This is a genomic window from Labrenzia sp. 011 (assembly GCF_003075075.1).
GTDB lineage: Bacteria > Pseudomonadota > Alphaproteobacteria > Rhizobiales > Stappiaceae > Roseibium.
The window spans coordinates 55,925-108,716 of the sequence record NZ_QCYM01000063.1 but is presented as its reverse complement, the minus strand read 5'-3'; the positions used below and the strand labels follow the sequence as shown (position 1 = coordinate 108,716).

The window sequence follows — 52,792 nt, the reverse complement described above, 5'->3', positions numbered from 1 at the left end:
ACACTCGAACACCATACGGGCCCGCGGCAGGTCAAAAGCCGCATCAAAGGCCGGACACATGTCAGCACCCGACCGCGCGATCAAATAGCCAAAAAAATCCTCTTGCAATCAGGGCGTCTACACATGTTGCAACTTTCTCTGATGGACAGGTGTCCCCGTTTCGGGAGCAATATTCAGGCTTCGTTGCCTTGCTTGTCAAAGACCCTGCTTCTCACGAGTTGGGTCTCCGGAAAACCCGGTGCGGTTCAGACGGCGGATTGCAGCCCTTTAGGGAACGATCCAAGCACGGCTCACCTCCCCGGCGTGTCAGCGACCCAACGCATTTTCTACGCGGCAGACGTGCTCCTTCTGCCCGCGACGTCAAACGAAGCGGGAGGTCCCGGATCAGGTCCGGGACGGCGGGGGCAGAGGGGACCGGGAGCGCCGGGCTATTCGGCTGCGACCGCGACGTCGCGCAGGGAGCGGCGGGCCCAGGGGCGGGTGCCTTCGGGGATTTCCTCCACGGTGCCGACCGGCTGCATGTATTTGGTGACTTCCGGCCACTCGCCCGCCTTCAGGGATTTCAGCACTTCCGGTCTGGACATCTCGAAGGAGGTCACGCCGCAGCGGATGGCGAGGGGCACCTGGTCGAGGATGTATTTGCCGGTGGCGCGGATCTCGCCCTTGTAGCCGATCTGCTCGCGCAGGATGCGGGCAGCGGAAAAGGCGCGGCCGTCGGAAAAGCTCGGGAAGTCCACGGCGACCAGCGCCAGACGGTCCAGGAAGGGTTGCAGGGTCTCCACGTCGTCCCCGGCCTCGACCAGGGCGGCCGTGCGCCCGCTGCGCGCCAGCCAGGCCTCCGGCGCGTCCAGAAACAGGGAGAGCGGCACCAGGGCATCGCCCTCCACGGCAGCGCCTGTCTCGGCGTCGGCCCGGACCCAGCTCTCCTCGACGAAGTCGCCGTTCTTGTAAATCGTTGCCATTGCTTGCGTCCTCAATTCCGCTCTTGTCCGTTCGGGCGGTCCGTCAACCGGCCCGGGCCCGTTTGATCGTGGTGGCGCGTCTCAGATGCCGCTGCCGTCGACTTCCTTGCCGTGCGAGGGCCAGTGAATGCCGCATTCGGTCTTGTCCTGACCGCGCCAGCGCCCGGCGCGCGGGTCCTCTCCCGGCGCGACCTTGCTGGTGCAGGGCAGGCAGCCGATGGAGGGATAGCCCTGGGCGACCAGCGGATGCGGCGGCAGATCGTGGGTCCTGGCGTAGTCGAGAATATCGGCGGCCGTCCAGTCGGCGAGCGGGTTGACCTTCACCCGGCCGTCGTCGACCTCGAAATAGTCGAGTTGGGACCGCGTCGAACTCTGGAACCGCTTGCGCCCGGAAATCCAGGCCTCGAAGCCCTTCAGCGCCCTGGCCAGCGGCACCACCTTGCGGATGTGGCAGCAGGCGTCGGTGTCGCTCATCCACAGCATGCCGGCCGGATCCCTGGCGGCCAGCTCCTCCTCCTCCGGCTTGTGGGTGCGCACGCTGGTCAGGCCGAGCGTTTCGATGAGCTGGTCGCGGTAAAGGATCGTGGCCGGAAACAGTTTCACCGTGTCGACAAAGACGACCGGGGTGGAGGGATCGATCCGGGCGACCATATGCAGCAGCACCGCGGAATCCGCGCCGAAGCTGGAGACCATGGCGATGCCGCCGGCAAACTGGTGCCGGATGGCGGTCAGAAGGATTTCATGGGCGGTCGCCCCCTCGAACTGGGCGTTGAGGGTCGCGACTTCCGCCCGGAGCCCGAGCTCCGGATCGTGACTCAGGCCGAATGTCTCATGCAGCGCCATAAAGAGCCTCCTTGAAGGGATCCTCCCCCACCCGGCGATAGGCTTCCAGGAAGGTTTCCTCCTTGCCCGACCGCAGGCCGAGATAGGTATCGATCAGCGTCTCGACGGCATCGACCACCTCATCGGAGGAAAAGCCGCGGCCGACGATTTCGCCGATGGAGGCGTTCTCGTTCGCCGAACCGCCGAGGGTGAGCTGGTAGAATTCCTCGCCCTTCTTCTCCAGGCCGAGGATGCCGATGTGGCCCACATGGTGATGACCGCAGGCGTTGATGCAGCCGGAGATCTTGATCTTCATCTCGCCGATTTCCGCCTGGCGCTCCGCCGCGCCGAAGCGTTCGGAAATGCGCTGCGCCACCGGAATGGAGCGGGCGGTCGCCAGGGCGCAATAGTCCATGCCCGGGCAGGCAATGATGTCGGTGACGAGACCGGCGTTGCCTTCCGCGATATCCGCCGCCACGAGGGCGTCGAAGAGCGCGGGCAGATCGTCCAGCTTCACATGCGGCAGGATGACGTTCTGCTCGTGGGAGATGCGGATTTCGTCATGCCCGTATTTTTCGGCCAGATCGGCGATGGCCTCCATCTGCTCCGCGGAAGCATCGCCCGGCACGCCGCCGATGGGCTTCAGGGACAGGGTGACCGAAGTATAGCCCGGCACCCGGTGCGCATTGAGATTATGCGCCACGAACTGGGCAAAGGCCGCGTCGCTCTCCCGGCGCCGGTCGACGGCGGCAGAGGTGGCGGCGCCGACTTCCAGCGGCGGGGGCGCGAAATAGGCCTCGATGCGGTGGACTTCCTCTTCCGGCAGGCGCAGCACGCCGAAGCGGATCTTTTCGAATTCCTGCTCGATATCCGCCTTGAGTTCTTCCAGGCCGGTCTCATGCACCAGGATCTTGATGCGCGCCTTGAACTTGTTGTCCCGGCGTCCGTAGCGGTTGTAGACGCGCAGGATCGCTTCCGAATAGGCCAGAAGGTCCTCTTCCGGCAGGAAGTCGCGCACCTTGCGGGCCAGCATCGGCGTGCGGCCCAGACCGCCGCCGACAAAGACGACAAAGCCGGTCTCTCCGGCATCATTGCGGGTCAGCTGCAGGCCGATGTCGTGGGTCTGGACGGCCGCGCGGTCGTGGGGCGCGCCGGTAATGGCGATCTTGAACTTGCGCGGCAGGAAGGAGAACTCCGGGTGCAGCGACGACCACTGGCGCAGGATTTCCGCATAGGGGCGCGGATCGGCGATCTCGTCGGCGGCAGCGCCCGCGAAATGGTCGGCGGTGACATTGCGGATGCAGTTTCCGGACGTCTGGATGGCGTGCATTTCCACTTCCGCCAGCTCTTCCAGGATCTTCGGCGTGTCCTCCAGCCGCGGCCAGTGGTACTGGATGTTCTGGCGGGTGGTGAAATGGCCGTAACCCTTGTCGTAGGTGCGGGCGATATAGGCCAGCTTGCGCATCTGCCGGGCGTTCAGGGTGCCATAGGGAATGGCGACCCGCAGCATATAGGCATGCAGCTGCAGATAGAGGCCGTTCATCAGGCGCAGGGGCTTGAACTCGTCCTCGGCAAGCTCCCCGGCCAGACGGCGGCGGACCTGGTCCTTGAACTGCTCCGTGCGCTGGCTGACAAAACTGGCGTCGAATTCGTCGTAACGGTACATGTGTGAACTCTCCTGAAGGGGCGCTGCCGTTCGTGTCTTATGCGGACCGGGCGCTGCCCTGCTCCTGTCTTTCGGTTAAGCGGTTACCGCCTGGGCCTGTTTGCCCAGATCCGGATGGATGGTCGGACCCGCCGCGCGGATCTTTTCACGCAGGCGCACCGGGACGATGACGCCCCCCTCCACCGTCACGTCCAATTCGTAGACATCGACGACTTCCTGCCGGTCCTTCGAGGCCATGCCCTGGGCCAGCCCTTCGGCCACGGCCTCCTTGCCCTCGAAAATCCTGGCAAGCGTGACCCGTTCGACCCAGCGGCCGCCGTCGCCGAGCCAGACGACCTCGCCACTCAGGAGCCGGTTGGCGGTTATGACTTTCATGGCAATCACTCTCTTCACTTTCAGGCGGCCGCGACCCGGACCGCGCGCTGCGGCACCAGGGGTTCGGCCTTGTCCAGGGCGGCATGGCCGACGGCCTCGCCGATCACGATCAGAACCGGCCCGTCGACTTCGCCACGGTCCGAAAGGACGGCGAGGTCCGACAGGGTTCCGGCGAACAGGCGTTCGTCCGGATGGGCGGCATTTTCAATGACGGCCACCGGCGTTTCGGGCTTCAGGCCGGCGGACATCAACCGGCCGGCAACGGCCGCGGCGACGGTGCGGCCCATGTAGACGGCGACGGTCGCGCCTTTCAGCGACAGATCCGCCCAGTCGGGGAGGGTTTCGGACCGGGCGTTGTGACCGGTCGCGAACACGAGACTGGAGGCAACACCGCGCAGGGTGAGCGGGATCCTGGCCGATGCGGCCGCGGCGAAGGCTGCCGTCACGCCGGGCACGATCTCGAAGCCGATCCCACCGGCGCGGAGCGCCTCCATTTCTTCCGCCGCCCGGCCGAAGATCATCGGATCTCCGGATTTCAGGCGGACAACCTTGCGGCCCTCCCGGGCCAGACGGACGAGCAGATCGCAGATGTCCGATTGCGGCACCGAGTGGGCGCCCTTGCGCTTGCCAACGGAAATGCGCGCCGCGTCCCGGCGGCCCATGGCAACCACATCGGCGGGCACCAGCGCATCGTGAACGATCACATCCGCCTCCTGCAGCAGACGCTGGGCGCGCAGGGTCAGAAGGTCTTCGGCTCCCGGACCGGCCCCGACCAGCCAGACGAAGCCCGGCTCGTCGGCCATGCCGTTGAGCAGCCGCTGCGCTTCGGAGCGCGCGGTGCCAGTCCTGCCCGCATAAAGATTGGCGGCCACGGCGCCGGAAAAGAACCGCGCCCAGAAATTCCGGCGCAGGGCCCCGTCACGGATCACCTTCGTGGCCGCGTCGCGGAAGCTTTCGGCCAGCCGGGCCAGATCGCCGGTGGCGCGCGGCAGCATGGCCTCGATGCGGGCACGGATGTGGCGGGAGAGCACCGGGCCGACGCCGGTGGACGTGATGGCGACGGCGATGGGCGCGCGGTTGACCAGCGCGCCGGTGTAGAAATCGCACAGATCCGGCTTGTCGACCGCGTTGACCGGCACGCCCATGCTCCGGGCGGCATCGACAACGGCGGTGTCGAGGGCCCGGTCCTCCCGGGCGGAAAAGACCAGAGCGGCACCGGCAAGATGCGCCGGACGGAAATCCTCGGCGATGTGTTCGGCCTCGAAGAGATCGATGGCTTCGCGCAGCTCCGGCTCGATCGTGCGGGAGACCACGGTGATCCGTGCGTTGGTTTCACCCAGCAGGCGCACCTTGGCGGCTGCCTCGCCGCCATGACCGGCAACCAGCACTTTGCGGCCGGCAACCTTCATGAATGCCGGAAACACGTCCAGCCGGGCATCCGGCTTTTTCAGTGCTTTCGCTTTCTCTTCACGGCTGGCCGCCATCGTAAGGGTCTCCAATCCCAGGGTGATGGCCTTAATGTAGTCGGGTGCCCTCCCCGGCGCCGGGCACCGGATTTCAAAGCTGCGCGCATTCGCGGAAAAGTTTTTTGCCAATGAACGGTTTGACCAACTCCAATTCCCGTTCTTCTTGCATCCTGCCACTTGCTGCGCATAAAACGCGAGCAGGCGTTCGGACCTGGCAATGAGACAGGTGGGAGTTTTTCATGACCGATTGCGGTTTCCCCGAGCGCGCAGCACGAACAGAGCGAAGTCGAATGCAATTCTTCAAAACCGGTATTTTTCTCGCCGTGGCCCTGGGACTGTCGGGAACGGCACAGACGGTTTCCGCGCAGCAGACCAATCAGGAGAGTTTCTGGCAGACCCGTTGCGCCGGACCTTCAAGATCCGCGGAGACGCTCATATGTGAAGCGAGCCAGAGCATCCTCCAGAAGGAAAGCGGGCAGCTGGTCTTCAAGATCGACCTCATCTTCCCCGCCCAGAAGGGAACCCCGGTGTTCCAGATGCAGGCTCCGCTCGGCTTCTATCTGCCCGGCAAGATCAGGCTCGCCGTCGACGGAAATGCGATGAGCGAACTGGATATCGGCACCTGTGACAAGCGCGGCTGCTTCCTCTCCGCCGACGCAACGCCGGAGATGATTGCCGCCATGAAAGCGGGCGGAAAGCTTCAGATCGACTTTGCGCCGGCAGCCGATCGCAGGCAGACCCTTGAAGTGCCGCTCGCAGGCTTCAGCCGGGCGGTGGATGCGATCCAGTAGTCCTGCCCGCATCCGCGTGAGGATCCGAAGCGGTCCATTTACAACCTCCGGCTTTCTTGCTGCCGCTGCGTAATTCGCATAGCTTTCGAATTGGGCGGCAGCGACGGTCAGGTGCCGCAACAGGGTGTCCGGGGGGATATGATGCGCCTATTTCGATTGCTGGCTGTGGCCGGTCTGCTGATGGTATCGGGCCTTGCGGATACCGGTTCCGGAACGGCCCATGCGGCCTCGATGGAGACTTTCCGTCAGGGCGGCTGGAACGGGCATGCCTATACGGACGACAACAGCGGCCTGTTCAACACCTGCGTCGCTTCCGCCAACTATCGCAGCGGCATCAGTCTCTATGTACAGGTGGATACCGGCTACAACTGGGCGATCGGCTTCTCCGCCCCGCACTGGAACATGAAGGTGGGGGCGGATATTCCCCTTCAGTACAGGATCGACAGGGGCGCCTGGCAGCAGGGCGTCGCCAAGGCTACCTCCACCAATCTCGCCCGCATGCAGATGCCGCAGGACGGCTATATCATCACCCGTTTCCGCCGGGGCAGGACCCTTTATGTGCATGACGGCTCCTACAACTACGAATTCCGCCTGACCGGCACATCGCGGCTGATGGCGCGCATGGCCAAATGCGTCGAGCGCAATTCGGCGCGGTTCGGCGCGGCCCCGGCCATGAATGCCGGTGCGGCGACATCCGGCGGGTTGGGCAGCGCCCCGCCCGCGCAGGCGGCCTCTCCCGCAAGCCCGGCCGCCGATGCGCAACTGGCCGTGGAGGCGACACAGGCCCTGTTCAACCTGATGGGTGGCGCGGGTCTGTCCGGCCTTAAACTCCTCCCGGACGGTCAGCGCGAGGAGGATCTCAACGGTCTGCACGCAGTCGCCGCCGATGAAGCCCGCACGGTCGTGGCGCATATCTTCGCACCGGGCAGCTACAGCAGCGAACAGGAACTGATGTCTCTCGTCGTCGCCGACAGCCAGCAATCGTGCACAGACGGCAGCTTTTCCTCCGGCTCGGAAAAGATCACCGAGGGCGGCAAGGAGATCTATACCAGCTACGCCGATTGCGAGACCGGCGACCATGAGCTGATCGAGCGGGTCGCCATCATCAAGCGCAAGGCCGGGGGCGTGTTCATCTACGGAGTGGCCGACACCTATGTCGGCGAAGGCGGCGGCGCCCCGATCTCCCCCCCGGAACTGACCGATCCGGATTTTTATGCGTCGGCAGCCGAAGCGGCGGAATAAAAAAACCGGCGGAGAGCCGCCGGCTTTTCGACTGTCGTGACCCGTTGAACCGGGCAGGAGGATCAGGCCGCGAATGCCTTGATGAAATCCTCGATACGATGGGTCAGCATCTGGGTGCGTTCGGCAACCACATTCACCGCCTGGGTCACTTCACCGGCAGCATTCCTGGAGCGGACCGAGTTTTGCTCCAGACCCGAAACGCTCTCGTTGGCGTTTTGGGTGCTGGTCGAGGCTTCGTTCACCCCGCGGGCGATTTCGCCGGTCGCCGCGCTCTGCTCCGTCACGGCGGATGCAATGGCCGTGGTTTCGGTCGTCACATTCTCCATGATTTCGGTGATCTGCTGGATGGACCGGGCCGCATCGCTGGTGGCTTCCTGAATGGCCGCGATCTGCTGGGTGATGCTCTCCGTCGCATTGGCCGTCTGGGTCGCCAGTTCCTTGACTTCCGAGGCAACAACCGCGAAGCCCTTGCCGGCCTCGCCGGCACGCGCCGCTTCGATCGTTGCGTTCAGTGCCAGCAGGTTGGTCTGCTCCGCAATCGTGGAGATCAACTGGACCACTTCACCGATTTCCTGAGCTGCCGTCGAAAGGGTGGCGACCTTGTCGTTGGTCGACTGGGTCGTTTGCGCAGCTTCCGCGACAACGGCCGTGGTCGAGGCCACCCGCTGGTTGATTTCGCCGATCGACGCAGACAATTCTTCCGCAGCGGACGCGACGGTCTCCACATTGCTCTGGGCCGATCTGGACGCATAGGATGCGCTTTCCGCATGGGACGTGGTGTCATCGGCGGCAGAGCTGAGAACGCCGGCAGTATCCTCAAGCCTGGACATGGTGCCGGTCACATCGACGATCAATTCGGAAACGCCACTGCGGAAGGTGGACACCAGCTGCTCGCGTTCGCGCAAACGCTGGTTCCGGCTCTCCTGTTCGGCCTGTTGTGCAGCCACCAGTTCCTCGCGCTGAGCCGCGCCGTCGCGAAGAACCATGATGGCGGACGCCAGCTTGCCGATTTCATCGGAGCGGCAGCTTTCGGCCAGGTCGATGCCGTAGTCCCCTTCGGCAAGCCTGTCGACAGCGGACGCGAAGGACCCAAGCGGCAGAATTACCGCCCGCATGACGAAGAGTCCCGCAACGCCAAGGGCGACCAGAACCAGGATCAGGTTCGCAAAGGTCATGTAGTCGGCGTTCGCGGCAGCCGCCTTGTAGCTGTCGACTTCCCGGGCCAGAATCGTGCGTTCCTCTCCGAGATGCTCCTTATGGAGGTCGAGTGCGCCTTCAACCGCTTCGGTGAGGTTTTCGGCCGCCCCGTCGAAACTCGCCATGAGCTTGTTGCCCTGCTCGGGGCCACCTGCCACATAGGCATCCGCCATGGTCCTGCCGGCCGTATAATAGGCCGGGAAGCGCGACTGCACCTCCGCGATCTTCGCGGAGAGGTCCGAATAGCCGAGCTTTTCCGCAAGAGCGGAGGCTTCCGCACTGTCCACCGCAAACCGTTCGGCGAATTCGGCAGCGACATCGAAACCGTCGTTCAGCCCGTCCAGCCCGCGCGTTGCGGAAATATCCGTCAGCCACTGCTGAACCTGAACAACGTCGAACTGCATGTTCTGCAGAGTGACCGCCAGGTTGATCCCGTCCGTGGCGAATGTTTCCGCCCCGCCGCGCAGACGGTTCGCGTTCTCTTCCAGTGTGGACAGGTTCAGAACGGTTCCCAGGCTCAATGCCGTTACCATGACGAACACGACCGCAATAATGGCGACCATTCTTGCTTTCAAACTTTTAAGGAGTGTCATATTTCCCGCTCTTCCAAAGGAGCCCGCGGCACCGAACCGCCTCTTGATTACGGAAAGTAAAATATACGCGCCTGAGTAATTAAAAGATTAATTCAGTGATTAATTGGCGTTTCTTTTCTGGCATTGCAAAAAATGACTATGTAATTTCATGTATTCATCAAGACGTAAAAAAAGGCCGGATTGACCGGCCTTTCCAAATCGCTGAACTCACGTGACTTCGAAGACTATTTCATCGCCTGCAGAACCGAGACATAGTTGGCGACCGCCGCGCCGCCCATATTGAAGATGCCGCCGATTTCCGGGTTCTTTACCTGAATGTCTCCTGCGGTGCCGGTGAGCTGCATCGCCGTGAGGACATGCATGGAAACGCCGGTCGCGCCGATCGGGTGGCCCTTGGCCTTGAGGCCGCCAGACGGATTCACCGGCAGTTTGCCGTCCATTTCGGTCCATCCTTCCAGCACCGCACGGGCGCCCTCGCCTTCCCCGGTCAGGCCCATGGCCTCGTATTCGATCAGCTCGGCAATGGTGAAACAGTCATGGGTTTCGACGAAGGACAGGTCCTCCAGAGCCAGATTGGCATCGCCCAGGGCTTCGCCCCAGGCTTTCGAGCAGCCCTCGAACTTCAGGATGTCACGCTTGGACATGGGCAGAAAATCCTGCACATGCGCCATGCCCCGGAAAGCCACGGCCTTTTTCATGCCGAGCGCTGTTGACGGATCGGTCAGCACCAGCGCCGCCGCGCCGTCGGACACAAGCGAACAATCCGTGCGTTTCAGCGGACCGGCCACGAAGGGATTCTTCTCGCTTTCCGCACGGCAGAATTCGAAGCCCAGATCCTTGCGCATCTGTGCGTAAGGGTTGCTGACGCCGTTCTTGTGGTTCTTGGCGGCAATGCGTGCCAGGGCGTCGGACTGATCGCCGTATTTCTGGAAATAGGCATCGGCGATCTTGCCGAAGACCCCGGCGAAACCGGCGGGAATATCGCCTTCTTCCTTGAGATAGGACGCTTTCAGGAGGTTCTTGCCGATCTCCGGCCCCGGCGTGGTGGTCATCTGCTCGACACCGACCACGAGCACGAAGCGCGCGTCTCCCGATGAAATCGCGCGGACGCCCTGGTGAACCGCGGACGAACCGGTGGCGCAGGCATTTTCGACGCGCGTGGCCCGCTTGAAGCGCAAGGCCGGATCCGCCTGAAGGACAAGAGAGGCCGTGAAGTCCTGCAGCGAGAAGCCCGCGTTGAAATGGCCGAGCAGGATTTCATCCACGTCTTCCGGCGCAATGCCGGCATCGCGGATGGCATCACTCGCCACCTTGACGATCATGCTTTCAACGGTTTCTTCCGCGTGCTTGCCGAAGGGCAGATGCGCCCAACCCACCATGGCTGCCGTCATGACATTTCCTCCAAGTTTTCATTCCGCAAGATAGAAGCATCGAACCAGGGAACAAGCTCTTTCCCGCCCCTTCCGGAACCCGGCGACGGCAAACAGCCGGTCTCGCCTGCCCGGAGATTCACTACCAATCGGCCCAAGGTGTCCATCTCACCCGAGATCTGTGCGTGACAAGGACATTTCCAGCTTCCATTGCGCATTGCAAGACCAAAGTGACCTAAACGTCATAACTTTTTATTTTTATTAATTATATCAATTATTTAATTCATAGCACCTCTTCGTGACGCCGCAGCTGTGCGACAGCTGCAAGGCCCAAAAGGGTCTTCAGTGAACCACCTGCGGATGCGGTTCATGTCCCTGTCATGCAAAGGACCTAGAAGGGAGCCGTTCCGAACAAATTCGTTTTCAGAGATTTTCATTTTTTCCGCCGGTCCTGCCCTGCAGGGCCGGTTTTTTTTCGGCTTCCCGCATGCGGTCAAGCCCCTGCCGCCGCCCCTTGAAACCGCAGGTTTGCGCGACCCATCGGCCTTCCGGTCTCAGGGTGCGCGGTCCGTCACCGGCATTCGGGAAGACCGGCCGGGCTGCGCCAATGCGGATTTGCCCCGGGGATTCTTTCCGCAGGCGCTTGACCTGAGGAACGCCTGCATATAGCCATTCAAAGCGCTTTGAATTACAGTTTCCGCGAAGGAATGTCTGATGCAGACGTCCTTGCGGCGGAACGCAGGAAAACGGCCGGAAAGCGGCATGGAGACGGGTGATGTTCGAAGAAGCCGAAAAGGGCCACGCGGCTGATATGCCAGGAAACACGATCCGGGACCCGGACTGGTGGCGCGGTGCGGTGATCTACCAGATCTATCCGCGGTCCTTCAAGGACAGCAACGGCGACGGGACCGGCGACCTCAACGGTGTCAGCGAACGCATGGACTATATCGCCTCGCTCGGCGTGGACGCGATCTGGCTGTCACCGTTTTTCACCTCCCCCATGGACGACTTCGGCTACGATGTTTCCGATTACGAAGATGTCGATCCCATGTTCGGCACGCTGGCCGATTTCGACCGGATGCTCGCGGCCGCCCACAAGCGCGGCCTGAAGGTGATCATCGACCTTGTCATTTCGCATACATCCGACCAGCACCCCTGGTTCCGGGAAAGCCGGTCCTCGAAGGACAACCCGAAGGCCGACTGGTACGTGTGGGCCGATGCCAAAGCGGACGGGACCCCGCCCAACAACTGGCTGTCCATCTTCGGCGGCCCGGCCTGGGAGTGGGACAGTCGGCGCCGGCAGTATTACATGCACAATTTCCTGACGAGCCAGCCGGATCTGAATTTCCATAACCGGGAGGTACAGGATGCGGTGCTTTCCGCCGCCCGGTTCTGGCTGGAGCGCGGAGTCGACGGCTTCCGGCTCGACACAGTCAACTTCTATTTCCACGACGAGCAGTTGCGGGACAATCCGCCGCTTGGCACCGGCGAAATGCCCTCCACGGTGGAAGCCAGCAATCCCTACGGCTACCAGAGCCATCTCTACGACAAGACCCGGCCGGAAAACCTGCTCTTTCTGGAGCGGTTGCGGGCGCTTCTGGACTGCTATCCGGGGACCACGTCGGTCGGAGAGATCGGCGCCGACGGCCAGGCCGTCGAGCTGACCGCCTCCTATACGGAGGCCGGCAGGCGCATTCACATGGCCTACAGTTTCGACCTGCTGACGCCGCAGCATTCCGCTGCCCATATCCGCAGGACCGTGGAGGAGATGAACAGGGGCATCGGGTCCGGCTGGGCCAGCTGGGCACTGTCCAACCACGACGTCAAACGGGTGGCCAGCCGCTGGGGCGACGGTCTCGACCTGAGCAAATTCGCGCCGCTGGCAACCGCCCTGTGCGCCTCCCTGCGCGGCACGCCCTGCCTGTACCAGGGCGAGGAACTCGGGCTTCCGCAGGCGGAAGTGCCCTTCGAGCAGCTGCAGGATCCTTACGGCATCCGCTTCTGGCCGGATTACAAGGGCCGGGACGGCTGCCGCACGCCGATGCCCTGGGTCAGGGACAACGCCAACGCCGGGTTTTCCGAGGCGGCCCCCTGGCTGCCCGTGGCGCCGGAACATCGGGAGCTGGCGGCCTTCGAACAGGACAGGGACGAGCAGTCCATCCTGAACCGCAACCGTGCCTTTTACGCCTGGCGACGGGGCCTGGCGGCCCTCAGGACGGGCGACATGACCTTCCTGGACGCCCCTGGCGAGACGCTGGTCTTCACCCGCTCCTGCGAGGAGGAGACCGTGCTGTGCGCCTTCAATCTGGGAACCGGGCCGGAAACCTTCCGCCTGCCGGGCCTCGAGCTGGAAAACCTGAATGCTCCGGGTTTTGCAGGAACCGCGGCAGGGTCCGAAATTTCCCTGAACGGTCTCGACGCGGTCTTTGCACGGGTGAAGGGCTGATTTCCGCTCTACAAAAGCCGCCTCCGGCACGGATGTTTCACCACGAGCGCGCTCCAGAAGCGTCAACCGTATGGACCCCGGCCCACCGGGCGGTGGAAAGCAGCCCGGCGGCAGCGCCGGGCCGCATCTGCGATGTTTCGCTTTGCGCCATCAAACGGTTCCAAATCGACGCCTGAGGCTCTAAACAGACGTGCCGGGCGTTTTCCGGCTCAGACAGAACCGCGCCGGATGCAAGATGACCGATTGCCTGCCACTTTCCGTTTTCATCATCGCCAGGGACGAAGCCGACCGGATTTCCCGGGCGATTGAAAGCGTGACGGGATGGGCCGACGAGGTCATCGTCATCGACAGCGGCTCCACGGACAACACGGTTGCGGTGGCCGAGAGCCTCGGAGCCCGGGTCATTCACAACGACTGGCCGGGATACGGACCGCAGAAACGCTTCGGTGAGGACCAGTGCCGCAACGACTGGCTGCTCAATCTGGACGCGGATGAAGAGGTGACGCCGGAACTGAGAGCCGAAATCCAGGCGAAATTCGCCGATGGCAGCTACAGGGATGCTGACGGCTGGCGCGTCATGATCCGGGATCTCTACGCCCACGAAAGCGCCCCTGCCCCCTGGGCCTACGGCTATCACCAGATCCGCCTCTACGACCGGCGCAAGGGACGCTTCTCCACCTCGAGCGTGCACGATACGGTGCGTCCGGAGGAAGGCGCGACGATCGCCAGCCTCAAGGGCATCATGGCGCACCGCTCGATCCGCTCGCTTGACTTCCAGGTTGCCAAATACAACCGCTATTCCGGCATGCAGGTGGAGGACATGCGCGCCCGGGGCCGCAAACTGCCCCGCTGGCGCCTGCTGAGCGAATTTCCGGTGAGTTTCCTCAAGGCCTATTTCGTACGCAGATACCTGAAATACGGCTGGTGGGGCTTCATTCTTTCCGTGAACTATGCCCATGCCCGGTTTCTGAGAGTGGCCAAGGCCTACGAGGCCGAGCTTCTGGAAAAACGCGCCGGACGGTAAGGCCGGCGCGTGGTGCGGCCGGCGTTACGCCGTATCCGCCAAGACGTCCTCGGACGCCCTGTGGCGCTCCACGCGGATCGGTTCGCGCACACCGGTCGTCTGGTGAAAATGTTCCAGACGCCGGATGGTGGTCGGGGTCAGCAGATGCCCGCGTGACAGGACGAGTTCCCGGTTGCCTTCCGTCAGGGCGTCGTCGATGAGAATGTCGCCCGGCCGGAGCGAACGGATGTGGCACTGGGTGACGAATTTCTTCTTCTCGTCCGGCACATCGTCCATGAGCACCCTGGCCGCCAGTTCCAGAAGCTTGGGGTCGTATTTGCGTCTGTTGATCGCCATGGCGTCGAAGGCGGCGGCATCTGGACCGCTTTCCGGACTCGCATACCACAGATCGGTCAGCAGCTTGAGGATGCGGGCGACAAGCGGGATGTCCTTGCCCTTCGGTCCGTCCTTGGGGAAACCGGAGCCGTCATAGCCGCGGGCGGACAGAAACAGATAGTCGGAGACTTTCTCCAGCTGCGGGATATTCGCCAGGAGTTCCCGGGTCTGGACGGGTGCCTTGTCCAGAATGTCCCGTTCCTGTTCCGTGAGGCTGCGGGCGGCGCGGTAGCGGGTCAGAATCTGTTTCGGCAGCAGCGCCTCGCCGAGTGGTGACAGCATTACCGCCATTTCCAGTTCCCAGGTCTTCTTCATGCCCAGGCCCCTGGCCAGTTTCAGCGCCTGTTTGCGCACGGTGGCAGTGCGCCGGAAAGCCTCCGGATGGAACAGGGCCATCATGTCGATCAGCAGTTTGATCGATCCGGCAAGCGTGCGCTCCAGAAGCGCCCGGTCCTTGGCCATATGCTGGTGATGGCCAAGCGCCGTTTCCACGGCGGTTATGAGCTCCGCCTGCTTGCAGGGTTTTTGCAGGAACAGGAAGACATGGCCTTCGTTCAGCGCCTTCTTGATCGCCTCGGCCGAGGTCTCGCGTGTGAGCATCACCCTTGCCGCCTGGGGAACCAGGGTCTCGCACGCCCTCAGGAACTCGGTCCCGCCGCGGCCGGGCAGATTATAGCAGGAGAAGATGACAGCAACGCCGGTGTTCTGCTTGAGGAACAGCAACGCCTCCTCGGTTTCCGCGAAACACACGACCTTCAGGTGTTCGCCAAACAGGCGTTTGAACCCTGCCTGAACACCCGGATCCGGATCCGCGACGACGATCAGGTCCGTGGTCTTTTCCATACCCGGCCTCCTCCTTCTGGCGAAGCAAAACAGGTGGCGCACATCACCCGACTTCAGCCTTTCCAAATATACTCTCACATATCCACTATTAAATCCTTTCAAAAATACTAATATCCTAAGTTTTTCGCATTAAGTATTGGAACCAAAAGCGCTTTGACTTACTGAAAATTACCAATGATTTTTTTGAACTCGACTCCCTCAGCCAACCTGCAATCCCCCTGGACAGATCCCTGTTCACCCCGCCATGTATGATTTATAAGGCGCCATGCTTGATGTCCTGATTATCGGTGCCGGCCCGAGCGGGTTGTTCGCGGCGGACCGTCTGGCCGCCGAAGGCCTTGCCGTCACGATTGTTGACCGCATGCCTTCTCCGGCCCGCAAATTCCTGATGGCCGGTCGCGGCGGTCTCAACCTCACCCACAGCGAGGGTCTTGCGGCCTTTGTCGGCCGTTACCGGCAGGCGGAGGCCTTTCTGTCGCCGCTGATCGGCGATTTTCCGCCCGAGGCGCTGGCGGACTGGTGCCACGGCCTGGGCGAGGAAACCTTTACCGGCAGCAGCGGCCGGGTGTTCCCGGCCTCGATGAAGGCCTCACCGCTTCTGCGGGCCTGGCTGCGCCGGCTGGAAAAGAACGGCGTGAAGCTGCTGACGCGGCACAGGTTCACCGGCTTTGCCGATGACGGCACCGCCCTCATCCAGCATGAAAACGGGACGCCGGAGAGCTTCCCTGCCCGGGCAACCCTGCTGGCGCTCGGCGGAGCGAGCTGGCCGAGGCTCGGCTCGGATGCCGCCTGGGTTTCCGCCCTTGAAGAGCGGGGGATCGGCATATCCCGGTTCCGGCCCGCCAATTGCGGCTTCCGGGTTGCCTGGAGCGCGGTGATGAAGGACCGTTTTGCGGGAACACCGCTGAAACGCATCGGACTGCGGCACGGTGAAAAATCCGTCATCGGCGAAGCGCTGATATCCGAAAGCGGGCTGGAAGGCGGCGCGGTCTATGCCCTTTCGGCGGAACTCCGCGACACGATCGAGGCCGACGGCTCGGCACTGCTGCATGTCGACCTGCGCCCGGCAAAGACCGCAGCGGCCCTTGCCCGCAGACTTGCGCGCCCAAGGGGCAAGCAATCGGTGTCCACCTACCTGAAAAAGACGGTGAAACTCAATCCGGCGGAACAGGCGCTCTTGCGGGAAGCCGGACCGATACCGCAGGATCCCGACGCGCTTGCCGCCAGGATAAAGGCGGTTCCGGTCACATGCGCAGCGCCCTACGGGATCGAGCGGGCGATTTCGTCAGCCGGCGGTATCCGTCTCGACGAAGTCGACGAGGGATTGATGCTCGTCAAGCTTCCCGGCGTCTTTGCCGCCGGCGAAATGCTCGACTGGGAAGCGCCGACCGGCGGCTATCTGCTGCAGGCCTGTTTTGCCACCGGGCATCGGGCCGCACAGGGCCTTTCGGCTTACCTGAAAAACGGCAATGGAGACCACACGCAATGACGGTCCTGTATGTGGATGCGGATGCCTGCCCGGTGAAGGACGAAGCGGTCCGGGTCGGAGAGCGGCACGGGACACCGATCAAATTCGTGTCCAACAGCTGGATGCGCCTGCCCGAGGGAGACCTGATCGAGCGGGTGGTGGTTCCGGAAGGACCGGACGAGGCCGACAACTGGATCGCGGAGCACGCCGGAAAGGGCGATGTGGTGATCACCGCCGACGTTCCGCTTGCCGCGCGTTGCGTCAAGGCCGGTGCCCTGGTGATTTCGCACACGGGCAAACCCTTCCGCGAGGACGCCATCGGCATGCGGCTCGCCATGCGCGACCTGAACACCCATCTGCGCGAAACCGGCGAAATCCGCGAGAGCGGCCCGGCTTTCGGCAAGGCGGACAGATCGCGTTTTCTCAATCAGCTCGAAACGATCATGCGGGCCGCCAAGCGGATTGCCGAAGAGACCTGATCCGGCGTCCATCCGGATGACGTGAAAGACCGGCTCCCTGCGTGCCGCACACCCAAAAAACTCCCTGCAAGGCGGGGAGGAATGCGCCTTGCAGGGAGTGGCCGGGGCCCCTTTCGGGGGCCGATTGTACCCGGCGCGCGGCCGAACCGGCTTGACCTGCCCTTAGCGGCAGAACTTGTGCTGACCGGAATAGGCCAGAAAGTAGCCGGTATTGGGATTGAATGAGCGATACTTGCTGCTGCAATAGTCGTACCAGGCCGGGGACCAGGGCGCCGGACGATAGACGACGACGGGCGCCGGTGCCGGACGGTAGACCGGGCGCGGATAGCGGGCCGGCGGCGGTGCGTGGTAACGCGGCTGTGCCAGCGCGGATCCGATGATGGCGCCCGCGGCGAGGCCGCCGGCGATGCCGACCCCGACCTGCCAGCCCTTGGCGGCTTCCGCTGGCGTGCTCTGGGTGGTCAGGGTGGCTCCGGCAACAAGCGCCAGGGCGGTGGTGGTGATTGCGATTTTCCTGAACATGACGGTGTCCCTTCCTGTTGTGAGGCCTTGATCTCCGCCTCAGTTCATGAAGGCACACTAGCCCCTCCCCGCGGGGCGCTCTGTGACTGGGGTCACAAGCTGTCACTTTGCGTCTTTTCGCGGTTTTCCTCCCGCAAAACCAGGGAAACCGGCGATGCAGACCGAAAGCCTCCGAACCTTAACAGCTTGTATTCAAAGCGCTTTGCCCGCCGGCCGTTCCCCGGCTCGACTGCGCTTGCATCTTTCTCTTGCCGGACGACGCAAGCGGACATAGAGTATCGGGCATCGGCGCGAGTTGCGCTGTACGGGACATGACGTAGACCCGGTGAGACTGAACTTCGGCGGCTGCTCCATTAAGCGCCGCTCTGAATTAACAAGCTTTCCGTTTCTTATTGACTGCTCGTTTTATCCGCGCCTTGCCGGACACGAGCGGGGCGCTTTCAACTGACGGAAAGGTTTCTCCATGCGCGAGAACGGCACCATTAAATTCTTCAACCACGACCGCGGCTTCGGCTTCATCACACCGGAAGACGGTGGCAAGGACGTTTTCGTCCACGTGACCGCTTTTGAGCAGGCCGGGATCGGAACACCCGTTGAAGGCGCCAAGGTTTCTTTCGTCGCGGAAGACGACCGTCGCGGCCGCGGCAAGCAGGCAGCACAGCTCGAACTGATCTGAGTTTCGAAGGTCTTCACCGCGGCGGACGATCAGACCCGCCGCGCGTGCACCTGACGACAACGGGACCGATCGGTCCCGTTTTTTTTGCCTGGAGTGTGAACTCATAAATGAAGGGGTGTGTTCCGGCGGATTCGGGCAACCGCCGTGGCAGCATTCATGTTGCAAATGCCTTCCGGTGTTGTTCCGAATTCCATTCAGCGCGGCAGGCTAAAGCATGCAGTCCAGCAGCTCGTTCTCGCCGATGACCCCGACAATCGCCCCGTTCTTGCGAACGACCACCGGCTCCGGGCTGGATTTCTTCAGTCGGGCGACATCGCGGATCGGGGTGCCCGCGTCACAGGTCAGACCGCTTGCCAGCGAGCCCGGCAGGCTCCCCGGCGGCACCATGATGTCACGGGCCCTGAGGACATTCAGCGGGTTCATGTGCCCCACGAAATCGGCCACATAGTCGTTGGCCGGTTTCTTGACGATTTCCTGCGGCGTTCCGAGCTGGATCACCCGGCCGCCTTCCATGATGGCGATGCGCGAGCCGATCTTGGCCGCTTCATCCAGATCGTGGCTGACGAAGATGATCGTCCGGTTGAGTTCCTTCTGAAGATCGAGAAGCTCGTCCTGCAGCTTGTCCCGGATCAGCGGATCGAGCGCGGAAAACGGCTCGTCCATAAGCAGGATCGGTGCGTCCGTGGCAAAGGCGCGCGCAAGGCCGACCCGCTGCTGCATGCCGCCGGACAGCTCATGCACATATTTGTCGCCCCAGTCCGTCAGGCCGACCAGCTTCAGCTGCTCGCTGACCTTGGCAGCGCGCTGCTTCACCGGCATGCCGGCGAGTTCGAGACCGAAGCCGACATTCTCGCTGACCGTGCGCCAGGGCAGCAGACCGAATTGCTGGAACACCATGGCGATGTGGCGCCGGCGCAGGTCTCGCAAGGCATTGGGTGAACAGCTTGCCGGGTTCACATAGTCCGTGCCGTCGAAGACATGGACTTCACCGCGGATAACCGGATTGAGGCCGTTGACCGCGCGCAGCAGCGTCGACTTGCCGGAGCCGGACAGGCCCATCAGCACGATGACCTCCCCTTCGCGGATATCGAATGTCGCACCGGCCACCCCGAGAATCTGACCGGTCTCGGCCTGGATCTCCTGGCGGGTCCTGCCGGCATCGATCATCGGCAGCGCCGAGGCGGGATTATCCCCGAAGACGATATCGACATCATTGAAGGTGACAACGGAAGTTCCCTCGGATGTGCTCATCACTTGCCCCCCTCTTTCGCGCGGAAAAACCGGTCGAGCACAATGGCGATCAGGACGATGCAGACACCGACCTCGAACCCTTGCGCGATGTTCACCGTGTTGAGCGCGCGCAGTGTCGGCACGCCCAGTCCGTCCGCACCGACAAGTGCCGCAATCACCACCATGGAGAGCGACAGCATGATGGTCTGGGTCAGACCCGCCATGATCTGCGGCAGGGCATAGGGGAGTTCGATTTTCCACAGGAGCTGCGAGCGGGTCGCGCCGAAGGCCTCGCCCGCCTCGAGCAGCGCCGTCGGTGTCGAGGCGACGCCGAGCTGGGTCAGGCGGATGGGCGCGGGAATGGCGAAGATAACCGTGGCGATCAGTCCCGGCACCATGCCGAGGCCGAAGAGGATCAGCGCCGGGATGAGATAGACGAACGTCGGGATGGTCTGCATCAGGTCCAGAACCGGGCGCAGGGCGGCATAAAAGCGCGGGTTATGGGCGCCGAGCACCCCGACGGGCACGCCGACCGCCATGCAGACGACGGAGGCGGCAACGACCAGCGCCAGGGTTTCCGTGGTTTCTTCCCAGTAGCCCTGGTTGATGATCAGCAGGAGCGAGATCGCCACGAAGACGGCAAAGGCAAGTGTCCGATGCACCGCATAGCCAAGCACAACGGCGATGGCGACGATGACCAGCGGGTGCGGCGTCTGAAGCAGCCACAGGATGCCGTCGATCAGTGTCTCCAGAAACAGTGAAATGCCGTCGAACACCCAATAGGCGTTGTCCGTAAGCCAATCGACCAGAGACCGCGCCCAGGGTCCGATCGGCAACTTGTAATCCGTCAGCCAGTTCAACCCGCCGCCCCCCTTGTCTTTTTCGTTGAGGATTGCGGGACGCGGCCAGAGATATCATGCATGGAATCCACGTTCGCCTGAACGCGGGATGCAGGCGGCCGACGCCCCGTCAAAATTCCCGTTTCGAAGCATCCGTATTCAGCGGAACCCGGTCAAGATGCTTTCCCGGAGAAATTCGATCCGTTCTTCGGCCTCCAGCCGGATCCGGCTGGAGGCCGTCTGCCGTTCTAGAGGCCGAGCGCGCCCTTCACGGCTGCGAAACTGTCGCCGCCATCGAAGGTCTTGACGCCGACGAGCCAGTTTTCGAAGGTCGCCGGGTGTTCTTTCAGCCATGCGGCCGCAGCCTTGTTCGGGTCTTCGCTGTCGTTCAGGATCGCGCTCATGATCTCGTTTTCCATGGGCAGCGAGAACTCCAGGTTCTCCAGCAGTTTGCCGACGTTCGGGCATTCCTTGACGTAGCCGGCACGCACGTTGGTGTAGACCGTCGCTCCGCCGTAATTCGGGCCGAAGATGTCATCTCCCCCTTCAAGATAGGCCATCTCGAAGGAGGCGTTCATCGGATGCGGTTCCCAGCCGAGGAAGACAATGTCCTTGTTGCGTTTTTCGGCACGCGCGACCTGGGAGAGCATGCCCTGCTCGGAGGATTCGACCACCTCGAAGCCCTCAAGGCCGAAAAGGTTCTGGTCGATCATGCCGATGATCAGGCGGTTGCCGTCATTGCCCGGCTCGATGCCGTAGATCTTGCCGTCCAGGTCGTCCTTGAACTTGGCAATGTCCTCAAAGCTCTTCAGGCCCTTGTCGTAGGTGTATTTCGGAACGGCGAGCGTGTATTTCGCGCCTTCCAGATTGGCTCGGACCGTTTCGACGGAGCCGTCTTCGCGATAGGCCTTGATGTCACCTTCCATGGTCGGCATCCAGTTGCCGAGGAAGATATCGATGTCCTTGTTCTTCATGGAAGCATAGGTCACCGGAACGGAGAGGATCTTGACCTCCGGCTCATAGCCGAGCGCTTCAAGAACGACGGATGTCGCTGCCGTGGTGGCGGTGATATCGGTCCAGCCGACATCCGAGAAACGGACGGTCTTGCAGCTGTCAGGGTCGTTGGCGAAGGCTGTTCCGGAAAGCACCAGCCCGAGAGCAAGTCCTCCAGCGAGTTTCGCTGCCATTTTCATTGAAATACCTCCTTTGGAAAATCGATCTTGTCTATATGTCGCAGTTCCGGGGCCGGCGCACGTGGAATCCGCGCTACCCGTCCTCGACCGGTAGCCTGTGTGAGGGCAATCCAAACATCCACCGGAAAAATTTGCAAGTTTTCATTGATTGACTGATCAATTAAAAATAAGACACCGATACATCCGGAGATCGCTATGCCCAAGGTCGGAATTGAAGCAAAACGGCGGCGCAGCCTTATTGACGCGACAGTCGATGCCATTCACGAGCGTGGTTACAGCGATGTGACCATGGCCCAGATCGCCAAACGCGCCGGGGTGTCCGGCGGTCTCGTGCATCATTATTTCGGCTCCAAGGACCAGTTGCTGGCCGCAACCATGCGCCATCTCCTGACCGAACTCGGCCGGGCCATCCGCGACAGCCTCGCCAGGGCCGGAACGCCGCGCGAGCGGATTTCGGCGATCATCGAGGGCAATTTCTCCGTCGACCAGTTCCAGCCCGCCGTCATCGCCGCCTGGCTGGCCTTTTACGTCCAGTCCCGCACCACGGAAAGCAACAGCCGGCTGCTGAGGGTCTACGCCGCCCGGCTTGCCTCCAACCTGACGGTCAATCTGCGTGCCTTCATGTCGCAGCAGGAGGCCCGCCGCGTCGCCGAAGGCACGGCGTCCATGATTGACGGGGTCTGGATCCGCCAGGCCCTCAGCGATGCCCAGACCGACCGGGAAGCCGCCATCGCCCTGGTCGAGGACTATGTCGAAACCCAGATTGCCGCACACAGCCGCAGCGACGCGGACCTTTGAGCCGACCGGAGCCCACATGACCCTAGAGTTCGACTTCATCATCGTCGGCGCCGGATCCGCCGGCTGCGCCATGGCTTCCCGGCTTTCGGAAGACCCTCGCAACAGGGTGCTGGTTCTGGAATTCGGCGGAACGGATGCCGGACCGCTGATCCAGATGCCGGCAGCCCTGTCCTATCCGATGAACATGCCGCTGTATGACTGGGGCTTCGAAACCGACCCGGAACCGCATCTCGGCGGACGGCGTCTGGCGACGCCACGCGGCAAGGTCATCGGCGGCTCGTCCTCGATCAACGGAATGGTCTATGTGCGCGGCCATGCCTGCGATTTCGACACCTGGGAGGAGATGGGTGCGAGCGGCTGGGCCTACCGGCACGTGCTGCCCTACTACAAGCGCCTGGAATCCAGTCACGGCGGCCAGAGCGGCTGGCGCGGCACGGACGGCCCGCTGCACGTGACGCGCGGCACCAAGTGGAACCCGCTGTTCCATGCCTTCAGGGATGCAGGGGAACAGGCCGGCTACGGCGTGACCGCCGATTACAACGGCGAACGTCAGGAAGGCTTCGGCGACATGGAAATGACGGTCTACAAGGGCCGCCGCTGGTCCGCCGCCAATGCCTATCTGAAGCCCGCGCTCAAACGGGACAATCTGGAGCTGATCAAGGGCGCCCTGGTGCACAAGGTTCTGATCGAGGACGGTCGCGCGGTGGGGGTGACGTTCGAAACCGGCGGAGCCATCCGCGAGGCCAGGGCCGCCCGCGAGGTGATCCTGGCGGCCTCTTCCATCAACTCCCCGAAGATCCTCATGCAGTCCGGCATCGGTCCGGCGGACCACCTGCAGGAGATGGGGATCGACATCGTCGCCGACCGGCCCGGTGTCGGCGCCAATCTTCAGGATCATCTGGAGCTATACCTGCAGCAGGCCTGCACCCAGCCGATCACGCTCTACAAGCACTGGAACCTGGTCTCCAAGGCGCTGATCGGGGCACAGTGGCTGCTCTTCAAACAGGGCCTCGGAGCATCGAACCAGTTCGAAAGCTGCGCCTTCATCCGCTCCCGGGCCGGCGTCAGATACCCGGACATCCAGTATCATTTCCTTCCCTTCGCCGTGCGTTACGACGGCAAGGCCGCCTCGGAAGGCCACGGCTTCCAGGCCCATGTGGGTCCGATGCGGTCAAAGTCGCGCGGGCGGATCCGGCTGACGTCCGGCGACCCGCACGACAAGCCCTCCATCCTGTTCAACTACATGGAACACGAAGAGGACTGGGAGGATTTCCGCCGCTGCATCCGCCTGACGCGGGAAATTTTCGGCCAGGAGGCCTTCGCTCCCTATCGCGGCACGGAAATCCAGCCGGGAGACCATGTGCAGAGCGACGAAGCACTGAACGACTTCATCCGCGAACATGTCGAAAGCGCCTATCATCCCTGCGGCACCTGCAAGATGGGCGCACCGGAGGATCCGACGGCCGTTGTTGACCCGCAGTGCAGGGTGATCGGCGTCGAGGGCCTGCGCGTTGCCGACAGTTCGATCTTTCCGCAAATCACCAATGGCAATCTGAACGCACCGTCGATTATGGTGGGGGAAAAGGCCTCCGATCATATCCTCGGCAAGGACCCGCTGCCCGCGTCCAATCAGGAACCCTGGATCCATCCGGACTGGGAAACCAGCCAGCGTTAAACCGTTCACCGGGTCACCCGGTTCAGACAGACAAGCAGGAGCCTCCCATGCGCGCCCAACCGCAAGCTTCCCACTATATTGGCGGCACCTACCTGGAAAGCCAGGACGGCACGCCGTTCGACTCGCTCTACCCGGCCACCGGGGAGGTGATCGCCCGGATCCAGACCGCCGATGACGGGGTGATAGAGGCGGCCATCCGCAGCGCGAAGGACGGCCAGAAGATCTGGGCGGCGACGCCACCGGCCGAGCGCGGGCGCGTCCTGCGCCGGGCGGCCGAAATCCTGCGCGAGAAGAACCATGAGCTGTCGGTTCTGGAAACGCTCGACACCGGCAAGCCCCTGCAGGAAACGCTGATCGCCGACGCCACCTCCGGCGCCGATTGCCTGGAATACTACGGCGGCCTCGCGGCGACGCTGACGGGCGAACATATCGATCTCGGCGATTCCTTCGCCTTTACCCGGCGCGAGCCGCTCGGCATCTGCTTCGGCATCGGCGCCTGGAACTATCCGATCCAGATCGCCTGCTGGAAGGCAGCGCCCGCGCTGGTCTGCGGCAATGCGATGATCTTCAAACCCTCCGAAGTCACGCCGCTGAGCGCGCTGAAACTGGCCGAAGCCCTGAGCGAGGCCGGCCTGCCGGAGGGGGTCTTCAACGTCATTCAGGGGTTTGGCGATGTGGGGGCCCGGATGGTCGCGCATCCCGATATCGCCAAGATTTCCCTGACCGGCTCCGTGCCGACCGGGGCGAAGGTGGCGGCCCTTGCGGGGGAACACCTGAAGAAGACGACGCTGGAGCTGGGCGGCAAGTCGCCACTGATCATCTTCGAGGACGCGGATATCGAGAACGCTGTGTCGGCGGCGATCAACGCCAATTTCTATTCCACCGGCCAGATCTGCTCCAACGGCACAAGGGTCTTCGTCCATGCGGACATCAAGGACCGGTTCGTTGCCCGCCTTGCGGAACGCACACAGGGGGCCGTGCTCGGCGACCCGCTGGACGAGGCCACGAATATCGGCCCGCTGGTTTCCAGGCAGCAGCTGGAGAAGGTTCTGCATTACATGCAGGTGGGCCAGGAGGAAGGCGCGCGGCTCGTCTGCGGCGGTGGCGCGGCGACCGTGGCGAGCTTCCCGGACGGGTATTTCGTGCAGCCGACGGTTTTCGCGGATGTCAGGGACGACATGCGCATCGCCCGGGAGGAAATCTTCGGTCCGGTGCTGAGCGTCTTGGACTTCACCGGCGAGGACGAGGTGATCGCCCGGGCCAACGACACGGAATTCGGGCTGGCGGCCGGCGTCTTCACCAGGGACATCCAGCGCGCGCACCGGGTGATCGGCCAGCTTCAGGCAGGCACCTGCTGGATCAACACCTACAATCTGACCCCGATCGAAATGCCCTTCGGCGGCTACAAGAAATCCGGCATCGGCCGCGAAAACGGCCATGCCGCCATCGCCTACTACAGCCAGCTGAAAAGCGTCTATGTGGAGATGGGCGACGTGGAAGCCGCGTTTTAAGGCGTCAACCGCTCGTGGTGCGCGCCGTATGCCGTCCGGACCTGATCCGGGCCGGCCTCGTCCGCGACCAGCCCTGGCGCCGGGGCAGCGACAGGGCCGGCCGTGATCACTTGGTCAGAATCAGCTTGCCCTGTTTGGTGATCGACAGACGATAGGTTTCCTCATTGTGATGAATGTGAATCTGTCGGCCTCCGGCGAACAATTCGCGCGAATCGAAATCCGTCTTGTCGCGTCCGGCTGGCGTGCCGGCAAGGACACTCCGGGCGACCCCGGAGGTGCTGAGGGAAAGGCGGCGCTTCTGGCTGTTGGCGGTCGGTGTCATGCGCGCAATCGCTCCTTGGCTTTCAATCGTCTCACCGGTCCGGCCCGATCTGCGGGGCACTTTCGATGAGCTGTCGGCAGAAAAATTTAAAGGTGAGTTGAAAGCTCAACTTTATACTTGACACTCATACTCAAGTTTTCCTATCAAGGCAATGCCTGATCGAAACGGAACCGGAAATCGCGTCCTTTGGTTCCGGATGAGACAGGGCCTCTGAGCAATCAGGGGCAGCAAATGCCAGGCAAGCCAACCGCCCTCTCCTCTCCCTCAGCGGCCAGCCAGCCAGGCGTTCCCTATCTTCCCCCAGCCAGACACCAGACACAAAAAAAAGCGCCAACCGGATGGTGGCGCCTTGAAATGTCGTCAGGAATTTTCGTGGAAAATCCTAGGCGTTTGCGGCCAGTGGTGGTTTGGGCGCATCGATCTTGAGCAGATCACGCATGCCGAACCTGTCCTCGGACAGATCGGCGATCGACTTGGTGTCGAGCACTTCCATGAAGGCTTCGAGAGCTTCGTGAAGCAAACCGTTGAAGCCGCAGGAAACGATCAGCGGGCAGTCCTTGCGGCCGGAGTCGAAACACTCCGCCAGCAGGAAGCTTTCTTCCGCGGCACGCACCACTTCACCAACGGTGATCTGTTCTGCCGGCCGGGCGAGCATGACCCCACCGTTGCGACCACGAATGGTCCTGATCAGATTGGCATCGACCAGAACCTTCATGATCTTGAACAGATGTGTCTCGGACATGTCGAAGCTGGACGCGATATCCGCGACCTTGCTGGGCTTGTCCGGGTTCACCGCGCAATACATGAGTGCGCGTACGGCATAGTTTGTCTGTTGTGTCAAACGCATGCATTAGATATGAGGTGCCCGGCTCGAAAGGTCAATGCTAAAAATTGAATGTAAGAGACCACTTTAAAAAACGCTGCCGATTTAGCCCCTCCCGGAAGACAGAAACGACCTCGTTTCACCGCCGCGAGCCGTTCCGTACCGCCCCTATTGCCCCCCGGCGGGCGTTTCCATGTCCTGCGGCAGATTGTCCTTCAGAAAGATGTCGATGCCGATGCGTTCCTGACCACCGATGATCGGGACCCCGTCGCACAGAGCCCTGAGCACGCGGATGGCGCTGCGAATCTCATGTCCCGGATCCTGGGCAATCACCGCATCCAGCACACCGGCCCGCAGGGCATCGCGCGTATAGGGGGTCAGTTCGTGGCCGACGAAGACGATCTCCTGCGACCGGCCCGTATCCTGGAGAGCCGAAATCGCGCCCCGGTTGCCCGCGCCGATGTTGTAGAGGCCTGCCAGATCCGGATGATCCTTCACGAATCCGCGCACCAGATCGGCGTTGCGGGCGTTGTCGTCACGGCCTTCGCGGACCTTGAGCAGTTGCAGATGGGGGAAGTCCGCCTCGATCACTTCCCTGCAGCCGGCGAACCGTTCGGCATGGTCTCGCAGTCCGAGAGAGCCGGCAATCAGCGCGATCTTCACCGGCTCCTTCGGCAGGAACCGCCCCAGCAGCCGGCCCGCCGTGCGCCCGGCCGCCATGTTGTCGATGCCGACGAAATGCTGGCGGGTGGAGGAAGGATGATCGGACACCAGCGTCACCACCGGTACGCCACGATCCTGCAGGCGGTCGATAGCAGCACGCACCTCGGGAAAGGCAGGGGCAACCACGGCCACCCCGTCGCAGACCGCCCGCTCGATCAGCGCCAGCGTTCCGGCCACCCGGTGGCCGTCGAATGCGTCGATCGGTTCCACATGAACATGCATGCGTTCGCCGCTCATGGTCTGCGCATGGGACAGCGCCTCGCGGGTCAAGTCCTCCATGAAGGCATTCGGACCGTTGGGCAGAAGGAAATGGAACCGGTAGAGGCGTTTCTTGGCCAGGCCCGCGGCGAAGACATCCGGCTTGTAGTTCAGCGCCTCGGCTGCCTGCTTGACCTTTTGTATCGTGTTCTTGCGCACGCCCGGACGCCCGTTCAGCACCCGGTCGACCGTCGCAAGGCTCACCCCGGCCGCCTCGGCCACGTCATGGATTGTCACTCGCCGCATTCAGTCCCCCGGTTTTGCCGGAGTATACTCACGAATGAGGTGCGATCATCAAAAAATGCTGCGGCGCCATATCACCGCACCTGCATAGCATCAGACAACCTGCCCGGCCGCATGGCCGGATGACCAGGCCCACTGGAAATTGAAGCCGCCGAGATGCCCGGTAACATCGACACTCTCACCGATGAAATAGAGCCCGGGGACCTGTGAGCTCTCCATGGTCTTCGAGGACAGTTCCTTCGTGTCGACACCGCCGAGCGTGACTTCCGCCGTGCGGTAGCCTTCCGTGCCGACGGGTGTCAATTGCCAGTTGTTCACCTGCTCTGCCGCCCGGCGCAGCACCTTGTCGGACTGATCCGCCAGACGGCCCTTGAGCTGAAAGGCGTTTGCAAGTTCGTCCACGAGCCGGTTCGGCAACAGGGTTCCCAGAGCGGTCTTCAGATCCTGCTTCGGGTTCTGCTGGCGGGCGGCGCGCAGTGTTGCGAAGACATCCGTCTGCGGCAACAGATTCACCGAGACCGGCTGACCTTCCTCCCAATAGGAGGAAATCTGCAGGATCGACGGGCCGGACAGGCCGCGATGGGTAAAGAGCAACCCTTCGCGAAACCGCGTTTTCCGGAAAGAGACAACCGCATCGACGGAAACGCCAGCCAGCCGGCTGCAAAGATCCCTGTTGGCATCCGAGAAGGTCAGAGGCACGAGGGCGGCACGCGGCGGGATCACGTTCAGGCCGAACTGCCGGGCAAGGTCGTAGCCGAAACCGGTGGCACCCATCTTCGGAATCGACGGACCGCCGGTCGCCACCACCAGCGAGGCAGCCCGGAGCGCGCCTTTGGATGTCGACACGGAAAACCGCTCGTCCGGTTTTTCGACGGCCTTGATGTCCGTTTCCAGCTGAAGGGCACCGCCGGCCGCTTCCAGCTCGCTCAGCAGCATGCGGATGATGTCCCGGGCGCTGTCGTCGCAAAAGAGCTGACCGAGGGTCTTTTCGTGCCAGGCGATGCGATGCTTTTCCACCAGCGCCAGAAAGTCGTGCTGGGTGTACCGCTTCAGCGCCGACACGCAGAAGCGCGGGTTCTGCGACAGGAAATTCGCCGGCGAACAGTTCAGATTGGTGAAATTGCAGCGCCCGCCGCCGGAGATGCGGATCTTCTCCGCCGGCCTGGCGGCGTGGTCGATGACCAGCACCTTCCGACCGCGCTTCGCCGCCTCTATGGCACACATCAACCCGGCCGCGCCGCCGCCGAGAACAAGAACATCCAGATCACGCATGACGGGGCTTATACACGGGTTGGGAGCCTCGGGTAAGGGACGTGATGTCCTGACCGTTTCGCCTTTGCGCGACGACAATAGCCAGCGCGTGCCCAAAGAAAAACCGGCGGCTCTTTGGAGCCGCCGGTTTCACAAGCAGATTCTTCCTCAGAAGGCCCTTACTTCATTTCCGTGATGACTTCGTAGCCGTCAGAGCCCACCTCCCACAGGGCGTAGGTGCCCGGGACGTCGCCGTTTTCGTCGAAGTTGTGGTCGCCAGCGGCGCCCTTGTAGTCGATGGCCGTGCCGGCTGCGATCAGTTCCTTGGCCTTCTTCCACTCACCCGGACGGATGGTTTCGCCGTCGCCGTTGGAGACTTCCACCATGGCGGCCGCGACGCCGTCCTTCTTGCCGCCGGCCTTTTCAAGAGCCAGCGCCATCAGGAAAGCGGCGTCATAGGATGTGGTCGCGAAGATCGCATCCGGATCGCCGCCGACGCCCTTGAAGGCTTCATTGAACATGTCGAGCGACTCGGACTTCTCGCCCACCGGGGAGGAAGCCACGAAGGTGACCAGGTTCTCGGCGCCGAGTTCGTTGATGACCGCGTCGGACTTCATGCCGTCGCCGCCGACGAATTTGTCGAAGAAGCCGTTTTCCAGAGCCTGGCGCAGGATGGTGAGACCCGTGCCGTCGCCATAGTCGAAGATGACCAGGGTATCGGCGCCGCCCTTGGCGAGTTCGGCCAGGTTCGAGCGATAGGACGCCTTGCCTTCCTCATGCGCGGCGAACTGGGTGATTTCACCGCCCAGCTCGTCGACATATTCAGCCTTGAAAGCATTTGCGAGGCCGGTGCCGTAGTCATTGTTGAGATAGGCGACGGCGACCTTGCCGTAGCCCTGTTCCTTCAGCGTCCGGGCCAGGGCGCGGCCCTGATAGTCGTCGGAAGGCACGGTGCGGAACACGGTGCCCTTGTCGTCCAGAGTGGTGATTTCCGGCGAGGTGCCGGACGGCGTGATCATGACGATGCCGGCCGGGATGGTCACGGAGCCTGCAGCGGCCAGAACGGCGCCGGAGCAATGCGGGCCGACCATTCCCGCAACACCTTCGATGTTCACGGCCTTGGTGGCGGCGTCGGTACCGTTCTGCGGATTGCAGGCGCTGTCGCCGACAACACCGACGAGCTTCTCGTTGTCACCGATACCGCCCTGTTCATTCACCTGCTGAACGGCGAGCTGGGCCGCGTCGATCATGGCCGGCGCCATGGCGGCGATCGGACCGGAAATGCCGCCCAGAAGACCGATCTTGACATCGGCCTGTGCGGGAACGGACGCCAGGGCGGTTGCGGTCATCAGACCGGCTGCAAGCGCAAGAAACTTGGTTTTCATAGGAATACCTCCTCAATTATCCGGTCTTTGCCGGCTCTTCGGATTTCCGCGTCCCTCATTGATAGATCAATTTCGGGACCTGTGGAACGGGCCTAATCCGGGTCCGTACCCGATTTCGTCGTCCGCCGGCTTCCTCGCAGATCGCCTCTCAGGGGCTCCGGAAGCAAGCCTTCCGGCCTGAACCGCAGAACAAGCTGCAGCATGAGGCCGATCAGGAACAGGCGGATGTATTTTGCCTGGATCGCATATTCATGCGGAAGGCGATCCGTTGCAATCTCTGAAACGGACCAGATGATCCAGACGACCGCCGCGCCGAGTATCGCGCCGCGGTTGTTGCCGGATCCGCCCAGGATCAGCATGATCCAGACCAGGAAGGTCGCCACCATCGGGTCGATGGCCTCCGGCGTGATGGAGCGGTTGAAGTGGGCAAAGAGCGCGCCGCCCAGGCCCATGAGCGCCGAGCCGAAGATGAAGGCTTCCAGGCGACGGAACTCGACATCCTTGCCTATCGCCTTGGCCGCATCCTCATTGTCGCGAATGGCGCGCATCATCCGGCCCCAGGGCGCGTTGAACTGGCGCTCCACCAGGACATAGGCGGCGATCAGGACCGCCAGAACGATGACGAGATAGGCGATCTGCGATTCCGTGTAGCCGATGTCTCCCGCCGGACGCGGAATGGCGTTGATGCCGCGGGCGCCGTTGGTCAGCACCTCTTCGGACTTGATCACCAGACGGATGATCTCCGCAACGCCGATGGAGGCGATCGCCAGATAGTCGGAGCGGAAGCGCAGACAGATCTTGCCGATCGGCCAGGCGACCAGAGCCGCGGCCAGCATCGCGCCGATCCAGCCGAACACGAACGGCAGATCGAATCCGCCGAGCCGGCCGTCATCGACCGGTGTGGTCAGGATCGCGGAGGTATAGGCGCCGACCGCGAAGAACCCGGCGATGCCCGCATTGAAGAGACCCGCGAAACCCCACTGGATATTCAGACCGAGGGCGAGCAGCGCGTAGATGGCGATGAAGATCGCCGTGAAGAGGGCGTAGTTTACAAGACCCAGGAATTCCATGTCCGCGCCCCCTTACAATACCTTGCCCTTGAGCAGCCCGGTCGGGCGCACAAGCAGCATGAACAGCAAAATGGCAAATGCCATGGCGGCCTTGTATTCGCTCGGGATCACCAGAACCGACAGCTCCTCGGCAATACCGACGATCAACCCGCCCAGGACGGCACCTTCCACCCGGCCGACACCGCCGAGAATGGCGGCGGCGAACATCGGCAGCAGCATGTGCCAGCCCATCATGGACTTGATTTCCGTGTTGTAGCCCAGGAAAAAGCCGGAAGCGGCGCACAGTCCGCCCGCGATCACCCAGGTCAGCATCACGACCTTCCTGTTGTCGATGCCCGACAGCAGCGCCAGATTCGGGTTGTCGGACATGGCGCGCATCGCCTTGCCCCATTTAGACCTTGTCAGGAACAGCTGCAGGCCGCCGACCAGAAAGATCAGCGCGGCGACCGTATAGAGTTCCCGGTCACGGATGCGCAGGCCGAAATAGTCCTCCGGACGGACAATGCCGCGCGAATAGGTCTGCGTGTCGACGCCCCAGACGACCTGAACGACCGAGCGCAGCATCAGCGCGATGCCGAGGGATGCCATCACGGTGACGATCTTCGGACGGTCGCGCAAATGCTCGTAGAAGACCTTGTCGATGCCGACCGCGATGGCGGCGGTTACCAGAATGGCGATGGGCAGGGCCGCCAGCGGCGGAATGCCCATTCCGGTGACACAGGCCAGCGCGACAAAGGCGCCGAAGGTGGCCAGGTCGCCATGGGCCAGATGGGCATAGCGCAGGATCGCGAAGATCAGGGTGATGCCCACCGCGCCGAGCGCATAGATGGACCCGAGCACGATGCCGGGAATGACGTAGAAATTCAGAAGTTCGAAGAGTTCCATACCGTTCAGCCCCCCAGGAACATTTCGGCGACTTCACGGTCGGCCAGCAGATCCGCACCCGAACCTTCATGCCGATTGCGGCCGGCAGCCAGAACATAGCCCCGGTCGGCGAAGGCAAGCGCCTGCTTGGCATGCTGTTCTACCAGCAGGATCGCAACGCCGGTGTCGCGGACATCGCGGCAGATCTGGAAAATCTGCTCCATGTATTTGGGCGAAAGCCCGGCAGTCGGTTCATCCAGCAGCAGGAGCTTGGGGTCCAGCATCAGGGCACGGCCCATGGCAACCATCTGGCGCTGCCCGCCGGAAAGACTGCCGGCCGGCGTGCGGCGGCGCTCCTTCAGGTCCGGAAACAGCGTGTAGACCCGGTCATAGGCCGCAGACAGGTCGCCTTTCCTCAGAAATCCGCCCATCTCCAGGTTCTCGTGGATCGACATTTCCCGGAAGATGTTGTCGACCTGCGGCACGTAGCAGATGCCCCGCTGGACGATCCGGTTCGGGGCCCATCGGGTGATGTCGTCGCCGTCGAACAGCATCTTGCCGCTGCGGATCGACAACAGGCCGAAGACCGATTTCATCGCCGTGGACTTGCCGGCACCGTTCGGACCGACGATGGCAACGATCTCGTCCGCGTCCACATGCAGGGAAACATCCATCAGGATGTCCGCGTCGCCGTAACCACCGGTGAGGTCTTCCATCGACAGAAGCGCCGTCATGCCGCCGCTCCCGTGGTTTCTCCCAGGTAGGCTTCCAGCACCTGCGGATCGGAGCGCACGGTCTCGAAGTCTCCCTGGATCAGCACCCGTCCTTCGGCCATGCAGATGACCGGCGCACAGAGCTTTTCGATCATCTCCATGTCATGCTCGATGAGGATGAAGGTATATCCGCGCTCCTTGTTCAGGATCGCGATCTTGGTTTCCAGCTTGCGCAGCAGCGTCCTGTTGACTCCTGCGGCCGGTTCGTCCAGCAGCACCAGCTTGGCGTCGGTCATCATGGTGCGGCCGAGTTCCAGAAGCTTCTTCTGGCCGCCGGACAGGTTGCCCGCAGGATCGTGGGCGACATGGGTCAGTTCGAGAAACTCGAGGGTTTCATAGGCCTGCCGCTCCACATCGCGTTCGGCCGCGCTGACCCGCCCCCAGGCGAACCAGTTGGAAAACAGGCTCTCGCCGGGCTGGGACGGCGGCACCATCATCAGGTTTTCCAGCGTCGTGAGCTTGTGAAATTCGTGCGGGATCTGAAAGGTGCGCACCAGACCCTTGTGAAACAGCTGGTGACTTGCCAGTCCGGTGACGTCCTCGCCCAGAAACCGGATCCTGCCGCCGGTCGGGTGAAACGCCCCCGCGATCAGGTTGAACAGTGTGGTCTTGCCGGCCCCGTTGGGTCCGATCAGACCGGTGATGCTGCCTTTGTCGACACGAAAGGAACAGCCGTTCACCGCCCTGAACTGCCCGAAATCCATAACGAGCTGATCAAGCTCAAGCATTCAGTCTCCTCGCCGCCCCCCGGAAGCGGTCATTCTTCTTGCTTCTTACCTTGCTGCGGCAGCGTGCCTGTTTTCAGGCCAGGCGGAGAGGACCCGGAATGAGCCCCACCGGCACAGCTTCAAGACCTTCTAACTTCATTGACGGAGCAATCAACTCAAAATCACCGGGTTCAACAGCAGAAAGAGCAAGATTTTCCAGAATTCGCAATTCCCGGGAACGCGCGATCCTGTCCACCGGAAGCGTTGCCGCTGTTTCCAGGAAGACCGCCGGTCAGATGCTCCAGGACCGATACGCCCGGCATTGCCTTTCTTCGGGCACATTCCGCTGGGTAATTATCCGCTTCACTCACCTTCTCATCAGGAAATTCCAGATAACCTTCCCAAAACAACTATGATTTTTATTGCTATTTTTTACAATAAACATGATTTGATTTTAACCACCGCAGCCAATTCGGACTTTATTTTTACACGTCTTATGTTTTCACAATTGAAAATGAACGTAGATTTTACGAATATTACGACTCAGTGAGGTAGAGCACCCGGAAGCGGGTAGAAGACCGACCGGACATCGTCCCGACGGCACATCAGTATTGGAGGAGAAACTGCCGGACTTTCCAGATCTTTCCGGGAATGCGTACCGCGAGCCGGAAGGAAACCGCGAAGCGCAGTCTTTCCCATTCGCCGGCGGCAAGATCACACCCGAGCTCATAGCGTCGATTTATGACCGACTGGATACCGCCCTCTGGATCTTCGATATCGAAAACAAGCAGTACCTCTGGGCCAACCGGAAGACCCTTGAAATTACCGATGCCGCCAGCCTCGAAGAACTCTGCAGCAGGGATCTGGCCGCGGACATGTCTCCATCCGTGGAGGAACGTCTGCGCCAGTATCATCAGGACTTCTGCAAGCACAATTCAAGCTTTTCGGAAATCTGGACCATCTATCCGAAGGGGAAGCCGAAAGTCCTGCAGATGAAACTGAGCGGCATCGGACTGGCCGACGGCCGCACGGCCATGCTCTGCGAAGCCCGGGAACATCACGAACAGCAACCGGAGACCCTCCGAAGCGCGGAAGCCCTGCTTCATACAACCGTGATGATCTCCCTGTATTCCAAGGACGGTACTGCTCTTTACAGGAACACCGCCGCACGCGCGGTCTGCCCTGCACCCGACACCTCGTTTCATGACCATTTCGTCGATCGGCAGGATGCCCGCAAGTTCCTGGACCTCGGCGGACAGGATTGCGCGACGGGTGTCGTCGCCAGGATCCGGACGACTGCCGGACCGCGCTGGCACGAACTGACCGTGCGCCCCTGTCAGGATGCCGTGACCGGCCAGCCGGCCTATCTCGTCAGTGAGATCGACGTCACCGAGCTGCATGAAACCAAGGAACGGGCACAGTATCTTGCAAGCCACGACACGCTGACCGGCCTGTCCAACCGGACCTACCTGCAGGAAAGACTCACGCAGGTCCTGCAGACGGCAACGGAGCGCGGCCAGACAGCAACGCTTTATCTCGTGGATCTCGATGACTTCAAGATGGTCAACGATACCCTTGGCCATGCGGCGGGTGACGGCCTGCTGCAACTGGTCGCTGAAAAACTGAAACAGCTTGCGGAGCCGGAGGACATCGTCGCCCGGCTGGGCGGTGACGAATTTCTCATCTGCCACCTTGAAAAACCCGGCCTCGAGACCTCCGACTGGTTCGGCCGGGGGCTTCTGCAGGCCTTCTCGACGCCCCAGATGATCGACGGCAAGCCGAAACGTGTCGGGATCAGCATCGGCTATACCCATTTTCCGCAAGACGGCATCAGTATCGACCACCTCATGCGTCATGCCGATCTCGCGCTCTACCAGGCCAAGACCGACCCGACGAACAAATGTGTGCGCTTCCGGCAGCAGATGAAGCGGTTGCGGGACGAGCATCTGGCTATCAAGAAGGATCTTGAGCGCGCGATACAGGTCAACGAGTTCATGCTGAATTACCAGCCGTTCGCCTGCACCCGGAACGACAGGGTCATCGGAGCCGAAGCCCTGATACGCTGGCACCATCCCGAAAAAGGCCTCATCCATCCCAACGATTTCATCCCCGTGGCCGAGGAAACCGGTCTCATCAACCAGATCGGCCTGTGGGTCAGCCGCCATGTGGCCCAGATGCAGGCACGGCTCGCGCAGATGAATTACGATGTGCCGATTTCACTCAACGTTTCCCCGAGTCAGCTCTCCGACCCGCATTTCCTGACTCACATGCAGGCATTGCCCCGGGAGACCGGCTGCAATCCGGAAAGAATCTCGCTGGAACTGACAGAAAGCGTTCTCCTGGGAGATGTCCCCAACGCCCTCGATACCTTGCTTCTGCTGAAAAAGGCCGGATATCGGATCGTCATCGACGATTTCGGCGCCGGCTATTCCAACCTCGCCTATCTTCACCACTATCCCATCGACGGCATCAAGATCGACCGGGTCTTCATGGACGACATCGCCGCCGGCGGGGCGATCGTGAAACTGATCCTGTCCCTTGCCAATGCACTGGGGGCAGAAGTCATCGCCGAAGGCGTGGAGACGGTCGAACAGCGGGCGTGGCTATCGGAAAACGGCTGTCACCGGTTCCAGGGCTATCTGTATTCAAAGCCCGTTCCGGAAGAACGTTTCCTGTCGATGCTCGACACACAAATGCGGATCGCGGCTATGTGACATTGGCCCGGGTCCTGAACTCCGGGCGGTCCCAGCTGCCCGTTGCCAGGATATCCGCAAGGATCGCCGCCGCATCGACGATTTCCCCGTGCGACAGGTAGAGCGGGGCGAAGCCGAACCGCATCACGTCCGGGGCGCGAAAATCTCCGATTACACCCCTGGCGATCAGCGCCTGCATCACCGTATAGCCTTCCTCAAAGCGGAAGGAAACCTGGCTGCCGCGGGCCTGCGGATCGCGCGGGCTCACCAGTTCGAGCTGCGGACAGCGGGCTTCCACCTCGGCGATGAACAGTTCGCTGAGGGAAATGGACTTCCTGCGGATATCGGCCATGTCGACATCCTCGAAGACGTCGAGCGCGGCATGAAGGCCGGACAGTGACAGCACCGCAGGTGTCCCGACCGTCATCCGGCCCACACCGGAAACCGGACGGTAATCGAGATCGAAGGCGAAAGGTGCTTCGTGGCCCATCCAGCCGGTGAGCGGCGAGGTGACCTTGTCCAGATGTTCCGGCGCGACATACAGAAACGCCGGCGCACCGGGGCCGCCATTGAGATACTTGTAGCCGCATCCGACGGCAAAATCCGCCTTCGTCCCCGCAAGATCGACAGGAAGGGCTCCGGCGGAATGCGCCAGATCCCATATGGCGAGCGCCCCCGCCGCATGAGCCACCCGTGTCAGGTCCGCCATGTCGTGGAGGCGACCGGTGCGGTAGTCGACCTGGGTCAGCATGAGCACGGCCACATCTTCCGTGATCGCCGCCCGGACATCTTCCGGCGCGACCACCTTCAGTTCATGCCCCTTGGCAAGCAGCTCCTTCAGGCCGGAAGCGACATAAAGATCGGTGGGGAAATTTCCTGTGTCCGACAGGATGACCTTGCGCTGCGGGCGCAGGGCAAGCGCCGCCGACAGGACCTTGAAGACATTGACCGACGTGCTGTCGCAGGCAACGACCGTCCCGGCAGGCGCCCCGATCAGACGCGCGATGCGGTCCCCCGTACGTGTCGGCAAATCGATCCAGTCATGGGTGTTCCACGCCCGTATGAGGCTTGTCCCCCATTCCTGCGTCACCACTTCGGCAAGACGTGCCGGCACATGCCGGGGCAGCATCCCGAGGGAATTTCCATCCAGGTAGATCACTCCCTCGGGAATCCGGAAAGCATCTTTCCTGGACTTCAACACGTCCTGCGTGTCGGATGGATGCTGCGCAGTCATCGAGTTACTCCTGGCGGCCTGGGGCCGGGCGTCTGAAGGGAGCGGAAAGCTATCAAAACGTCATTTCGCAAACAACACTTCCGGCAGGGGTTTGTTTCCTTCCTGCGGGACCTATCCGGAAGGGACATTTCGGCGAATGTCGCAAATAACACAAAACTGCCCGTTTGAACGTCCGCGCGCCAACGACTATCTGTTACCCTGTATCGCGTGCTGACAGGATCAGCCCGGACGAAACAGGCAGTGCGGATCGAATGTTCATCAGTGTCTTCGACATATTCAAAATCGGTATAGGCCCCTCCAGCTCCCATACGGTCGGGCCCATGGTTGCGGTGCACCGCTATCTGGACCGGATCCGGGGCCTTGCCGGTGCGCAGGCACAGGCCGCCCGCCTGACCGTCACCCTGCACGGCTCTCTCGCCTTCACCGGCAAGGGCCACGCAACGGACAAGGCCGTCTGCCTGGGACTTCTGGGAGCAAGACCGGACAGTCTCGACCCCGATCAGGTCGACCCCATGCTCGACGCCCTGAGCGAGGAAAAACGACTGCGCATTCCCGGACTGCCCGAACTGGCTTTCGTTCCGGATCGGGACGTGATTTTCGACTACGGTCCGTCCCTGCCGCTGCATGCAAACGGCATGACCTTTGAACTTCTCGATGCGTCCGGCACCGCTATCGACAGCTTCGTCTATTATTCGATCGGCGGCGGCTTCGTTGTCAGCGAAGCGGAACTCACGAAAACCACCAATGAGCCGATTACCGAGCTCGCCCGGCAGGACGTCCCCTTCCCCTTCGCGTCCGCCAGCCAGATGCTGGCCATGGGCAAGGACTCCGGGCTTTCCGTCGCCGAAATGAAATTTCGGAACGAATGTGCCACCCAGTCCCCGGAAGAGGTTGAAGCGGGCATCGACAGGCTCTGGTCGGCGATGGATGCCTGCATCAATCGCGGCATCAGCCAGTCCGGTCAATTGCCCGGCGGTCTCAAGGTCAAGCGCCGCGCGGCGGACATCTACCAGCAACTCATTCACGAGGGCCGCGGCAATCCGCGCTTCGAGCATAATGTGGTCGACTGGCTCGGCGTCTATGCCATGGCGGTCAATGAGGAGAACGCCGCCGGGGGCCGGGTCGTCACCGCGCCGACCAACGGAGCGGCAGGGGTCATTCCGGCGGTGACCCGCTACTACCTCGACCATTGCAAGGGCGCCGATCAGGCCGGCATCCGCACCTTCCTGCTGACTGCCGCCGCCGTCGGCGGCATCATCAAGGCGAATGCGTCGATCTCGGGGGCGGAAGTCGGCTGCCAGGGCGAGGTCGGCTCGGCATCGGCCATGGCGGCGGCCGGTCTTTGCGCGGCGCTCGGTGGCAGCAACGAACAGATCGAGAATGCGGCCGAAATCGCCCTGGAACACCATCTCGGCATGACCTGCGATCCGATCGGCGGCCTTGTGCAGGTGCCCTGCATCGAGCGCAACGCCCTGGGCGCGGTGAAAGCCGTGACCGCCGCCTCTCTGGCCCTGCGCGGCGACGGTTCCCATTTCGTGCCGCTGGACGGCTGCATCGAGACCATGCGCCAGACCGGCATGGACATGATGGAGCAGTACAAGGAAACCTCCAAAGGCGGGCTGGCGGTCAATATCGTCGAATGCTGACGGACGGCCCTCCCGCTTAGAAACGGCTTGCCACAGCGGTCGCAATCACATCGGATTTCTCAGGGTGCCGGGCTGATCAGATCTGCTTCAGCCGGGTCTTGTGGGCATGGGCGATGTGCCTGCGGGCAGCGGTCTCGGCCGCTGCGCTGTCGCCGCCGGCAATCGCGTCGACAATCGCCGCATGTTCCTCCACCGCCGTCTCGCGCCGTTCCGGCGTGTCCAGGGTCGTGCCGGCCATGAGGATCAGCGACAGGCGCAGATGGTCGATCTGGTCGACCAGATAGCGGTTGTGCGAGGCCAGGCAGAGGCGCCGGTGGAACTCCCTGTTGGAGCGTACAAGGCTGTCCTTGTCGGCAATGCGCTGGCGGTCGGCCGTCACCAGATCCTGCAGGATCTCGATTTCCGGCTTGGAGGCATGCTTGGCGGCAAGGCCGGCGGCCGTTCCCTCCAGTATTTCGCGCATGAAATAGACTTCGTTGATCTGTCCGTGATCTAGTGTCGGGATCACCATGCCCCGATTGGGCTCGTGAACGGCAAGCCCCTGCGCTTCCAGCCGCTTCAGCCCCTCGCGGATCGGTGTTCTGGACACACCGAACTCTTCCGCCAGATCCGCCTCGCGCAGACGGTCACCGGGTTTGAGCACCCGTTCCTCGATAAGCCCGATCAGCCGCCGGTAGATTTCAGATCCGTTCATGAAGTCTGGTTAGCGGCAAGACGGGCTTTGCGCAAGGGAGGAGGCCAGGACAGCGGATCAACGGAGGCACCGCTCCGACCGGGACGAGCCCGGGCCGGCTCCTACGGCTAATGCAGCCGCACACCCTGACGCTTCAGCTCCGCCTGCAGCAGCGCAATATCCATCGCCTCCAGATCCAGTCCATGCCTGACCGACAGCGCTGCGGCGACACCCGCCCCCTGGCCGGTGACGGTGCAGCACATCATGTTGCGGGTGGCGGCGTGACTGACCCTGTCACCACCGGTGGCGCGGCCGGCGACGAGCAGGTTCTTCACGCCCCTGGGCAGCATCGTCCTGTAGGGAAGCTGAAAGTAGCGGCCCGTTGTCGGCAGGATCAGGATACCATAGCCGTCGATGAATTCCGGGAAGATGCCGACGCTGTCCTCGAAGCGGCCCTCGCCGCGGACATCTTCTGCGGTCATATCGTAGGCGGCGAGGATCTTGCGGGTGTCCCGGATTCCGATGGTCATGCCGAAATTGCGCAGCTTGGCCGTGTCGCAACCGGGCTGAAAACGCTTCAGCGCCTCCACCGCCAGCATCGCCTGGCGCCGCCCCTCGATCTCGTTTCGGGTCATGGACCCGGGATCGGTGCCGTCGCATTCGGGCAGATGCACCAGGTTGAGATAGGTGAGGTCGCCACTGTCATAGACCGCGCCCCAGGTGCCGGAAATCGTCTGCAGGGCTGCCGGGATCATCCCCGCTGCCATGGCCTGTTCGAACGGCTTGCGCAGGAAGGGGGAGAACATCGTGTCTTCCTTGCCGGTGGTCTCCACCGACCATTCGCCGCTTTCCCAGTCCTTGTAGGTCTGCGGATCCGCCTTGACCGCCTCGATGAACTTGCGCTTGTCGACACCGGTCATGGAAAACATGACAGAGGCCGCCTGCATCTCCTCCACCGGAGTCTTCCGGGTCGCGGCCCCGGCCCGACAGGCCACATCCGCATCGCCCGTGGCATCGATCACCTTGCGTGCCAGGATCGCCTCGCGGCCAGCCTTGCTCTCGGTGATGATGCCGCGAACGGCCTCGCCTTCCATGATCGGCGCGGCGAAGGCGCGATGCAGCATGGGGTGGATGCCGGCTTCCTCGACCAGATTGTCGGCGACCAGCTTGAAGCCTTCCGCGTCGATGGCATGACTGTCCGACTGCGGTTCGGGGGTGGCGGCGCCCGCGGCGCGGGCGCGGTCCTCGAACTCGCGGCCGACGCCTTCCGTGTCGATGGTCTTCTCGTGACGGTACCAGGCGAATCCCTCGACGCCGACGGCGGTGATATTGCCGCCGAAACAGCCGAACCGCTCGACCAGGGTCACGTCGACACCGGCGCGCGCCGCTCCCAGGGCCGCTGCCAGCCCCCCGGGTCCGGAGCCGACGACAAGCACGTCGGTTTCGTGGATGACATCGATTTCGCGGGCAGGCTCGAGTATTTTCTTCACGCTTCCTCTTGGAAGTTGGTCAGGACCGGACGGTCACACGCCGGGTGCATAAAGCCGTCCGCCGGTCACCGGGCGGGACGTACCGGTGGTGTCCGGGAAGGTTGTCGGCAATCCGGCCTTCAGCCGCGCGCCCAGAAACGCCATCGCCTGTGCTTCAAGCGCATCGCCGTCGATCCTGAACCTGTCCGTCGAGACAACCTCTCCCGAGAGACGATCCGCCAGCGCGCCCATAAGCACCGGGTTGAGGCGACCACCGCCGCAGACCAGCCACAGCCCCGGGTGCCGCGGCAGAAGCTCTTCGGCCCTGGCGATGGTTCCGGCGGTAAAGGCAAGCAGGGTGGCTGCACCGTCCTCAAGGGAAAGCCCTTCGGCGAACTCGGCAGAGAAGCTGTAGCGGTCGAGGGATTTCGGTCCCGGTTCCGCCAGGAACGGATGGCTCAGGGCCTCGTTCAGACGCTGCTCATCCACGCCCCCTGCGGCGGACAATTTGCCCCCGGCATCGAAATCTCCCGCCCCGTGCCGTCTGACCCAGTCGTCCAGCAGCGCGTTTCCCGGGCCGGTATCGAAGGCCAGCAGGCGATCCCCGTCGATATAGGTCAGATTGGACACGCCACCGATATTGAGAAAGCACAGCGGCTCCCGGTCCTTTCCCACGAGCGATCTGGCAAGTGCCTGATGATAGACAGGAACCAGCGGCGCGCCCTGCCCGCCGGCAGCCATATCCGCCAGCCGGACATCGCCGATCACCGGCAGGCCCAGCGCATCGGCAAGCGCCTGCGGGTCGCCGAGCTGGACGGTCTCTCCCGCCGCCGGATCGTGCCAGACCGTCTGGCCGTGAAAGACGACAGCGTCGGGAGACAGGCCGTGTGTGTCCAGATAGCTGCGGAGGGCGGCAAGGTGGTCCCGGGTGACGGCACGCGCCAGATCGGGCCAGTCCTCGCGCCGCGCCCCCTTCGCAGCCGCCGCCTCCAGCACCCGCCGCCTGGTCTCGGGACGATAGGCCACCGTCTCCGCCGGGCCGAAGCGCGCGACCGTCCTGCCGTCCGTTGCGATTTCGGCAAGGTCGATACCGTCGGCGGATGTGCCGCTGATGGTGCCGACGACAGACCAGGTCGTCACAGGCTTCTGGCCACGGCGTCGAGGCTCGCCTGAGCGATATCGAACATCTCGTTGATCTCGGCCTCGGTGATGATCAGCGGCGGGCAGAAGGCCATTGCATCCAGCATGTTGCGGGAGATCAGGCCGTTTTCCTGGAAGCTCGCGTTGGCTGTCGCCCCCAGTGCGCCCGGTGTCGGGGCAAGGGCCTCATGGAACAGTTCCGCCGCACCGATCAGACCGATGCCGCGGGTCTCGACCACCAGCGAATTTTCCGCCAGCCCGTCGAGCCGTTTCCGGAAAAGCGGCGCGACGGCCTTCACGTTGCCGACCAGGTCGCGCTCCTCGATGATCTTCAGGTTTTCCAGTGCGACGGCCGCCGCCACCGGATGACCGCTGCCGGTGTAGCCATGTCCCAGAACCCCGATCCTGTGGGATTCGTCGGCAATCGGCTGGTAGACATCGTCATTGATCAAAAGCGCCGAGATCGGCTGATAGGAGGAGGAAAGCGCCTTGGACAGGGTCATCATGTCCGGCTGTAGATCGTAGGTCTGGGTGCCGAACATGTTGCCCGTGCGCCCGAATCCGCAGATCACTTCATCGGCGACGAAGAGAATGCCGTATTTCTTCAGCACCGGCTGCACCGCCTGCCAGTAGCCGTCCGGCGGCACGATCACGCCGCCAGCGCCCATCACCGGCTCGGCAAAGAAGGCCGCGATCGTGTCCGGCCCCTCGGCGAGGATCATGTCCTCCAGATCCTGCGCGCAGCGTTTGGCAAAATCCGCCTCGCTTTCGCCCTCCTTTTTCATGGAGCGGTAATGCGGGCAGGTGGTGTGCAGGATCTGCGGGATCGGCAGGTCGAAGGAGCGGTGGTTGTTCGGCAGGCCTGTCAGGCTGGCCGAGGCGAGGGTGACGCCGTGATAGCCGCGGACACGGGAAATGATCTTCTTGCGCTGCGGCTGACCGAGGGCATTGGACCGGTACCAGATCAGCTTGATCGCCGTGTCGTTGGCCTCGGATCCGGAGTTGGTGAAATAGACCTTCGACATGGGCACGGGCGCCATCTCGATCAGTTTCTCCGCCAACTCGATCGACGGCCCGTGGGTCTTGTAGGTGAAAGTATGATAATAGGGCAGCTTCTCCATCTGCCGGGCCGCCGCATCGACAAGGCGCTTTTCGCCGAAGCCGACGGCAACGCTCCACAGACCGGCCATGCCTTCGATATAGCGTTTGCCGTGGATATCCGAGACATAGATCCCCTCGCCCCTGTCGATCACCAGCGCGCCGGTTTCCTCCTGGCGGCGCGCGTCGGCGTAGGAGTGAAGCTGGGCCGCGCTGTCGCGGGCTTCGAGGGAATTGGGGAGCTGCGCCATGAAACGCCTCATCTTGATAACAGGTGGGATTGTGCTGCGGACGGCGAGAGGAACCCGCCGCGCCGGTTCGGCCCACGCTAGCGGCGTGGAAACCTCATGACAATCGGGATTTCGCTTTCCGCCCCCCATCCGGGTGAACGGGATGTGCCAAGCGGCCTCAGCTCAGGTCTCTGTCCTCATGCGCATTCAAAATGCTCTCATAGTAAACTTCCGGTTCCGGACCCACGACCGCCTCGAAATCGGGGCCCCAGTTCTTTCGAATACGCGCGATCCGTCTGCGAAGATACAGCTCCCAGCTGGAGGAAACGCCACTGCGCCTGATGTCGTCGGGAGCCGGGAGAGTTTCAAAAAAATGTCCTTCGCTTCGAAGTGCCGTAAACAATCGGGGTGGACAGACCACCACCACCGTCTCGAAACCGCTCAGATGGGCGAGCTTTTTCGAAAGTTCCGCGGACAGATGTTCCGCTGTCTCGTCGAGCGCCCAGATCAGGGCGACGCTGCCGCGTTTGCGCTGACTGGTCAGCAGGACGGCATCGGGTTTGTCGGCGCGCCGGAGAACACGAAGACCGCGCAGGGCATATCTGAGCCCGATGGTTTGCAGATGCCGCCTCATCGTTCAGGCACCTGAAAGGAGTCCGGAAGCCGGGCCTGTATCCGCAACTGGCGGGCGATTTGCGAGGCACCGTCCCAGCAACCGGTCTTTCGTCCGCAGGCCAGCGACAATGTCTGCCGAACCTCGGGATCGAGCAATTTTCGAAGCTGTGTTTCAATCTCGTAGGGGTCGTCTGCCGTGCTTGCCAGATTCCATCCGGCGCGCGCGCCATGCAGGGCTCTCGCGTCCTGATCGTCGGTTTCGGGATTGCTGTTGGGGATGAATAGCGTCGGCAGCGCGGCGGCGATGTTTTCATGAAACGTATTATATCCGGCAGCGCAGACAGCGAAGTCGAACGCTTTCAGATAACGGCCGAGCGGGAAAAGCCGACGCAGAAGGAAACGCTCATGAATATCGGCATGACCGGTCGCATGCAGCGGCGACCTGACATCGACAGCAATCACCTCCGGATGCCTGTCAAGAAAGTCGAACAGAAGTTCCCTGGGAAGGGACATGTCGAAATTGGCTTCCGCCCCGAGCTGCACCAGACACAATGTTGCGTTCTCCGGCAGTTCGAGCGCGCGCCTGGCAGCGGTCTTGTCGAGGAGCTGGTGCGGCTGGGTCATCAGGACCGGGTTTACCCTGGCAACATTGTCCGGATTCACGCTCGAATATCCGAGGTCCAAAGCTTCACAGAGTTCTCCGGGCTCGATTATGACATCGAAAGCCCCTTCCCGGGCGATGCTTTCGGGCTGCGGCGTGCGCCACAGCCCCCGCCGGATCCAGGCGCAATAGCTTTTGCCGTAGGAATCCAGGGCATCGGTGAAGCCGCTGTAGGGCATGTTGCCGTCGAACAGGACCAGGGCCGGCCTGTAGTGACTGAGCGCCTCGCGCATTTCCTGAAAGAAAAAGCCATTCCACTCCTCGACATCCAGCTGCAGCCTGCGATGGAAGGGGCGGAATTCGGCCAGATACCCCATGGACCGGGCGACCTCGATCGCTTCCGAAAGCGAAAAGAAAACCACATTGACGGCAGGTCCGAGCGCTTCGGCTATGGCAATCTGGCGGGTCAGGTGGCCCAGGCCGATGCCGTTGGAGGTCACCGACAGTACAACAGGCTTCTCCGATGTTTCGCGCTTCACCGGACTTGCGGGTGACGAAACCCGGGGCGCTTCGGCAACGTTTTCAAACTTCCTTGCGAACTGATCCAGCGCGAAACGGGACACGACATGGTCCCGCGCTCTTGAGGACGCCTCTTCGCGGAGCGCCCGGTCGGAGCGAAGTCGGTCGTAGAGCTGCGGCGCCTCTTCAGGGTCTGCGTAAAAGCAGGCGTCTGAGAAGGTCTCGTTCATGTAATGCGGCACCACACAGGGCAGTCCGGTCGCGAGTGCTTCGAGCACATTGTAGCCGAAGGCTTCAATCCAGGTGTCCGAGTGAAAATAGCTGTAGATGTCCAGGCTGCGCAGGAACTCGGACACCGGCCAGGACGAGAAGGGATAAATCTGCCAGTTCGACGGCAGTGTCTCGAATTCGTCGAGAAAGTCCTGGGGCACGCCCATCATCAGATGGTTGAAATCCGGGCCGCGCGGATAGCATGCCAGGGTGACCTGCGGAGAGGGAAACTTGTCCCGGGACGGTCGACTGTGCCGGCCGATCGTTACCGGCCCCTTCACCTCTCCCGTCCGCTTTTGCGGAAAGTCCGCCGGATCGATCAGGTTGGTCCAGTTACAGGGGTGAAGCGCATGGGAAAGATCCTGCCGCGCAAGATCCCTGCGGACGACGTCGCTGACCGGCAGCAGCCGCAGGTCCTGGGCGAACCAGTCGGCCGCCAGTCCGGCCCAGGTCCCCGTCCGGTAATAGGAACGTCCTCTGCGGTCCCGCGTCGGCTGATGGACCACAACATAGAAAACATCCGCGTCGAATCCGGCATGCACATGCACCGTCCTGTCCAGCAGGGAGGGATGATACAGAAGAGCGACCCGGGCCCTCGGTCGTTCGTTTTGCGGAACGATCACCGTGCCGGTCGCCTGAATTTCAGCGAGCAACGCGGAATTCGGAACGAGGCTTCTGGGAAACAGGGGTGATGACAGCGGCACAATCCCGGCCCTGAGCCCCGCCAGCCTGCAGGCTCTCAGGTCGTATCTGAGTGATGTGGCCGTACCGCCCGGAAAGCGCAGGTCTGCCAGATAAAGGACGTCCAGTTCCATAGTCTGCCCTTGCCGAGAAAACGGTTTCCGGTCCGTCCGGAGATGTTCAGGACGGCGATCCACCGTAGAGACGCCACAGTTCAAGGCCGCGATTGAATTGCGGACCGGGGACGCCGTCGAGGGTCCCCTCGTAATATCCCGCCGTTTTCATTTGCGACTGGAGGGAGAGGATCGTTTCGCGCGACCAGCTGTCGGCGTCGGCAGCAAGCTTCGAAAGTATCTCGCCATTGTCCGAGGTCAGCGCCGACAAAAGCAGTTCCGAGGCCTTTTGCGGTGCTCTCTCGGTGTGAAAGCCTTCGTCGTAGATCGCCGCGGCTGCGAGCGCCCCTTCCGCATAGCCTTGCCGGGCGGCAAGCTCGAAATAGGCCACGGCGTTTTCAGGCGACTTGTTGACGCCCTCCTTGGCAAATACGCCCAGATTATACGTCGCTCTGGCCGCCCCTTCCGAAGAGGCGAACTCCAGCAGAGCGATCGCGCGCGGAACGTCCCGCTCCCCACCGGTTCCCGAGTAGAGCGAAACGGCCAGGTTGATCGCTCCGTCCGTGCTGCCGTGACTGTAGGCCTCCTCGAACAGAGCTCTTGCCGTCACCAGGTTTTTCGGCACGCTCTGGCCCAGTTCGTAGAACAGGCCGAGGCTGACCAGCGCCCGGGTGTTTCCTGCCAGTGCGGCCTGCTTGTAGAAATCTACCGCGCGATCGGTGTCGCCGCCGGCGGCCAGAGCGCGGGCAAGCAGGGCCTTGTAATGCGGATCTTCCGGATAGGTCCTCACGGATTCTTCGCAGGCCTTCACGGCCGCCGCGGAATTTCTTGCCAGCCGCTCGAGCGAAACACCCCGGTAGATAACCGTGGAATCATTGGGATGAGTGGCATATTTCCGGCAGAGTTCAGCGGGCGATATGTTCGCCTCATCGCCGGGGGCAAGCTGGGTGACAAGTTCCTTCGCCTGCTCCAGGTTCCGCCCGTTGGGGAAGCGTTCTATGTAATATTCGAGCAGGGACCCGTTGCGGGACGCCAGGGCATTTGTCCAGATTTCCTCTTCCAGCCTGTCGCGGTTCTCGGGATCTTGCGTCCCCCTGCCGGCCAGATCAGCCTCCGCCTTGTCCAGCAAGGTGCGTGCCTCGCCGGCAAAGCGGCCTTCCGGATAGCGCTCCACATACAGGTTGATGAGTTCGGGATCGGCTTGTTGGGCAGCCAGCTTCCAGAGCCGGACCTCGACGTCCTGGTCGGCCTTCTCGCCCGGAAGAAAGTAGAATTCCGGCTTGACCGAAAACTGAACGTAGGGAACCTGGGCGCCCCCGGTGTCCTTGCGTACATGGCGGTTCACCTCCGCCAGCACGGACAGGACCTCCTGTCCCGGCACATGCATGTTGGCAAGGAGCGCAGATGTATAGGGGCTGTTGTTGCCAGCCCCGTCATAGGCGACCTTTCCGGGCTGTGTCGCAAAACCGATCAGGAACCCGCTGACGTCCGGAGGCGGGGCGAGACCGACCCCGACGCTGCCGATGCGGTCCTGGAACGGATTGTTCTGGCAGGCGTCGAGAAAGATCATCTTGAACGAGCTGCTTTTCCCGACCTGGTTCAGGAGGTGGTCGAACTGGACGCTTTCCGCCACGAGACTGTCGATATCGCTGATATGCGCGTCGACCGGGATGAAGTAGTTCTTTCCGGCCAGCTGGACCCCGTGGCCGGCATAATAGACGAGCACGACGCTTGCGTTGCGGCGCAGCGTATCGTCCGCGAATTCTTCTATTTCGCCGATGAAGCGATCGCGGGTCGCATCCAGCACCAGCCGGACGTCGAAGTCGAGGGTTTGCAGTGTGGTGGCAATGCTCTGCGCATCGTTGCCTGCATTCGGCAGCTTTTCGGAAACATAATTGGAATTGCCGATGACGAGCGCCATCCGGATGCCGGCGGCTTCGCCCTCGGCCGACGCAGGTCCGCAACACAAGGCAACCAGAAGAAGCCCGCAGGCCAGGACCGGCATTCTCGCCGGCAGCAGCCGGACCACGAGCCAGTTCATGACCGGGAAAAGCCGTCCATTCAAATCGCGATCGCTTTCACAAGGTTGATCTCCACAGCCTGCAATGTCTCTACCAGCACGGCGCGCTGCTGTTGCTGAAGTTTCGCGACCACCGCATCCTGTGATCTGACGAGGCGAATGCGCTGAACCTTGCCGATCCCCCTGCGCACGATTGCAAGGCCCGCCTTGCCACTTTTTGCCTCGCGGACATCTCTGACCATCTGCCTGACGATCGGCAAGGCCGATTTCGCAACACCGCTTCCGCGGCCGGCCTCCCGTTCCAGGCGCGCCTCGAATTCCCTCAGCACATTCTCAATGCACCTGAGCGGCTCCTCACCGCGCTGAATTTTCGTTGCGCATCTCTTTGACACGGAGGTTATTCGCGCCCGGGTGTTCAGAAAACGCTGTAGCGTCACCCGTTCCAGTCGGGCGTTCGTCCCCGTTTTTCCGGGAACATACTGATTGGGATTGATCGGCTCGCTTCCCGACCCCGCCCTGGCGCCGGGAGACTCGCCTCCATAGGCAACGACCGTGTTTGCACTGTCGCTGCCGCTTTCAAGCGTGCCGGAAGTCCGCTCTCCCCCAGCAACTCCCTCGACAGGCAATACCCTGCCCGCGGGCGATATCCGTCCGGGGGTGTTGAACTTCCAGGTACCTGTTTCGACGGGGTCGGCCAGATCCAGCCTGCTTCCCTTCGCCGAACTTGTTGCGCCCGTCAGCCAGAAAATGACTAACGACAGCATAAATGAAAGCAAATTCACAAATTTGCGCCTGGTCAGGTCTGCCATATGCCACCAAAAAAATATTTTTGAAAACGACGTTCTCGCAACGCAGATCAATCTAGCATTTTCGCGGATGGTTCACAAACGATCGCCTGACGGTCCTGTCTCGCGCCATGTTGTCACGGGATGTGCGGAGCTCCGGTTTGCCCATCACCCGCCAATCCGGCAGCACGGCCTTCTGTTGCCATCGGATTTTCCGCGCTTTTCAAGACCGCCCCGTCACCGGATCAGTGAATTGCGCGGAAAACAGCCAAGTCGTTCACACGCGGTTTCTTTTTCTGCCGTGCCCGGAACTTTTTTTATCGAAAAAAACACCATATTGCGAAACATGCCTTGTTTTGGACACGTATCCGGCCTATGTAATGCTCATCGATATTGTTTGACGAACTTTGTGACTGCGCGGCGTGCCGCGGCCTGAACGATCTTCCCTATCAACGTCGACCTAATCGCCCGTTTCGCAAAATTGCGGGGCAGGTATACTCTCATGACCGATTGAAAGGAAATCGTTATGACCATTGGCACCGTTAAGTTCTTCAATTCCACCAAAGGCTTCGGCTTCATCCAGCCTGAAGATGGCGCTGCAGACGTGTTCGTTCACATCTCCGCTGTTGAACGCGCTGGCATGCACTCTCTGGTCGAAGGCCAGAAGGTCAGCTTTGAAGTTGTCCAGGATCGTCGCTCCGGCAAGTCCGCTGCTGACAACCTGCAGGCAGTCTAAATACCTCATCCCGGGTTTGTGACCACGGATGTACTGGCACGAACCCATGAGGTGAAACGAGAGGTCGGGAAATTTCCCGGCCTTTTTTTTGTTCTGCACTTTTGAAAGGATCGGAAATAATGTCCACCGAGACCAACGGCAGCAAACTCAGCCGGACACGGCGCGAGACTGCAGAATCAAAGGCGGAAACAACCAAGCGGATCTCGCAGGAAATGCTGCGGACCGAATCCGAACTGCGTGATGCAAAGACCATGAGACTGCGCGCAGCGCGCATGGCGATGCAGGACGACCGGCCGGCCGCCAAACCGGTCAAGGCACGGAAGCCGAAGAAAGCCGCAGCTTCCACTTCCAGAGCGAGCAACGCCGCTCGCAGTTGACGCCCCAGCCGACTGGGTCACCCTGACTCGTCGGATAGCGTTGCGCGGCGACCCCGGCCGACCCGCGCAGCGCACCCTGCCGAGGGGCCGAGTCCCTTCCGCAGAAGACTCCGGATGGAAAGACTGCCCGGCCCATGCGGCCCGGCCGATTGACCGGATCAATGAATTCCTGCACATCCCATAGCTAAGGATCGCGGCTGCAATTCAGCCGGCGTCTATCCGCTGACCTCCCATGAAGTTGCCATCGGCTTTGGGCATCCCGACCAGGCCCTCTTCGGATGACCGCCGCCCGACCGCGGTCCAAGAGACCGCTGGCCGGTCATGAAGAGCCGTTCCGGCCCGCCTGTCTCTCAATTAGCACAGGCATTTGATCTGGAACAATGCGCGCCTAGCCAATGAGGAGCTGTCCTTGACGACGGCACCTTGAGTTGTGTGATGCGGTGCCTGCGGGATCGGCAATGCCAACCCACTTCGGTCACACTAAGGTTCGCTGTAGCCCCGGGATAAAGCTCGGCAGTTATGCGTGAAGCATGGGCATGGACATGGACATGGACAAAAATCTCAAGACACCTAGATACGAGCATTCGGTTCCCTGGTTCTGGCCCATGGCCGCCGCCATCGAAATGGAACAGGAAGGTTTGCAACTCTTCCAGAACAACATGCGGTTCCTCGCCGAAGCCAGCGAGGTAGAAGCTCCCCCACCACCTGAATGGGCCACCGCAAACCGGGTCGTACAGGACCTGGACACGATGCGGTTGCGCGACTTCTCCGCACCGCATGCGGATCCGACAACCATACCGGTCGTGGTTGATGCCCCTTACGCCGGCCACAGCTCGACAATCGCGGATTACACCAGGGGGCAGAGCTTGGTCGAGACACTATTGAACTCCGGGCTGCAGCGGGTGCTAGCCACAGACTGGAAATCCGCCACCGCTGAAATGCGCGACTACGGCATCGACAAGTATCTGGCCGATCTGGACATCGTGGTAGAGGCCCTTGGTGGACGGGTCGCTCTGGTCGGTCTTTGCCAAGGTGGTTGGCTGTCCGCCATGTATGCTTGCCTGTATCCGCAGAAGGTCGCCGCCCTGGTGCTGGCTGGCGCGCCCATCGACACCGATGCTGGCAATGGCCCCATCAAGAAACTGGCGCATGAACTACCGCTGAGCTTCTACGAAGAAATGGTCGCCGCCGGGGGCGGGCGTATGCTGGGCCAGTATATGCTGGCCGGATGGAAGGACATGCATCCCGGCAAACAGTACTTCGGCAAGTTCATCGACCTCTATGAGCATATCGAGGACAAGTGCTACATCGCTCGCACCGAACATTTCGAGCGCTGGTACGAGAACCCGATAGACCTGCCGGGACGGTATTATCTCCAGGCGATCCAGCTGCTCTTCAAGGAAAACCGTTTCGCAAAGGGCGAATTCATCGCCCTGGGCAAGACCCTTTCGCTCAGCCAGATTGTCTGCCCGCTCTACCTGCTAGCGGGTAAGGCCGATGACATCACCACCCCGGAACAGGTCTTTGCCGCAGAGAATCTGGTTGGAACCCCTCGGGAGCGGATTGTCAGCAAGCTTGTGCCGGGTGGGCATATCGGTCTGTTCATGGGGTCGAAAACACTCAGGGAGACCTGGCCGGAAGTCAGCAAATGGATCGCTGCCAACTCGTCAGGGCAGGCGCTGGCGGCCGCGCGCTGAACTTGTTTGAAAGGCAGTCGGTGTCACCGTGTCACAGATGAGTATGAAAGCAACACCCTTGTCCGATGCCGCTCAGGTGACGGCCGTACGCGGTCCGGTGCTGGACATCCGGTTCCCCGGCACGCTTCCCGCCATTCACGATGCCCTGGAAATCGCCACCGACGTGCCCATCTTCGCGGAAGTGCAGGCCCATCTGGATGAACGCCATGTGCG

Annotated in this window: 46 protein-coding genes (1 of these 46 only partly in view); 16 read left to right on the top strand and 30 right to left on the bottom strand. The window is 62.2% G+C overall.

Annotation, left to right across the window (positions count from 1 at the left end; translation table 11 throughout):
* Positions 1-428: 428 nt before the first annotated feature.
* The 5 genes from DCO57_RS22720 to cysG all read right to left on the bottom strand — a co-directional run bounded on the left by DCO57_RS22720 (position 429) and on the right by cysG (position 5,309).
* Entirely contained in the window at positions 429-962 is a 534-nt protein-coding gene (locus DCO57_RS22720) for a DUF934 domain-containing protein (protein ID WP_116701190.1), read from the bottom strand.
* An 81-nt stretch (positions 963-1,043) separates the two neighbouring features.
* Positions 1,044-1,805: a phosphoadenylyl-sulfate reductase gene (locus tag DCO57_RS22715; RefSeq protein WP_116701189.1), complete on the bottom strand. Its 762-nt coding sequence runs from the start codon at positions 1,803-1,805 to the stop codon at positions 1,044-1,046.
* Positions 1,792-3,450 (bottom strand): nitrite/sulfite reductase, encoded by a 1,659-nt coding sequence (locus tag DCO57_RS22710; protein WP_116701188.1) that lies wholly within the window; start codon positions 3,448-3,450, stop codon positions 1,792-1,794. Before DCO57_RS22710 ends, DCO57_RS22715 begins: the two co-directional genes overlap by 14 nt.
* A 75-nt stretch (positions 3,451-3,525) precedes the next feature.
* Positions 3,526-3,825: a DUF2849 domain-containing protein gene (locus DCO57_RS22705; RefSeq protein ID WP_116701187.1), complete on the bottom strand. Its 300-nt coding sequence runs from the start codon at positions 3,823-3,825 to the stop codon at positions 3,526-3,528.
* Between the two features lie 20 nt (positions 3,826-3,845).
* Positions 3,846-5,309, bottom strand: a complete 1,464-nt coding sequence (gene cysG / locus DCO57_RS22700; RefSeq protein ID WP_116701186.1) for a siroheme synthase CysG — start codon at positions 5,307-5,309, stop codon at positions 3,846-3,848.
* A 272-nt stretch (positions 5,310-5,581) separates the two neighbouring features.
* On the opposite strand from cysG, the gene DCO57_RS22695 reads away from it, so the two are divergent.
* Both DCO57_RS22695 and DCO57_RS22690 read left to right on the top strand, forming a co-directional pair.
* A complete protein-coding gene (locus tag DCO57_RS22695; RefSeq protein WP_165814824.1) occupies positions 5,582-6,082 on the top strand; it encodes an invasion associated locus B family protein in 501 nt (166 codons plus the stop codon).
* A gap of 138 nt (positions 6,083-6,220) precedes the next feature.
* The gene (locus DCO57_RS22690; protein WP_133192744.1) at positions 6,221-7,324 is read left to right on the top strand and encodes a hypothetical protein; all 1,104 of its coding nucleotides are present in this window, start codon (positions 6,221-6,223) and stop codon (positions 7,322-7,324) included.
* 62 nt (positions 7,325-7,386) lie between these two features.
* Here DCO57_RS22690 and DCO57_RS22685 read toward each other — a convergent pair whose 3' ends face one another.
* Both DCO57_RS22685 and DCO57_RS22680 read right to left on the bottom strand, forming a co-directional pair.
* Positions 7,387-9,084: a methyl-accepting chemotaxis protein gene (locus tag DCO57_RS22685; protein WP_165814823.1), complete on the bottom strand. Its 1,698-nt coding sequence runs from the start codon at positions 9,082-9,084 to the stop codon at positions 7,387-7,389.
* A 254-nt stretch (positions 9,085-9,338) separates the two neighbouring features.
* Positions 9,339-10,505, bottom strand: coding sequence for an acetyl-CoA acetyltransferase (locus tag DCO57_RS22680; protein WP_116701182.1), 1,167 nt, complete (start codon positions 10,503-10,505; stop codon positions 9,339-9,341).
* A 790-nt stretch (positions 10,506-11,295) separates the two neighbouring features.
* Here DCO57_RS22680 and DCO57_RS22670 point away from each other — a divergent pair.
* Together DCO57_RS22670 and DCO57_RS22665 are read left to right on the top strand one after the other, a co-directional pair.
* On the top strand, positions 11,296-12,930 hold the full coding sequence (locus DCO57_RS22670; RefSeq protein ID WP_208978101.1) for an alpha-glucosidase: 1,635 nt from the start codon (positions 11,296-11,298) through the stop codon (positions 12,928-12,930).
* A 235-nt stretch (positions 12,931-13,165) separates the two neighbouring features.
* Positions 13,166-13,954 carry a glycosyltransferase family 2 protein gene (locus DCO57_RS22665; protein ID WP_116701202.1) on the top strand — a complete coding sequence of 263 codons (789 nt, stop codon included), beginning with the start codon at positions 13,166-13,168 and terminating at the stop codon, positions 13,952-13,954.
* A gap of 24 nt (positions 13,955-13,978) precedes the next feature.
* Here the strand turns inward: DCO57_RS22665 and DCO57_RS22660 are convergent, their stop codons facing one another.
* Positions 13,979-15,172: an HD domain-containing phosphohydrolase gene (locus DCO57_RS22660; protein WP_116701179.1), complete on the bottom strand. Its 1,194-nt coding sequence runs from the start codon at positions 15,170-15,172 to the stop codon at positions 13,979-13,981.
* Between the two features lie 265 nt (positions 15,173-15,437).
* Here DCO57_RS22660 and DCO57_RS22655 point away from each other — a divergent pair, with 265 nt between their 5' ends.
* Together DCO57_RS22655 and DCO57_RS22650 are read left to right on the top strand one after the other, a co-directional pair.
* Positions 15,438-16,661 carry a TIGR03862 family flavoprotein gene (locus DCO57_RS22655; protein ID WP_116701178.1) on the top strand — a complete coding sequence of 408 codons (1,224 nt, stop codon included), beginning with the start codon at positions 15,438-15,440 and terminating at the stop codon, positions 16,659-16,661.
* On the top strand, positions 16,658-17,119 hold the full coding sequence (locus DCO57_RS22650) for a YaiI/YqxD family protein (protein ID WP_116701177.1): 462 nt from the start codon (positions 16,658-16,660) through the stop codon (positions 17,117-17,119). Before DCO57_RS22655 ends, DCO57_RS22650 begins: the two co-directional genes overlap by 4 nt.
* Before the next feature lie 162 nt (positions 17,120-17,281).
* Here DCO57_RS22650 and DCO57_RS22645 read toward each other — a convergent pair whose 3' ends face one another.
* A complete protein-coding gene (locus tag DCO57_RS22645) occupies positions 17,282-17,641 on the bottom strand; it encodes a BA14K family protein (protein ID WP_116701176.1) in 360 nt (119 codons plus the stop codon).
* 463 nt (positions 17,642-18,104) lie between these two features.
* Between DCO57_RS22645 and DCO57_RS22640 the strand changes: the two genes are divergently transcribed.
* Positions 18,105-18,317: a cold-shock protein gene (locus DCO57_RS22640; RefSeq protein WP_116701175.1), complete on the top strand. Its 213-nt coding sequence runs from the start codon at positions 18,105-18,107 to the stop codon at positions 18,315-18,317.
* 207 nt (positions 18,318-18,524) lie between these two features.
* On the opposite strand, the gene choV is transcribed toward DCO57_RS22640, so the two are convergent.
* The 3 genes from choV to DCO57_RS22625 form a co-directional block, all read right to left on the bottom strand.
* Positions 18,525-19,568, bottom strand: coding sequence for a choline ABC transporter ATP-binding protein (gene choV, locus DCO57_RS22635; protein ID WP_116701174.1), 1,044 nt, complete (start codon positions 19,566-19,568; stop codon positions 18,525-18,527).
* Positions 19,568-20,407: a choline ABC transporter permease subunit gene (choW, locus tag DCO57_RS22630; protein WP_116701173.1), complete on the bottom strand. Its 840-nt coding sequence runs from the start codon at positions 20,405-20,407 to the stop codon at positions 19,568-19,570. The genes choV and choW overlap by 1 nt, the downstream gene beginning before the upstream one ends.
* A 227-nt stretch (positions 20,408-20,634) precedes the next feature.
* Positions 20,635-21,579: a choline ABC transporter substrate-binding protein gene (locus DCO57_RS22625; protein ID WP_116701172.1), complete on the bottom strand. Its 945-nt coding sequence runs from the start codon at positions 21,577-21,579 to the stop codon at positions 20,635-20,637.
* A 195-nt stretch (positions 21,580-21,774) separates the two neighbouring features.
* Here DCO57_RS22625 and betI point away from each other — a divergent pair, with 195 nt between their 5' ends.
* From betI to betB, 3 genes are read left to right on the top strand one after another with little or no spacing between them, the layout of a single operon-like run.
* Positions 21,775-22,377: a transcriptional regulator BetI gene (gene betI, locus DCO57_RS22620; protein ID WP_116701171.1), complete on the top strand. Its 603-nt coding sequence runs from the start codon at positions 21,775-21,777 to the stop codon at positions 22,375-22,377.
* Positions 22,378-22,393: 16 nt separating this feature from the next.
* Positions 22,394-24,052, top strand: coding sequence for a choline dehydrogenase (gene betA, locus DCO57_RS22615; protein ID WP_116701170.1), 1,659 nt, complete (start codon positions 22,394-22,396; stop codon positions 24,050-24,052).
* A 47-nt stretch (positions 24,053-24,099) separates the two neighbouring features.
* A complete protein-coding gene (gene betB / locus DCO57_RS22610; RefSeq protein ID WP_116701169.1) occupies positions 24,100-25,563 on the top strand; it encodes a betaine-aldehyde dehydrogenase in 1,464 nt (487 codons plus the stop codon).
* 106 nt (positions 25,564-25,669) lie between these two features.
* Here the strand turns inward: betB and DCO57_RS22605 are convergent, their stop codons facing one another.
* The 9 genes from DCO57_RS22605 to DCO57_RS22565 form a co-directional block, all read right to left on the bottom strand.
* Positions 25,670-25,885, bottom strand: coding sequence for a hemin uptake protein HemP (locus DCO57_RS22605; RefSeq protein ID WP_116701168.1), 216 nt, complete (start codon positions 25,883-25,885; stop codon positions 25,670-25,672).
* A 382-nt stretch (positions 25,886-26,267) separates the two neighbouring features.
* Positions 26,268-26,732 carry an Rrf2 family transcriptional regulator gene (locus DCO57_RS22600; RefSeq protein ID WP_116701167.1) on the bottom strand — a complete coding sequence of 155 codons (465 nt, stop codon included), beginning with the start codon at positions 26,730-26,732 and terminating at the stop codon, positions 26,268-26,270.
* 144 nt (positions 26,733-26,876) lie between these two features.
* Positions 26,877-27,935, bottom strand: a complete 1,059-nt coding sequence (locus DCO57_RS22595) for a LacI family DNA-binding transcriptional regulator (protein ID WP_116701166.1) — start codon at positions 27,933-27,935, stop codon at positions 26,877-26,879.
* A 90-nt stretch (positions 27,936-28,025) separates the two neighbouring features.
* Positions 28,026-29,204, bottom strand: coding sequence for an NAD(P)/FAD-dependent oxidoreductase (locus tag DCO57_RS22590; RefSeq protein ID WP_116701165.1), 1,179 nt, complete (start codon positions 29,202-29,204; stop codon positions 28,026-28,028).
* Between the two features lie 158 nt (positions 29,205-29,362).
* Positions 29,363-30,568, bottom strand: a complete 1,206-nt coding sequence (locus DCO57_RS22585; RefSeq protein ID WP_116701164.1) for an ABC transporter substrate-binding protein — start codon at positions 30,566-30,568, stop codon at positions 29,363-29,365.
* Between the two features lie 92 nt (positions 30,569-30,660).
* Positions 30,661-31,638, bottom strand: a complete 978-nt coding sequence (locus tag DCO57_RS22580) for a branched-chain amino acid ABC transporter permease (RefSeq protein ID WP_116701163.1) — start codon at positions 31,636-31,638, stop codon at positions 30,661-30,663.
* 12 nt (positions 31,639-31,650) lie between these two features.
* The gene (locus tag DCO57_RS22575) at positions 31,651-32,523 is read right to left on the bottom strand and encodes a branched-chain amino acid ABC transporter permease (protein ID WP_116701162.1); all 873 of its coding nucleotides are present in this window, start codon (positions 32,521-32,523) and stop codon (positions 31,651-31,653) included.
* Between the two features lie 5 nt (positions 32,524-32,528).
* On the bottom strand, positions 32,529-33,236 hold the full coding sequence (locus DCO57_RS22570; protein WP_116701161.1) for an ABC transporter ATP-binding protein: 708 nt from the start codon (positions 33,234-33,236) through the stop codon (positions 32,529-32,531).
* Positions 33,233-34,003, bottom strand: coding sequence for an ABC transporter ATP-binding protein (locus tag DCO57_RS22565; RefSeq protein WP_116701160.1), 771 nt, complete (start codon positions 34,001-34,003; stop codon positions 33,233-33,235). Before DCO57_RS22565 ends, DCO57_RS22570 begins: the two co-directional genes overlap by 4 nt.
* A 590-nt stretch (positions 34,004-34,593) precedes the next feature.
* Between DCO57_RS22565 and DCO57_RS22560 the strand changes: the two genes are divergently transcribed.
* On the top strand, positions 34,594-36,696 hold the full coding sequence (locus DCO57_RS22560; RefSeq protein WP_208978094.1) for an EAL domain-containing protein: 2,103 nt from the start codon (positions 34,594-34,596) through the stop codon (positions 36,694-36,696).
* Here the strand turns inward: DCO57_RS22560 and kynU are convergent.
* Positions 36,689-37,909 (bottom strand): kynureninase, encoded by a 1,221-nt coding sequence (kynU, locus tag DCO57_RS22555; RefSeq protein ID WP_116701159.1) that lies wholly within the window; start codon positions 37,907-37,909, stop codon positions 36,689-36,691. The genes DCO57_RS22560 and kynU overlap by 8 nt on opposite strands.
* Positions 37,910-38,160: 251 nt before the next feature.
* Here kynU and DCO57_RS22550 point away from each other — a divergent pair, with 251 nt between their 5' ends.
* Positions 38,161-39,555, top strand: a complete 1,395-nt coding sequence (locus DCO57_RS22550) for an L-serine ammonia-lyase (RefSeq protein WP_116701158.1) — start codon at positions 38,161-38,163, stop codon at positions 39,553-39,555.
* Between the two features lie 76 nt (positions 39,556-39,631).
* Here DCO57_RS22550 and DCO57_RS22545 read toward each other — a convergent pair whose 3' ends face one another.
* The 8 genes from DCO57_RS22545 to DCO57_RS22510 form a co-directional block, all read right to left on the bottom strand.
* Positions 39,632-40,249 (bottom strand): GntR family transcriptional regulator, encoded by a 618-nt coding sequence (locus DCO57_RS22545; protein ID WP_116701157.1) that lies wholly within the window; start codon positions 40,247-40,249, stop codon positions 39,632-39,634.
* Between the two features lie 107 nt (positions 40,250-40,356).
* A complete protein-coding gene (locus DCO57_RS22540; protein WP_116701156.1) occupies positions 40,357-41,718 on the bottom strand; it encodes an FAD-dependent oxidoreductase in 1,362 nt (453 codons plus the stop codon).
* 33 nt (positions 41,719-41,751) lie between these two features.
* Positions 41,752-42,837, bottom strand: a complete 1,086-nt coding sequence (locus DCO57_RS22535) for an anhydro-N-acetylmuramic acid kinase (protein ID WP_116701155.1) — start codon at positions 42,835-42,837, stop codon at positions 41,752-41,754.
* Positions 42,834-44,186 (bottom strand): aspartate aminotransferase family protein, encoded by a 1,353-nt coding sequence (locus tag DCO57_RS22530; protein ID WP_116701154.1) that lies wholly within the window; start codon positions 44,184-44,186, stop codon positions 42,834-42,836. Before DCO57_RS22530 ends, DCO57_RS22535 begins: the two co-directional genes overlap by 4 nt.
* 157 nt (positions 44,187-44,343) lie before the next feature.
* Complete coding sequence (locus tag DCO57_RS22525; protein ID WP_116701153.1) at positions 44,344-44,799, bottom strand: hypothetical protein; 456 nt, start codon at positions 44,797-44,799, stop codon at positions 44,344-44,346.
* Positions 44,796-46,985: a glycosyltransferase gene (locus DCO57_RS22520; RefSeq protein ID WP_116701152.1), complete on the bottom strand. Its 2,190-nt coding sequence runs from the start codon at positions 46,983-46,985 to the stop codon at positions 44,796-44,798. Before DCO57_RS22520 ends, DCO57_RS22525 begins: the two co-directional genes overlap by 4 nt.
* Positions 46,986-47,031: 46 nt before the next feature.
* Positions 47,032-49,005 (bottom strand): caspase family protein, encoded by a 1,974-nt coding sequence (locus tag DCO57_RS22515; RefSeq protein WP_133192743.1) that lies wholly within the window; start codon positions 49,003-49,005, stop codon positions 47,032-47,034.
* Between the two features lie 20 nt (positions 49,006-49,025).
* Entirely contained in the window at positions 49,026-49,793 is a 768-nt protein-coding gene (locus DCO57_RS22510) for a hypothetical protein (protein ID WP_116701150.1), read from the bottom strand.
* Positions 49,794-50,295: 502 nt separating this feature from the next.
* On the opposite strand from DCO57_RS22510, the gene DCO57_RS22505 reads away from it, so the two are divergent.
* The 4 genes from DCO57_RS22505 to atpD all read left to right on the top strand — a co-directional run.
* Complete coding sequence (locus DCO57_RS22505; RefSeq protein ID WP_068418285.1) at positions 50,296-50,505, top strand: cold-shock protein; 210 nt, start codon at positions 50,296-50,298, stop codon at positions 50,503-50,505.
* 119 nt (positions 50,506-50,624) lie between these two features.
* Entirely contained in the window at positions 50,625-50,882 is a 258-nt protein-coding gene (locus DCO57_RS22500) for a hypothetical protein (protein ID WP_116701149.1), read from the top strand.
* Between the two features lie 548 nt (positions 50,883-51,430).
* Positions 51,431-52,579 carry an alpha/beta fold hydrolase gene (locus DCO57_RS22495; protein WP_116701200.1) on the top strand — a complete coding sequence of 383 codons (1,149 nt, stop codon included), beginning with the start codon at positions 51,431-51,433 and terminating at the stop codon, positions 52,577-52,579.
* A 43-nt stretch (positions 52,580-52,622) separates the two neighbouring features.
* Positions 52,623-52,792, top strand: the 5' end (the start) of a protein-coding gene (gene atpD, locus DCO57_RS22490) for a F0F1 ATP synthase subunit beta (protein WP_116701148.1). 1,261 nt of this gene lie beyond the right edge of the window; the window shows 170 of its 1,431 coding nt (coding positions 1-170); it begins with the start codon at positions 52,623-52,625; its stop codon lies off the right edge, out of view.

Bases quoted from the DNA above. Each gene is read 5' to 3' on its own strand.
- DCO57_RS22720 (WP_116701190.1), bottom strand. From the start codon at position 962: ATGGCAACGATTTACAAGAACGGCGACTTCGTCGAGGAGAGCTGGGTC.
- DCO57_RS22715 (WP_116701189.1), bottom strand. From the start codon at position 1,805: ATGGCGCTGCATGAGACATTCGGCCTGAGTCACGATCCGGAGCTCGGG.
- DCO57_RS22710 (WP_116701188.1), bottom strand. From the start codon at position 3,450: ATGTACCGTTACGACGAATTCGACGCCAGTTTTGTCAGCCAGCGCACG.
- DCO57_RS22705 (WP_116701187.1), bottom strand. From the start codon at position 3,825: ATGAAAGTCATAACCGCCAACCGGCTCCTGAGTGGCGAGGTCGTCTGG.
- cysG (WP_116701186.1), bottom strand. From the start codon at position 5,309: ATGGCGGCCAGCCGTGAAGAGAAAGCGAAAGCACTGAAAAAGCCGGAT.
- DCO57_RS22695 (WP_165814824.1), top strand. From the start codon at position 5,582: ATGCAATTCTTCAAAACCGGTATTTTTCTCGCCGTGGCCCTGGGACTG.
- DCO57_RS22690 (WP_133192744.1), top strand. From the start codon at position 6,221: ATGATGCGCCTATTTCGATTGCTGGCTGTGGCCGGTCTGCTGATGGTA.
- DCO57_RS22685 (WP_165814823.1), bottom strand. From the start codon at position 9,084: ATGGTCGCCATTATTGCGGTCGTGTTCGTCATGGTAACGGCATTGAGC.
- DCO57_RS22680 (WP_116701182.1), bottom strand. From the start codon at position 10,505: ATGACGGCAGCCATGGTGGGTTGGGCGCATCTGCCCTTCGGCAAGCAC.
- DCO57_RS22670 (WP_208978101.1), top strand. From the start codon at position 11,296: ATGCCAGGAAACACGATCCGGGACCCGGACTGGTGGCGCGGTGCGGTG.
- DCO57_RS22665 (WP_116701202.1), top strand. From the start codon at position 13,166: ATGACCGATTGCCTGCCACTTTCCGTTTTCATCATCGCCAGGGACGAA.
- DCO57_RS22660 (WP_116701179.1), bottom strand. From the start codon at position 15,172: ATGGAAAAGACCACGGACCTGATCGTCGTCGCGGATCCGGATCCGGGT.
- DCO57_RS22655 (WP_116701178.1), top strand. From the start codon at position 15,438: ATGCTTGATGTCCTGATTATCGGTGCCGGCCCGAGCGGGTTGTTCGCG.
- DCO57_RS22650 (WP_116701177.1), top strand. From the start codon at position 16,658: ATGACGGTCCTGTATGTGGATGCGGATGCCTGCCCGGTGAAGGACGAA.
- DCO57_RS22645 (WP_116701176.1), bottom strand. From the start codon at position 17,641: ATGTTCAGGAAAATCGCAATCACCACCACCGCCCTGGCGCTTGTTGCC.
- DCO57_RS22640 (WP_116701175.1), top strand. From the start codon at position 18,105: ATGCGCGAGAACGGCACCATTAAATTCTTCAACCACGACCGCGGCTTC.
- choV (WP_116701174.1), bottom strand. From the start codon at position 19,568: ATGAGCACATCCGAGGGAACTTCCGTTGTCACCTTCAATGATGTCGAT.
- DCO57_RS22625 (WP_116701172.1), bottom strand. From the start codon at position 21,579: ATGAAAATGGCAGCGAAACTCGCTGGAGGACTTGCTCTCGGGCTGGTG.
- betI (WP_116701171.1), top strand. From the start codon at position 21,775: ATGCCCAAGGTCGGAATTGAAGCAAAACGGCGGCGCAGCCTTATTGAC.
- betA (WP_116701170.1), top strand. From the start codon at position 22,394: ATGACCCTAGAGTTCGACTTCATCATCGTCGGCGCCGGATCCGCCGGC.
- betB (WP_116701169.1), top strand. From the start codon at position 24,100: ATGCGCGCCCAACCGCAAGCTTCCCACTATATTGGCGGCACCTACCTG.
- DCO57_RS22605 (WP_116701168.1), bottom strand. From the start codon at position 25,885: ATGACACCGACCGCCAACAGCCAGAAGCGCCGCCTTTCCCTCAGCACC.
- DCO57_RS22600 (WP_116701167.1), bottom strand. From the start codon at position 26,732: ATGCGTTTGACACAACAGACAAACTATGCCGTACGCGCACTCATGTAT.
- DCO57_RS22595 (WP_116701166.1), bottom strand. From the start codon at position 27,935: ATGCGGCGAGTGACAATCCATGACGTGGCCGAGGCGGCCGGGGTGAGC.
- DCO57_RS22590 (WP_116701165.1), bottom strand. From the start codon at position 29,204: ATGCGTGATCTGGATGTTCTTGTTCTCGGCGGCGGCGCGGCCGGGTTG.
- DCO57_RS22585 (WP_116701164.1), bottom strand. From the start codon at position 30,568: ATGAAAACCAAGTTTCTTGCGCTTGCAGCCGGTCTGATGACCGCAACC.
- DCO57_RS22580 (WP_116701163.1), bottom strand. From the start codon at position 31,638: ATGGAATTCCTGGGTCTTGTAAACTACGCCCTCTTCACGGCGATCTTC.
- DCO57_RS22575 (WP_116701162.1), bottom strand. From the start codon at position 32,523: ATGGAACTCTTCGAACTTCTGAATTTCTACGTCATTCCCGGCATCGTG.
- DCO57_RS22570 (WP_116701161.1), bottom strand. From the start codon at position 33,236: ATGACGGCGCTTCTGTCGATGGAAGACCTCACCGGTGGTTACGGCGAC.
- DCO57_RS22565 (WP_116701160.1), bottom strand. From the start codon at position 34,003: ATGCTTGAGCTTGATCAGCTCGTTATGGATTTCGGGCAGTTCAGGGCG.
- kynU (WP_116701159.1), bottom strand. From the start codon at position 37,909: ATGACTGCGCAGCATCCATCCGACACGCAGGACGTGTTGAAGTCCAGG.
- DCO57_RS22550 (WP_116701158.1), top strand. From the start codon at position 38,161: ATGTTCATCAGTGTCTTCGACATATTCAAAATCGGTATAGGCCCCTCC.
- DCO57_RS22545 (WP_116701157.1), bottom strand. From the start codon at position 40,249: ATGAACGGATCTGAAATCTACCGGCGGCTGATCGGGCTTATCGAGGAA.
- DCO57_RS22530 (WP_116701154.1), bottom strand. From the start codon at position 44,186: ATGGCGCAGCTCCCCAATTCCCTCGAAGCCCGCGACAGCGCGGCCCAG.
- DCO57_RS22525 (WP_116701153.1), bottom strand. From the start codon at position 44,799: ATGAGGCGGCATCTGCAAACCATCGGGCTCAGATATGCCCTGCGCGGT.
- DCO57_RS22520 (WP_116701152.1), bottom strand. From the start codon at position 46,985: ATGGAACTGGACGTCCTTTATCTGGCAGACCTGCGCTTTCCGGGCGGT.
- DCO57_RS22515 (WP_133192743.1), bottom strand. From the start codon at position 49,005: ATGAACTGGCTCGTGGTCCGGCTGCTGCCGGCGAGAATGCCGGTCCTG.
- DCO57_RS22510 (WP_116701150.1), bottom strand. From the start codon at position 49,793: ATGGCAGACCTGACCAGGCGCAAATTTGTGAATTTGCTTTCATTTATG.
- DCO57_RS22505 (WP_068418285.1), top strand. From the start codon at position 50,296: ATGACCATTGGCACCGTTAAGTTCTTCAATTCCACCAAAGGCTTCGGC.
- DCO57_RS22500 (WP_116701149.1), top strand. From the start codon at position 50,625: ATGTCCACCGAGACCAACGGCAGCAAACTCAGCCGGACACGGCGCGAG.
- DCO57_RS22495 (WP_116701200.1), top strand. From the start codon at position 51,431: ATGGACAAAAATCTCAAGACACCTAGATACGAGCATTCGGTTCCCTGG.